The 49,059-nt window shown below is 71.9% G+C and carries 39 protein-coding genes, 1 tRNA gene and 1 pseudogene; 22 read left to right on the top strand and 19 right to left on the bottom strand.

The window, feature by feature from the left end; genetic code table 11:
* Window positions 1-157 precede the first annotated feature (157 nt).
* Window positions 158-2,497, top strand: a complete 2,340-nt coding sequence (gene secD, locus AOK11_RS07205; protein WP_167353767.1) for a protein translocase subunit SecD — start codon at window positions 158-160, stop codon at window positions 2,495-2,497.
* Window positions 2,498-2,631: 134 nt separating this feature from the next.
* Here secD and AOK11_RS07210 read toward each other — a convergent pair whose 3' ends face one another.
* Window positions 2,632-4,536 (bottom strand): ABC transporter ATP-binding protein, encoded by a 1,905-nt coding sequence (locus tag AOK11_RS07210; protein WP_055592804.1) that lies wholly within the window; start codon window positions 4,534-4,536, stop codon window positions 2,632-2,634.
* A 72-nt stretch (window positions 4,537-4,608) separates the two neighbouring features.
* Between AOK11_RS07210 and AOK11_RS07215 the strand changes: the two genes are divergently transcribed.
* The 6 genes from AOK11_RS07215 (at window position 4,609) to AOK11_RS07240 (ending at window position 13,155) form a co-directional block, all read left to right on the top strand.
* Complete coding sequence (locus AOK11_RS07215; protein ID WP_079034686.1) at window positions 4,609-5,628, top strand: lysylphosphatidylglycerol synthase transmembrane domain-containing protein; 1,020 nt, start codon at window positions 4,609-4,611, stop codon at window positions 5,626-5,628.
* A 219-nt stretch (window positions 5,629-5,847) separates the two neighbouring features.
* The gene (locus AOK11_RS07220; protein ID WP_055592806.1) at window positions 5,848-6,945 is read left to right on the top strand and encodes a mechanosensitive ion channel family protein; all 1,098 of its coding nucleotides are present in this window, start codon (window positions 5,848-5,850) and stop codon (window positions 6,943-6,945) included.
* Window positions 6,946-7,136: 191 nt separating this feature from the next.
* Window positions 7,137-9,356, top strand: coding sequence for an NADP-dependent isocitrate dehydrogenase (locus AOK11_RS07225; protein ID WP_055592807.1), 2,220 nt, complete (start codon window positions 7,137-7,139; stop codon window positions 9,354-9,356).
* A 396-nt stretch (window positions 9,357-9,752) separates the two neighbouring features.
* Complete coding sequence (locus tag AOK11_RS07230; protein ID WP_079034687.1) at window positions 9,753-11,114, top strand: bifunctional o-acetylhomoserine/o-acetylserine sulfhydrylase; 1,362 nt, start codon at window positions 9,753-9,755, stop codon at window positions 11,112-11,114.
* Window positions 11,111-12,262 (top strand): homoserine O-acetyltransferase MetX, encoded by a 1,152-nt coding sequence (metX, locus tag AOK11_RS07235; RefSeq protein WP_079034688.1) that lies wholly within the window; start codon window positions 11,111-11,113, stop codon window positions 12,260-12,262. Before AOK11_RS07230 ends, metX begins: the two co-directional genes overlap by 4 nt.
* Window positions 12,263-12,357: 95 nt before the next feature.
* On the top strand, window positions 12,358-13,155 hold the full coding sequence (locus AOK11_RS07240) for an N-formylglutamate amidohydrolase (RefSeq protein ID WP_055592809.1): 798 nt from the start codon (window positions 12,358-12,360) through the stop codon (window positions 13,153-13,155).
* Between the two features lie 64 nt (window positions 13,156-13,219).
* Here AOK11_RS07240 and AOK11_RS07245 read toward each other — a convergent pair whose 3' ends face one another.
* Genes AOK11_RS07245 through AOK11_RS07255 form a run of 3 tightly spaced genes read right to left on the bottom strand, consistent with a single transcriptional unit; the run spans window position 13,220 to window position 15,836 of the window.
* Window positions 13,220-13,765, bottom strand: a complete 546-nt coding sequence (locus AOK11_RS07245; RefSeq protein ID WP_240497252.1) for a hypothetical protein — start codon at window positions 13,763-13,765, stop codon at window positions 13,220-13,222.
* A 5-nt stretch (window positions 13,766-13,770) separates the two neighbouring features.
* Entirely contained in the window at window positions 13,771-14,346 is a 576-nt protein-coding gene (locus tag AOK11_RS07250) for an RNA polymerase sigma factor (protein WP_055592810.1), read from the bottom strand.
* 59 nt (window positions 14,347-14,405) lie between these two features.
* Window positions 14,406-15,836, bottom strand: coding sequence for a S8/S53 family peptidase (locus tag AOK11_RS07255; RefSeq protein WP_055592811.1), 1,431 nt, complete (start codon window positions 15,834-15,836; stop codon window positions 14,406-14,408).
* A gap of 262 nt (window positions 15,837-16,098) precedes the next feature.
* Here AOK11_RS07255 and AOK11_RS07260 point away from each other — a divergent pair, with 262 nt between their 5' ends.
* The gene (locus AOK11_RS07260) at window positions 16,099-18,690 is read left to right on the top strand and encodes a CHAT domain-containing protein (protein WP_240497254.1); all 2,592 of its coding nucleotides are present in this window, start codon (window positions 16,099-16,101) and stop codon (window positions 18,688-18,690) included.
* A 36-nt stretch (window positions 18,691-18,726) separates the two neighbouring features.
* Here the strand turns inward: AOK11_RS07260 and AOK11_RS07265 are convergent, their stop codons facing one another.
* Entirely contained in the window at window positions 18,727-20,595 is a 1,869-nt protein-coding gene (locus AOK11_RS07265; RefSeq protein WP_055592813.1) for a helix-turn-helix transcriptional regulator, read from the bottom strand.
* A gap of 171 nt (window positions 20,596-20,766) precedes the next feature.
* On the opposite strand from AOK11_RS07265, the gene absR1 reads away from it, so the two are divergent.
* Both absR1 and AOK11_RS07275 read left to right on the top strand, forming a co-directional pair.
* Window positions 20,767-21,852 carry a beta-glucuronidase AbsR1 gene (gene absR1, locus AOK11_RS07270; protein ID WP_055592814.1) on the top strand — a complete coding sequence of 362 codons (1,086 nt, stop codon included), beginning with the start codon at window positions 20,767-20,769 and terminating at the stop codon, window positions 21,850-21,852.
* A gap of 623 nt (window positions 21,853-22,475) precedes the next feature.
* Window positions 22,476-22,655: a superinfection immunity protein gene (locus tag AOK11_RS07275; RefSeq protein WP_157869297.1), complete on the top strand. Its 180-nt coding sequence runs from the start codon at window positions 22,476-22,478 to the stop codon at window positions 22,653-22,655.
* A gap of 601 nt (window positions 22,656-23,256) precedes the next feature.
* Here the strand turns inward: AOK11_RS07275 and AOK11_RS07280 are convergent.
* From AOK11_RS07280 to AOK11_RS07290, 3 genes are all read right to left on the bottom strand, one after another.
* On the bottom strand, window positions 23,257-23,457 hold the full coding sequence (locus tag AOK11_RS07280) for a hypothetical protein (protein ID WP_055592816.1): 201 nt from the start codon (window positions 23,455-23,457) through the stop codon (window positions 23,257-23,259).
* Window positions 23,454-23,876, bottom strand: a complete 423-nt coding sequence (locus AOK11_RS07285; protein ID WP_055592817.1) for an ATP-binding protein — start codon at window positions 23,874-23,876, stop codon at window positions 23,454-23,456. Before AOK11_RS07285 ends, AOK11_RS07280 begins: the two co-directional genes overlap by 4 nt.
* Before the next feature lie 125 nt (window positions 23,877-24,001).
* Window positions 24,002-25,216: a helix-turn-helix domain-containing protein gene (locus AOK11_RS07290; RefSeq protein WP_055592838.1), complete on the bottom strand. Its 1,215-nt coding sequence runs from the start codon at window positions 25,214-25,216 to the stop codon at window positions 24,002-24,004.
* 381 nt (window positions 25,217-25,597) lie between these two features.
* Here AOK11_RS07290 and AOK11_RS07295 point away from each other — a divergent pair, with 381 nt between their 5' ends.
* The gene (locus tag AOK11_RS07295; protein WP_055592818.1) at window positions 25,598-26,107 is read left to right on the top strand and encodes a hypothetical protein; all 510 of its coding nucleotides are present in this window, start codon (window positions 25,598-25,600) and stop codon (window positions 26,105-26,107) included.
* Between the two features lie 221 nt (window positions 26,108-26,328).
* Here the strand turns inward: AOK11_RS07295 and AOK11_RS07300 are convergent.
* Window positions 26,329-26,402, bottom strand: a tRNA-Pro gene (locus AOK11_RS07300).
* Between the two features lie 456 nt (window positions 26,403-26,858).
* Window positions 26,859-27,501, bottom strand: a pseudogene (locus AOK11_RS07305) (GntR family transcriptional regulator).
* Window positions 27,502-27,709: 208 nt separating this feature from the next.
* Here AOK11_RS07305 and AOK11_RS07310 point away from each other — a divergent pair.
* Entirely contained in the window at window positions 27,710-28,870 is a 1,161-nt protein-coding gene (locus tag AOK11_RS07310; protein ID WP_055592819.1) for a Gfo/Idh/MocA family protein, read from the top strand.
* On the opposite strand, the gene AOK11_RS07315 is transcribed toward AOK11_RS07310, so the two are convergent.
* Window positions 28,851-29,894 carry a LacI family DNA-binding transcriptional regulator gene (locus AOK11_RS07315; protein WP_055592820.1) on the bottom strand — a complete coding sequence of 348 codons (1,044 nt, stop codon included), beginning with the start codon at window positions 29,892-29,894 and terminating at the stop codon, window positions 28,851-28,853. The genes AOK11_RS07310 and AOK11_RS07315 overlap by 20 nt on opposite strands.
* 115 nt (window positions 29,895-30,009) lie before the next feature.
* Here AOK11_RS07315 and AOK11_RS07320 point away from each other — a divergent pair, with 115 nt between their 5' ends.
* The 3 genes from AOK11_RS07320 to AOK11_RS07330 all read left to right on the top strand — a co-directional run bounded on the left by AOK11_RS07320 (window position 30,010) and on the right by AOK11_RS07330 (window position 33,141).
* The gene (locus AOK11_RS07320) at window positions 30,010-31,197 is read left to right on the top strand and encodes a phytanoyl-CoA dioxygenase family protein (RefSeq protein WP_055592821.1); all 1,188 of its coding nucleotides are present in this window, start codon (window positions 30,010-30,012) and stop codon (window positions 31,195-31,197) included.
* Window positions 31,198-31,274: 77 nt separating this feature from the next.
* Complete coding sequence (locus AOK11_RS07325) at window positions 31,275-32,051, top strand: SDR family oxidoreductase (RefSeq protein WP_055592822.1); 777 nt, start codon at window positions 31,275-31,277, stop codon at window positions 32,049-32,051.
* An 85-nt stretch (window positions 32,052-32,136) separates the two neighbouring features.
* On the top strand, window positions 32,137-33,141 hold the full coding sequence (locus AOK11_RS07330; RefSeq protein ID WP_055592823.1) for a Gfo/Idh/MocA family protein: 1,005 nt from the start codon (window positions 32,137-32,139) through the stop codon (window positions 33,139-33,141).
* 95 nt (window positions 33,142-33,236) lie between these two features.
* Here AOK11_RS07330 and AOK11_RS07335 read toward each other — a convergent pair whose 3' ends face one another.
* Genes AOK11_RS07335 through AOK11_RS07355 form a run of 5 tightly spaced genes read right to left on the bottom strand, consistent with a single transcriptional unit; the run spans window position 33,237 to window position 38,214 of the window.
* Window positions 33,237-34,256, bottom strand: coding sequence for a Gfo/Idh/MocA family protein (locus AOK11_RS07335; protein WP_055592824.1), 1,020 nt, complete (start codon window positions 34,254-34,256; stop codon window positions 33,237-33,239).
* 38 nt (window positions 34,257-34,294) lie between these two features.
* The gene (locus AOK11_RS07340) at window positions 34,295-35,197 is read right to left on the bottom strand and encodes a sugar phosphate isomerase/epimerase family protein (RefSeq protein WP_055592825.1); all 903 of its coding nucleotides are present in this window, start codon (window positions 35,195-35,197) and stop codon (window positions 34,295-34,297) included.
* Window position 35,198: 1 nt separating this feature from the next.
* Window positions 35,199-36,110: an ATP-binding cassette domain-containing protein gene (locus AOK11_RS07345; RefSeq protein ID WP_055592826.1), complete on the bottom strand. Its 912-nt coding sequence runs from the start codon at window positions 36,108-36,110 to the stop codon at window positions 35,199-35,201.
* 5 nt (window positions 36,111-36,115) lie between these two features.
* Window positions 36,116-37,192, bottom strand: a complete 1,077-nt coding sequence (locus tag AOK11_RS07350) for an ABC transporter permease (protein WP_055592827.1) — start codon at window positions 37,190-37,192, stop codon at window positions 36,116-36,118.
* On the bottom strand, window positions 37,192-38,214 hold the full coding sequence (locus AOK11_RS07355; RefSeq protein ID WP_055592828.1) for a sugar ABC transporter substrate-binding protein: 1,023 nt from the start codon (window positions 38,212-38,214) through the stop codon (window positions 37,192-37,194). The genes AOK11_RS07350 and AOK11_RS07355 overlap by 1 nt, the downstream gene beginning before the upstream one ends.
* A 317-nt stretch (window positions 38,215-38,531) precedes the next feature.
* Here AOK11_RS07355 and iolC point away from each other — a divergent pair, with 317 nt between their 5' ends.
* The 6 genes from iolC to AOK11_RS07385 all read left to right on the top strand — a co-directional run bounded on the left by iolC (window position 38,532) and on the right by AOK11_RS07385 (window position 45,642).
* A complete protein-coding gene (gene iolC, locus AOK11_RS07360) occupies window positions 38,532-39,530 on the top strand; it encodes a 5-dehydro-2-deoxygluconokinase (protein ID WP_055592829.1) in 999 nt (332 codons plus the stop codon).
* A 13-nt stretch (window positions 39,531-39,543) separates the two neighbouring features.
* Complete coding sequence (locus AOK11_RS07365; RefSeq protein WP_055592830.1) at window positions 39,544-40,419, top strand: Cgl0159 family (beta/alpha)8-fold protein; 876 nt, start codon at window positions 39,544-39,546, stop codon at window positions 40,417-40,419.
* A gap of 14 nt (window positions 40,420-40,433) precedes the next feature.
* Window positions 40,434-41,351: a 5-deoxy-glucuronate isomerase gene (gene iolB / locus AOK11_RS07370; RefSeq protein ID WP_055592839.1), complete on the top strand. Its 918-nt coding sequence runs from the start codon at window positions 40,434-40,436 to the stop codon at window positions 41,349-41,351.
* The gene (gene iolD / locus AOK11_RS07375; protein WP_055592831.1) at window positions 41,348-43,219 is read left to right on the top strand and encodes a 3D-(3,5/4)-trihydroxycyclohexane-1,2-dione acylhydrolase (decyclizing); all 1,872 of its coding nucleotides are present in this window, start codon (window positions 41,348-41,350) and stop codon (window positions 43,217-43,219) included. The genes iolB and iolD overlap by 4 nt, the downstream gene beginning before the upstream one ends.
* Window positions 43,220-43,302: 83 nt before the next feature.
* The gene (locus AOK11_RS07380; protein ID WP_055592832.1) at window positions 43,303-44,796 is read left to right on the top strand and encodes a CoA-acylating methylmalonate-semialdehyde dehydrogenase; all 1,494 of its coding nucleotides are present in this window, start codon (window positions 43,303-43,305) and stop codon (window positions 44,794-44,796) included.
* Between the two features lie 60 nt (window positions 44,797-44,856).
* Entirely contained in the window at window positions 44,857-45,642 is a 786-nt protein-coding gene (locus tag AOK11_RS07385) for a GntR family transcriptional regulator (RefSeq protein ID WP_055592833.1), read from the top strand.
* Window positions 45,643-45,663: 21 nt separating this feature from the next.
* Here the strand turns inward: AOK11_RS07385 and AOK11_RS07390 are convergent, their stop codons facing one another.
* The 3 genes from AOK11_RS07390 to AOK11_RS46660 all read right to left on the bottom strand — a co-directional run bounded on the left by AOK11_RS07390 (window position 45,664) and on the right by AOK11_RS46660 (window position 48,312).
* The gene (locus tag AOK11_RS07390) at window positions 45,664-46,647 is read right to left on the bottom strand and encodes an aldo/keto reductase (protein ID WP_055592834.1); all 984 of its coding nucleotides are present in this window, start codon (window positions 46,645-46,647) and stop codon (window positions 45,664-45,666) included.
* A 143-nt stretch (window positions 46,648-46,790) separates the two neighbouring features.
* Entirely contained in the window at window positions 46,791-47,942 is a 1,152-nt protein-coding gene (locus tag AOK11_RS07395) for a hypothetical protein (protein ID WP_055592835.1), read from the bottom strand.
* 292 nt (window positions 47,943-48,234) lie between these two features.
* Complete coding sequence (locus AOK11_RS46660; protein ID WP_420902972.1) at window positions 48,235-48,312, bottom strand: 50S ribosomal protein bL37; 78 nt, start codon at window positions 48,310-48,312, stop codon at window positions 48,235-48,237.
* A gap of 406 nt (window positions 48,313-48,718) precedes the next feature.
* Between AOK11_RS46660 and AOK11_RS07400 the strand changes: the two genes are divergently transcribed.
* On the top strand, window positions 48,719-49,059 hold a 341-nt coding region (locus tag AOK11_RS07400; RefSeq protein ID WP_240497253.1), incomplete at its 3' end, for a DUF309 domain-containing protein.

Here is a 49,059-nt window from a genome sequence, read left to right on the forward strand (position 1 = left end):
GGCCCGCCCCGGCGGCCGGGCACGCGCCGCCCGCCGCCGCCCACATGCCGGCGGACCTCGGCCGGGGGCCTCCCGGACCGTCCAGCACATGAGAGTCCTGTTCCTTTCCTCTCCGCCGCGTCCCGGATCGGCCGCGGCGTGACTGCTGGAGTCATCCGTGAAAAGTTCCGCCCGCATCCGGGCGTTGTTCGCACTTGTCGTGATCGCCCTGTCCGTCTACATCGCCGTGACGGTCCCCGTCCGTCTGGGACTCGACCTGCGCGGCGGTACCCAGATCGTGCTGGAGACCCGTTCCACCGAAACCCTCGAGGCCGACGGTGAGGCGACGGACCGCACGCTCGAGGTGCTGCGCGGCCGTATCGACGCTCTCGGTGTCGCCGAACCCAGCATCGTCCGGTCCGGGGACAACCGGATCATCGTGGAACTGCCCGGCGTGCAGGACCCGCGGCAGGCCGCCGAGGTGCTGGGCCGTACCGCGCAGCTCACCGTCCACCCGGTGCTCGGCCCCGGTACCGATCCCGAGTCCGCCAAGAAGCTGCCGAAGGGCGAACGCGTCCTGGCCGACGAGGCCGGGGAGCGGCTTCACCTGGCCCCCGCCGCGCTCACCGGCCAGGACGTGGAGGGCGCCGAGGCCACCTTCGACCAGCAGAGCGGTGCCGGCTGGATGGTCACCGTGGACTTCGCCGACGACAAGGGCTGGTCGAAGCTGACCGGCGAGGCGGCCTGCAATCCCGCGGGTGACCACAAGCGCCGGGTCGCGATCGTGCTGGACAACAAGGTCATCTCGTCACCGCAGGTCGACCCGTCCGTGGCCTGCGGGGCCGGCATCACCGGCGGCTCCACCCAGATCACCGGGTCCTTCACCTCTGAAGACTCCAAGGAACTCGCCCTGCTTATCAGCGGCGGTGCCCTTCCGGTGCCGGTCGAGACGGTCGAGCAGCGGACCGTGGGCGCGACGCTGGGCGCCGAGGCCATCGAGTCCAGCGCCTGGGCCGCCGCCTTCGGCACCGCCCTCACCGCGCTGTTCATCATCGTCGTCTACCGGCTGATGGGTCTCCTGGCCATCGTGGCCCTGACCTGCTACGGCGTGATCTCCTACGCCGCTCTCGCGGGCCTCGGCGCGACCTTGACCCTGCCGGGTCTGGCCGGTTTCGTCCTGGCGATCGGTATGGCCGTCGACGCCAATGTGCTGGTCTTCGAACGAGCGCGCGAGGAGTACAGCAAACGCAACCGGCCCAGCAGCCGCTCGGCCCTGACCGCCGGCTTCAAGGGCGCTTTCAGCGCGATCGCCGACTCCAACATCACCACGCTCATCGCGGCGGGGCTGCTGTTCCTGCTCGCCTCCGGTCCGGTGAAGGGCTTCGGCGTCACCCTGGCCATCGGTGTCCTCGCCTCCATGATCAGCGCACTGGTGATCACGCGGGTGCTGGCCGAGTTCGCCGTGGAGCGCCGCTGGGTGCACCGCCGTCCCAAGCTCACCGGTCTGGCCTCCATCGGGCGGGTCCGTGAGTACCTCACCCGTCGCAACCCGCAGCTGATGCGCCGCCCGCGCCGCTGGCTCCTGGTGTCCCTCCTCGTCCTCGTCGTCACCGGCGCCGGCATCGTGGTGCGCGGGCTGAACTTCGGTGTCGAGTTCACCGGCGGCCGGCTGATCGAGTACTCGACCACCAAGACCGTCGATCCGGACCGAGCCCGTGCGGCCCTGGCCGACGCCGGCTTCCCGCAGGCCGTCGTGCAGTCCTCCGGGGACAACGGGCTGACGGTGCGTACCGAGGAGCTGAGCAACGCCGAGGCGGTCAAGGTCGCCGAGACCATCGACGAGGTCGGCGGCGGGGCGGAGAAGGTCCGTGACGAGCTGATCGGCCCGAGCCTCGGCGACGAACTGCGCCGCAACGCGCTGATCGCGCTCGGCCTGGCCCTCGGCGCCCAGCTGGTCTACCTCGCCTTCCGGTTCCGCTGGATGTTCGGTACGGCGGCGGTCAGCACCCTGGCCCACGACGTGGTGATCCTCACCGGTATCTTCGCGTGGCTGGGCAAGCCGATCGACGGGATCTTCCTGGCCGCGCTGCTCACCGTGGTCGGTTACTCGGTGAACGACTCCGTCGTGGTCTTCGACCGCGTCCGGGAACTGTGGCAGAAGGATCCCAAGGCGCCCCTGCCCCAGTCCACCAACACGGCGGTCCTGCAGACGGTGCCCCGTACGGTCAACACCGGTATCGGTGTGATCTTCATCCTGGCCGCGCTGGCTCTGCTGGGCGGTGACTCGCTCACCGACTTCGCGCTCGCCCTGCTGATCGGCATGCTGGTGGGTACGTACTCGTCGGTGCTGACCGCGTCACCGCTCGCCATCGAACTCGATGCGTACAGCGGCCGCCGCAACGGGGGCGGCCGTCGCCGCGGCAGCCGCGGCAGCCGCGGCCGCGGCGGTCCGGCGCGCGGGAAGTCCGGTGACGGGGAGAACTCCGGGCGGGCCAAGGCGGAAAGCCGTGGCCACTGACGCCGCACGGCTCGCCGTAGGAGACGGCGAGGAGCCGTAGGCGACCGCGGTCGTACGCGAGAGCGCCGCCGCGGGCCCGGGACCGGGCCCGCGGCGGCGCTCTCGCACGTCTCGTACGGGGCGTCGGGCGTGCTCTACACCGCCACCGCCCCTTCCGCACCCCGGTCGTGGTCCGCGGGCCGGCGGGCGAACCGGGTGCGGTGCAGTGCGGCGTAGCGGCCGCCGGCCGCCAGGAGTTCCTCGTGCGTGCCCCGCTCCACGATCCGGCCGGCCTCGACGACCAGGATCCGGTCCGCGGCCCGGACGGTGGACAGCCGGTGCGCGATGACGATGGCCGTCCTGCCCTCCAGGGCCTCCGTGAGCGCCTCCTGGACGGCGGCCTCGGAGGTGTTGTCCAGGTGGGCGGTGGCCTCGTCGAGGAGGACGACCCGCTGGCGGGCGAGGAGCAGCCGGGCGATGGTCATGCGCTGGCGCTCACCGCCGGAGAACCGGTAGCCGCGCTCCCCGACCACCGTGTCCAGACCGTCGGGCAGGGAGCGTACGAGCTCGTCCAGGCGGGCGCGGCGCAGCGCGTCCCACAGGTCGGGCTCGCTCGCGGCGGGCGCGGCCAGCAGCAGGTTGGCGCGGACGGTGTCGTGGAAGAGGTGGCCGTCCTGGGTGACCATGCCGAGGGTGTCGCGCAGCGATCCCGCGGCCAGGTCCCGGACGTCGACGCCGCCCACCCGCACCGCGCCCGAGTCGACGTCGTAGAGGCGCGGCAGCAGCTGCGCGATGGTCGACTTGCCGGCACCGGAGGAGCCGACGAGGGCCACGGTCTGCCCGGGTTCGACGCGGAAGGAGATGCCGTGCAGAACCTCGGCGGAGCCGTGCGTGTCCAGGGCGGCGACCTCCTCCAGGGAGGCGAGGGAGACCTTGTCGGCGGACGGGTAGCCGAAGCGGACGTCGTCGAACTCCACGGAGACCGGACCCTCGGGGACGGCGCGGGCGTCCGGCTTCTCCTCGATGAGCGGCTTCAGGTCCAGTACCTCGAAGACCCGCTCGAAGCTGACCAGCGCGCTCATCACCTCCACCCGCGCCCCGGCGAGGGAGGTCAGCGGCGCGTACAGGCGGGTCAGCAGCAGGGCCAGGGACACGACCGCGCCGGGCTCCAGGGAGCCGCGCAGGGCGAGGTGGCCGCCGACGCCGTAGACGAGGGCCAGGGCGAGGGCGGAGACGAGGGTGAGCGCGGTGATGAAAACGGTCTGGGCGGTGGCCGTCCGTACGCCGATGTCCCGGACCCGGCGGGCGCGCACCGCGAACTCCTCCGACTCCTCCCGCGGGCGGCCGAAGAGTTTGACCAGGGTGGCGCCGGGCGCCGAGAAACGCTCGGTCATCCGGGTGCCCATGGCCGCGTTCAGGGCGGCGGCCTCACGCTGCATCCCGGCCATGCGGCGGCCCATGCGGCGGGCGGGGATCACGAACACCGGCAGCAGGACCAGGGCGAGCAGGGTGATCCGCCAGGACAGGGTGAGCATCACGGCCAGGGCGAGCACCAGCGTGACGACGTTGCCGACCACGGTGGACAGGGTGTTGCTGAAGGCCCGCTGGGCGCCGATCACGTCGTTGTTGAGACGGGAGACGAGCGCGCCCGTACGGGTGCGTGTGAAGAACGCGACCGGCATCCGCTGCACGTGGTCGAAGACGGCGGTCCGCAGATCGAGGATGAGTTCCTCGCCGAGGGATGCCGACAGCCTCCGGCCGAGGATGCCGAGGGCTGCCTCCGCCACCGCGATCAGTGCGATGAGCAGGGCCAGCCGGACGACCGTGGCCGAGTCGCCGTCGGACACGATGGTGTCGACGACGCGTCCGGCCAGTACGGGGGTGGCGACGGCGAGCAGCGCGGTGGCTGCTCCGAGCAGGACGAAAAGGGTCATGCGGCGGCGGTGCGGGCGGGCGAACCCCGCGATGCGGCGTAGCGTTTCCCGCGCGAAGGGGCGGCGTTCCTCCTCGGCGTTCATGACGCTGTGCAACTGGGTCCAGGCGGTGGTCTCCATGCTCATGCCGGAGAAGGTAGAACCTCAAGCATTGTCGAGGTCAAGGCCCGTCGCCCGTTCGGGGCATGTGAGGTCCGTATGACGCTCCAACAGCCGCTGCCCAGCCGTAAGCCGCCGTCCGGCCTGCCGCCACCCGCAGTTGGCGCGGGGCGGAAAGGCTCCTCCGATGTGACGCGGCCCCTCCGCAGGATCCTGTACGTCCTTCCCCTGCTGCTCGTGACCGTGGTCGCGGTGCAGCAGCGGTCGGTGCTCGCCGACGGCTTCGTCCATCTGGGCACCGCGCGGTGGCCCTGGCTGCTGGCCGCGGTGGGGGTGACCTGTCTGACCTGGGTGGCCGCCGCGTGCACCCGGCAGGGCGCGGTCCTCGAACGGCTCCCCGCGCGGCGGCTGCTGGCCACCCAGTTCGCGGCGGGCGCGGCCAACCATCTGCTGCCGACGGGGCTGGGCGCGAGCGCGGTCAACCTGCGGTTCATGACGGTGTGCGGGCTGTCCCTGACCCGCTCCTCGGCCGCCCTCGCGCTGTACCTGCTGGCGGAGTCCGTCGGCCGGGTGGCCCTGCTGGGCGCGCTGCTCGTCGCCTTCCCGGACGTGCTGCGCCCCGGATCCCTGCTGCCCGAAGGCGCGTTGGGCCCCGCGCTGCTCGCGCTCGGCGCGGTACTGGTGGTCGCGGCGGCCGTGCTCGCGCTCGTGCGGCGCATACGGACGGCCGTGTTCTCCTTCCTGCGGACGGCACTCGGCGAGGCCCGGTCGGTGCACACCCGGCCGTCGAGGGCACTGGCGCTGTGGGGCGGGGCCCTCGCGTTCCCGGCGCTGCAGGCGGCGGCGCTGATCCTGGTGGGGCTGGCGCTGGGACTGTCGGTACCGATCGCGCACATGGCGGTGGCGTATCTCGCGGCGACCGTCGCGGTCGCGCTGGTGCCCACGCCGGGCGGGCTCGGTTCGGTGGAGGCCGCCCTGATCGTGGCGCTGGTCGCGGTGGGCGGGGCGGCCGCGGTGGCCACCGCGGTGGTGCTGGCGTTCCGGGTCGTCACGGTGTGGCTGCCGTTGCTGCCCGGCGCGCTGACGCTGGGCGCGCTGGTGCGGCTGAAGGTGATCTGACCAGGGTGGCGGCAGGCCGCCTCCTTGCCACGGCGTGGTACGAACTGCCCTGCCGGATACGGCAGGATGAGCGATCGCGCCGACCGCCGGCCGGCCGGTGCGGCACGGCACACCCTCCCGGGCCGCACTCTCCCGGGCACCCCCGAATGCGAGCAGGTGACGAGACGTGACACGACATCACATACGCCCCATGGCAAGGGCCCTCGCCGGAGGTGAGCGATGACGCGCGCGCTCACCATGAACGATGTGCTGTTCGCCGGTATCGCGATCGCCGCGGGCCTGGTCGCGGCGTTCCTGCTGCGCATGCTGCTGCGCTGGCTGGGCCGGCACGCGGACCGGACCCAGTGGCGCGGCGACGACGTCGCCGTGGACGCCCTGCGCATGATCGCGCCGTGGGCGGCCCTCGCGGGCGGTGCCGCGTCCGCGGCGGCCGCGCTGCCCCTGACCCGGACCGTGCAGCACAACGTCAACCAGGTGCTGACGGTGCTGGTCATCTTCGCGGCGACGCTGTCGGTGTCGCGGGTGGTGGCCGGCCTGGTGCAGTCGGTGACCCAGTCGCGGTCCGGCGTCGCCGGCTCGGCCACGATCTTCATGAACATCACCCGGATCCTGGTCCTGGCGATCGGCTTCCTGGTGGTGCTCCAGACGCTGGGCATCTCCATCGCCCCGATGCTCACCGCTCTCGGCGTCGGCGGTCTGGCGGTCGCGCTGGCGCTCCAGGACACGCTCGCCAACCTGTTCGCGGGCATCCACATCCTCGCCTCCAAGACCGTCCAGCCCGGTGACTACATCCGGCTGAGCAGCGGCGAGGAGGGCTATGTCGAGGACATCAACTGGCGTCAGACGACGGTCCGCGCGCTCTCCAACAACCTGGTCGTCATCCCCAACGGGCAGCTCGCGAAGACGAACATGACCAACTTCATGCGCCCCGAGCAGGAGCTGACCATCCTGGTGCAGGCCGGGGTGTCGTACGACAGCGACCTGGAGCAGGTGGAGCGGGTGACCAAGGAGGTCGTCACCGAGGTGATGACGGAGATCACCGGAGCGCTCCCGGAGCACGAGCCGGCGGTGCGTTTCCACACCTTCGGCGACTCCCGCATCGGGTTCACCGTGATCCTGGGCGTCGGCGAGTTCAGCGACCAGTACCGGATCAAGCACGAGTTCATCAAGCGCCTGCACCGGCGCTACCGCGAGGAGGGCATCCGCATTCCGTCGCCCGCGCGGACGGTGGCGTTGCAGCAGGGCTCGGTGGTGTTCCCGCAGCAGCGCGGCACCGAGCCGGAGCCGGGCGACATGACGGCGTTCCGCCCGGTCTGACGTACGGCGGGCGGGGCCGGGCCGCGGAGTCCGCCGCGGCCCGCGGCCGGCGGGGCGGCCGCCGCCGGGGGCCGAAACCCATGGGGTCCGGCACGGTGGGCTCCCATGCGGTCCGGACCCCTGTCGAGCTCAGGACGCGTACGGGATATCTTGATGTCGAGCAATGTTGCAGACGTGGAGCGGAGCACCCGGTGACTGACTCGACCATCATCTATACGCACACTGACGAGGCCCCCGCCCTGGCGACGTATTCGTTCCTGCCGGTGGTCCGGGCGTACGCCTCCCAGGCCGGTGTCCCCGTGGAGACGCGTGACATCTCGCTGGCCGGACGCATCATCGCCGTGTTCCCGGAGTACCTCACCGAGGACCAGCGCATCCCGGACGCCCTCGCCGAGCTCGGTGAGCTGGCGAAGACCCCCGCGGCCAACATCATCAAGCTGCCGAACGTCTCGGCGTCGATCCCGCAGCTCAAGGCCGCGGTCGCCGAGCTCCAGGGCCAGGGCTACGCGCTGCCGGACTACCCGGACGACCCGAAGACCGACGAGGAGCGCGAGATCCGCGCCCGCTACGACAAGATCAAGGGTTCCGCCGTGAACCCGGTCCTGCGTGAGGGCAACTCCGACCGCCGCGCCCCCGCCTCGGTCAAGAACTACGCCAAGAACCACCCGCACCGCATGGGTGCCTGGAGCGGCGAGTCCAAGACCGATGTGGCGACGATGGGCGAGAACGACTTCCGCTCCACCGAGAAGTCCGCGGTGATCGCCGAGGACGGCGCGCTGCGCATCGAGCTGGTCGGCGACGACGGCACCACCACGGTGCTGCGCGAGTCCGTACCCGTCCTGAAGGACGAGGTCGTCGACGCCTCCGTGATGCGGGTCGCCGCGCTGCGCGAGTTCCTGACCGCGCAGGTCGCCCGCGCCAAGCAGGAGGGTGTGCTGTTCTCCGTGCACCTGAAGGCCACGATGATGAAGGTCTCCGACCCGATCGTCTTCGGCCACGTACTGCGCGCCTTCTTCCCGAAGACGTTCGCGCAGTACGGCGAGAAGCTCGCCGCGGCCGGGCTCAGCCCGAACGACGGCCTGGGCGGCATCTACAAGGGCCTCGAGGGCCTGCCCGAGGGCGCGGAGATCAAGGCGTCCTTCGACGCCGAGCTCGCCGACGGCCCGGCGCTGGCGATGGTCGACTCCGACAAGGGCATCACCAACCTGCACGTCCCCTCGGACGTCATCGTGGACGCCTCCATGCCGGCCATGATCCGCACCTCCGGCCACATGTGGGGCCCCGACGGCCAGGAGGCCGACACCCTCGCGGTGCTGCCGGACTCCAGCTACTCCGGCGTCTACCAGGCCGTGATCGAGGACTGCCGTGCCCACGGCGCCTTCGACCCGTCCACGATGGGCTCGGTCCCGAACGTCGGCCTGATGGCGCAGAAGGCCGAGGAGTACGGCAGCCACGACAAGACCTTCGAGATCCCGGTCACCGGCACCGTCCGCCTGGTCGACCAGGCCGGTGACGTCGTCCTGGAGCAGACCGTCTCCGCCGGTGACATCTTCCGCGCCTGCCAGACCAAGGACGCGCCGATCCGCGACTGGGTCAAGCTGGCCGTCACCCGCGCCCGCGCCACCGGCTCCCCGGCCGTGTTCTGGCTGGACGAGACCCGCGCCCACGACGCCAACCTGATCGCCAAGGTCGAGCGGTACCTGGCCGACCACGACACCGAGGGCCTGGACATCCGCGTCCTGAACCCGGTCGAGGCCACCAAGCTGTCGGTGGAGCGCATCCGCCGCGGCGAGGACACCATCTCGGTCACCGGCAACGTGCTGCGCGACTACCTGACCGACCTGTTCCCGATCCTGGAGCTGGGCACCAGCGCCAAGATGCTGTCGGTCGTCCCGCTGATGGCGGGCGGCGGCCTGTTCGAGACGGGTGCGGGCGGTTCCGCGCCCAAGCACGTGCAGCAGCTGGTCAAGGAGAACTACCTGCGCTGGGACTCCCTGGGCGAGTTCTTCGCCCTGGTGCCGTCCCTGGAGCAGTTCGCCGAGACCACGGGCAACGCCCGCGCCAAGGTCCTCGCCGACGCGCTCGACCGCGCCACGGCGACCTTCCTCGACGAGGACAAGTCCCCGAGCCGTCGCCTCGGCGGCATCGACAACCGCGGCAGCCACTTCTACCTGTCCCTGTACTGGGCGCAGGAGCTGGCCGGGCAGACCGAGGACGCGGACCTGGCGAAGGCCTTCGCTCCGCTCGCCGAGACGCTCGCCGCGAACGAGCAGAAGATCGTCGACGAGCTGATCGCCGTCCAGGGCCAGCCGGCCGAGATCGGCGGTTACTACCAGCCCGACCCGGCCAAGGCCGCCGCGGTCATGCGTCCGTCCGTGACGTGGAACGAGGCGCTCGCGTCGCTGAGCTGACGCGAGCAGGCAAAGGATCCACTGGCTCCGCCCCGGCCGGCACGACGCCCGGCCGGGGCGGAGCCGTGTTCGGCGCCGGCCCGGCCGGCGGGCCGTGCCCCGGTCACCTCACGTTCGTGAACGCCGCGTGAAAAGACCGACCACCTGCTGAGACGCCATCTCATTTTCAGCTCCCCTCGTCGTAGCATCGAGCTGGTGACGCGCTGCCACCGCGACCGCGCACGTGTCACCACTACGGCGTGTCGCGCGAGAAGCCGGCACCTACGTCGGCACGCGGTCCTTCCCGACGCCCTGATCCCCAGGGACATCCGGCACGCCCCCGCACCCCACAGGTACGTCCGCGGATCCGCACCCCCACCCGTCGTCCGCGCCCGCACTGCGCACGAGGAGCACACCGTGAGCCAGCCCACCGAACCCGTCCCCGCCGGTCACACTCCCGAGGAGACGTCCACCGGTCCCGACATGTCGGCCTGGTCGTTCGAGACGAAGCAGATCCACGCCGGCGCCGAGCCCGATCCCACGACCGGGTCCCGGGCCACGCCGATCTACCAGACGTCCTCGTTCGTGTTCCGGGACACCCAGCACGCGGCCGACCTCTTCTCGCTGGCGGAGCCGGGGAACATCTACACCCGCATCCACAACCCCACCCAGGACGTCTTCGAGCAGCGCGTCGCCGCCCTGGAGGGCGGTGTGGCGGCGGTGGCGCTGGCCTCGGGGCAGGCCGCGCAGACACTGGCCCTCCTGACACTCGCCGGGACCGGCGACCACATCGTCTCGGCCTCCTCGCTGTACGGCGGAACGTACAACCTCTTCCGGCACACCCTGCCGAAGTTCGGCATCGAGGTGTCCTTCGTCGACGATCCCGACAACGCCGATGCCTGGCGGGCGGCCGTCCGGCCGAACACCAAGGCGTTCTTCGCCGAGACGCTGGGCAATCCGCGGGGCAACGTGCTCGACGTGCGGGCGGTCGCGGACGCGGCGCACGGGGCGGGCGTGCCGCTGGTCGTGGACAACACGATCCCCACGCCCTATCTGCTGCGCCCGCTCGAGCACGGCGCGGACATCGTGGTGCACTCGGCGACGAAGTTCCTCGGCGGGCACGGCACCACGCTCGGCGGCGTGGTCGTGGACGGCGGCACCTTCGACTTCGGCGCGCACGCCGAGCGGTTCCCGGACTTCACCGAGCCCGACCCCAGCTACCACGGCCTGCGCTACTGGCCGGCGCTCGGACCCGGTGCGTTCGCGATCAAGCTGCGCGTCCAGTTGCTGCGCGACCTCGGACCGGCCATCGCCCCGCACTCCGCCTTCCTGCTGCTGCAGGGCGTGGAGACGCTGAGCCTGCGCATGGAGCGGCAGTCCGCCAACGCGCAGGCGCTGGCGGAGTGGCTGGAGCAGCGTGACGAGGTGGCGGTGGTGCACTACCCAGGCCTGCCGTCCAGCCGCTGGCACGAGGCGGCGCGGACGTACCTCCCCCGCGGTGCCGGCGCGGTGTTCTCCTTCGAGCTGAAGGGCGGTGTCGAGGCGGGCAAGCGGTTCGTGGACGGTGTGGAGCTGTTCAGCCACCTCGCCAACATCGGTGACGTGCGCAGCCTGATCATCCACCCGGCGTCCACCACCCACAGCCAGCTGGACGAGGAGCAGCTCGAGGCGACCGGCACCGCGCCGGGTCTGGTACGGCTCTCGGTCGGCATCGAGAACCTCGTCGACCTCACGGCCGACCTGGAGTCCGGTTTCCGCGCGGCCAAGGGCGCCCCCTGAGCGCCTTCGCAGCCTCCGGAACATCGGTTCCCCTCCCGTCGGCCACCGGGGCCTGGCAGGAGGGGGACCCGCCCGGACGGCGTCAATGGCATGCCCTCGGTACGCCGCTGCCGCTGGAGGCGGGCGGTGAACTCCCCGGTGTGGAATTGGCGTTCGAGACCTGGGGGCGGCTTGCGCCGGACGGGTCCAATGCCGTCCTGGTGCTGCACGCGCTCACCGGTGACAGCCATGCGGCCGGACCGGCCGGCCCCGGGCATCCCACGGCGGGCTGGTGGGACGGACTGATCGGGCCCGGTCTGGCCCTCGACACCGACCGCTGGTTCGTCGTCGCCCCGAACGTGCTGGGCGGCTGCCAGGGCAGCACGGGGCCGGCCTCGCCGCGCCCCGGCGGGCGGCGCCGGTGGGGCGGTGCCTTCCCGTACCTGACCCAGCGGGACCAGGTCGCCGCGGAGGCCCGGCTGGCGGACGCGCTCGGCATCGGGACGTGGGCGCTGGTCGTCGGCGGTTCGATGGGCGGGATGCGTGCCGTGGAGTGGGCGGTGACGCATCCGGAACGCACGGGGGCACTGCTGCTGCTCGCCACCGCGGCGGCCGCGAGTGGCGAGCAGATCGCCTGGTCCACCCTTCAGCTGCACGCCATTCGCAGTGATCCGCACTGGCACGGCGGCGACTACCACGACACCGGCCGGGGCCCGCACGACGGACTGGGCATCGCCCGCCGCATCGCCCACGTCACCTATCGGAGCGAGCCGGAACTGTCGGCCCGGTTCGGCCGGGAGCCGCAGGGTGCGGAGGATCCGTGGCGCGGCGGCCGGTACCAGGTCGAGTCGTACCTCGACCACCACGCGGTCAAGCTCGTCCGGAGGTTCGACGCGGGCAGCTACGCGGTGCTGACGGAGGCGATGAACGGCCACGACGTGGGACGCGGCAGGGGCGGCGTCCCCGCGGCCCTGCGCCGGGTGACCGCGCCCGCGCTGGTGGCCGGGGTCGACTCGGACCGTCTCTATCCGCTGTCCCAGCAGGCCGAGCTGGCCGCGCACCTTCCCGGCGCCGACCGGCTCAGAGTGGTGGAGTCGCCCTACGGACACGACGGTTTCCTCCTCGAGACGGAACAGGTCGGCGCGCTGATCCGCGAGTTGCTGGGGTAGCCGGCACGGCGGTCCCCGGTCTCGACGTGTTGTCAGTGGTGTGTGGCACCTTGATCATGCCGTGCACCACCGACGAACCCTCCTGGAGCAGCCCGATGGCCGACACCCCGCAGTCCTACGCTCTCCTCCCCGGAGCCGGGGACTCCCCCGTGATCCTCCATGTGCCGCACTCCTCGCGGGAGATACCGGCCGAGGTGCGGTCCGGGATCGTGCTGGGCGACGCGGAGCTGGAGCGGGAGCTGGACCACATCACCGACGCGCACACCGCCGCGATCGCCGAGGCCGCCGCCGAGGCGGCCGGGATCACTCCGTGGCGGTTCGTGAACGGGCTGTCCCGGCTGGTGATCGACCCCGAGCGGTTCCCGGACGAGCGGGAGGAGATGCTGGCGTCCGGGATGGGCGCGGTCTACACCCGGACCACGCACGAGGACGTACTGCGGCCCGACGGGTTCGACCACGGGCCGCTGATCGAGCGGTACTTCCGTCCGTACGCGCAGGCCATGACCCAGGCGGTGGCGGATCGTCTCGCGGCCACCGGGCGGGCCGTGATCATCGACGTCCACTCCTACCCCACCGCGCCCCTGCCCTACGAACTCCACGGCGCGGGCCCGCGCCCGCCGGTCTGCCTGGGCACCGACGCCTTCCATACGCCGCCCGGTCTGCTCGACGCGGCCCGTGAGGCCTTCGCTCCCTGCGGGGAGACCGGACTGGACAGCCCGTTCGCCGGGACGTACGTACCGCTGGAGTTCTACGAGAAGCGGGCGGAGGTGACGGCGCTGATGGTGGAGATCCGCCGGGACACGTACATGACCGAGCCGGGCGGCCCCGCCGGTCCGGGCCTGGCGGATCTGGCCGCCGCTCTCCGGGTCCTGGTGGACGCGGTGTCGCGCTGACCGGGCGCCGTTCCCCTCACCCGGGCGTAGCGCGTCGCGCTGCGCCCGGTCCGGGATACGCGGATCAGGTCCGCAGCCACTCCGTCTCGACCACGTCCCCGGCGGTCCGCAGGCGCAGGGCGAACGGGCCGGAGGGCGGGGCCGTACCGGTGAAACGGCCCATGTCGTCGGCGGTGAGGGAGGATCCCGGCTGAGGTCCGCCCAGCACCTCGATCCGGGCCGGCTGGGGCGGCATCAGCTGCCCCATGAGGCCGTGCGCGGTCACCTCGACGTCCACGGTCACCTCGCCCACGCTGAAGGTGAGCATCCGCGGCGGGGCCTCGGCGCCTCTGACCGGGAGGGCGTCGACCAGCGAGTCGAAGCTCAGCTCGGCCACCTTGGTGTCCAGGTCGTGCAGGGCGTAGGCGTCCACGGCGCTCTGCAGCAGCGCCGGCGGCAGCGGATCCAGGACGGCGGCGGCCTGCCGGAGTTCCTCCTCCAGCAGGTCGGCGTCGATGCCGGCGTCGCCGCCGGCGGACTCCGCCGTCCCGGCGTGCTCGTCGAACGCGCCGTCGTCGAGGTCGTCGTCCATGCCGTCGCGCATACTGTCCGCGCCGTCCGTACCGTCCATGCCGTTCACATCGCCCCCCGTGCCTCGAGCCGGGCCCGCAGCCGGCGCAGACAGCGCTGGCGCAGGGGCCCGATACTGCCCACCGCGATACCGAGCGCGGCGGACACCTCCTGATAGCTCGGCGGCGGCGAGGCGATCAGCACGCGCAGCAACTGCCTGCACCGGTCGCCGAGTTCCTCGAACTCCTGCCACATCCGCCGTACCCGTTCGCTCTGCGCGGCGGCTTCCTCCGCCTCCAGCAGCGACTGCTCCGGTGTGCCGTCCTCGCTGACCCGGTCCAGGAGCTGCGGGTCGTCCGTCAGGGTCAGCCGGCGCGCGTTCCTGAGCACCTTCAGGCACTCGTGCCGCGCCGTGCTGGCCAGCCAGGCGCCCGTCTTCTCCGGTTCACGGATCCGCCCCAGATTCTGGGCGAAGCGGAACCACACCGTCTGGTAGACCTCGTGCGCGTCCGCGTCGGAGAGCCGGTGGGCGCGCACCACGGACCACACCAGGGGGCCCAGCCCCTCCACGATCGACTTCCAGGCCGCCGCGTCGCCGCCGGCGGCGGACCTGACCAACGCGCCGACATCAGTACGGTCCACGCTCCCACCCCTCGTGTACGGCACGTCATCGTACGCCGCGGAGGGGATGGTTCCGGACCTCATGTCCGGGTGGAGGGGAGCGCGACCGGCGTGGGACGCCAGGTGGCCGGAATGAGCGCCGGTACGGTCGCCCCGCGCACCTCGGCGAGTTCGCTGTTCGCGTCCATCAGCTGCTGTCGGGCCGCGCGCGGGGCGGTCTCGGCCCGCGCGGTCATGTGGGCGGCGACCATGCCGACGGCGACAGGCGTGGCGAACGAGGTGCCGCTCCACTGGGCGAGGCCCTCGAACATCACCTGGTCCGGCTTGCCGGAGCCGCCCTCCTCGCTCAGGACGCCGGTGTGCCGGGGGTTCCGGCAGGTGCAGGCGTAGCCGAAGCCGTAGCGGCAGGCTTCATAGGTGGAGTGCTGGTACACGTACGGAACCGGGGTGTCGAAGCCGGTGAGTGCGCTGGTGAGGCGCTCGCCGGGAGCGTAGGCCTTCACCCAGGCCCCGTGGTTGCTGAAGCAGGCGCCGAACTCGCCGTCGCCGCGCAGCGCGCCGACCGACAGGACGGCGTTCTCGAAGCCGGGGAGGCCGGCGTAGGCGGCGGGCCAGAACGGGGAGGCGCTGGAGTTGTTGCCGGCGCATGCGACCAACAGGGTGCGCTGCTGCCGGAGTTCCCGCATGAAGGCGTCGACGCCGAGCAGTCCGTCGGTGCGGCCGTTGGAGGTTCCGGCGGAGAGGCTGAGGATGTCGGGCCAGCCGTCCTGGTCGACGGCTTCGAACAGCTTCTCGCCGAACTCGGACTCCAGGATGGCGCCGGCGTCGTTCAGGGTGCCGCGGACGGTGATGTCGGTGTTGGGGGCGACGGCCGCGACGAGCCCCGCGATGAACGTGCCGTGGCCGCAGTACTGCCTCAGGATGCCGTCCTCCCCGCACTCCTCGACCTGGGCGTCGCCCCGGGTGTGGGCGAGGAGCGGGTAGGAGCGGTAGTCGTTCATGAGGCCGGTGTCGATGACGAGGACCCCGACGGCGCCGTCCGGGGCGTAAGCACCGTCGGCGACGGCCGGGTTGGGCTGCGCGCCGGCCTCCACGGGCACGGGTTCGTCGCCGGGGCAGGCGTTGACCGCGATCGACACCACGTGGTTGCGGCTGACCAGCCGGCGGCCGGTGCGGCCCTCCGGCTCCCGCAGGGCGCGCAGGGCGCCCGCGACGGCGGGGTCGCCGCTGCCGTCGCCCTGCCCGGGGTCGGCGACCTGGATGCGCGTGATGCCCGAGCGGTTGGTCTCCGGGCCCGTGCGGCGCACATGATCGGCGGTCAGGCCCGCGAACGTGGTGAAGTGCTGCCGCACGGTGTCCTCGACGAGGCGCGCCTCCTCGCCGTCGCGGGCGAGCACGACGCCCTTCTCGTAGAGGAACTCCCCCGCGTCGTCCGGGCCGATCGCCAGGGGGACGTCGGGCATGGAGCGCTGGATCTGGTCGTACTGCTCTCGGAATCGCTGTGGTGCCATGGCGTGTCCTCCACCGGGGCGTTGGCGGCCGGGGCCGCGGAAGCTGTCGTAGAGCGGTGTCGTCGTGGAGCGGCGCTGTCGTGAAAGGGCGCTGGTGTCGGGTGGTGCCGGGGTCCGGCCGGGCCGTCGGCGAACGGCGCGTCGTGAATCAGAGTCGTGGGGCGGCCGTTTGATACAACATCGCACCTGTGAGGCACGGTTGCGGAGCACTACCATCCATGAGGTGACAGCGGGAAGCGAATCGGTGCTGGAACTGCTGCCGATGGTGTTCGCCGACCCGGGCGAAGCCCTGGCGAGGGCGGAAAAGGTGCTGGGCGACCGTCCCCCGCCGCTGCACGCGTCCGTCGCCCACCAGGTGATCGGCATCTGGCAGCGGGACTTCGGCGACCTGAGGCTGGCCCTGACCCATCTGCGGCGGGCCCGGGACTGGGCGGCGCGCGCGGACTCGGCCGAGCGGGAGGCGGACGTCCTGGGCACCCTCGGGGTGGCGTTGGTGCACGCGGGGCGCACCCGGCAGGGTCTGGATGCCCTGGGGCGTGGCATCGAGCGCGGTACCGGGCACACCCGCGCGCGGGTGTTGTTCCGGCGTGCCTACTCGTGGTGGGTGCTGGGACATCACAAGGAGGCGCTGGAGGACGTACGGCGGGCCATCACCGTGCTGCGGCAGGCGGACGACGTGATCTGGACGGCGCGCGCCCTGACCCTGCGCGCGACGGTGCATCTGGCGCTGGGCGCGGTGAAGCAGGCGAACGCCGACTTCACCGCGGCGGAGGCGCTGTGGGACACCACGGGCCAGGAGCACGACAAGGCGGACGCCGTGGAGAGCCGGGGCCTCGCCGCGTTCCGCTCCGGTGACGTCCCGGCGGCGCTCAGGCTGTTCGACGAGGCGGAGGAGCGTTACGCCAAGCTCGGCACGCCGACGTTCATGCTCGACATCCGGCGCTGCGAGGTGCTGATGGCGGCGGGACTGCCGTCCGAGGCGCTGGCGGGGGCGGACGCGGCGGTCAAGGCGCTCGACGGGATCGGCGGACAGTCCACCCGCAAGGCGGAGCTGCTGCTGGCCGCCGCGCGGGCCGCCCGGCTGGCGGACGACCCGCAGACGGCGATCGCCCGCGCGGCGCTCGCCGTACGGCTGTTCGCGGGGCAGCGGCGTACCTGGTGGGAGACGCACGCGCGGCTGGTGCTGATCGAGGCGCGGCACGCGGCCGGGCGCGGTTCGGGGCGGCTGGTCGCGGAGGCGGCGACGGTGGCCGACCGACTGGCCGCCCTGGGCGCGCCGGCCGCGCCGGAGGCCTCCCTGCTCGCGGGCCGGATCGCGCTGGACCTCGGCTGGACGGCGGACGCCGAGCGGCATCTCGCGGTCGCCGCCCGCAGCAGACGCAGCGGGCCTCCGCTCGCGCGGCTGACGGGCTGGGCCGCGCAGGCGTTGCGGGCGCAGGCGGCCGGGTCCGCGCGGGGTGTCCTGGAGGCCTGCCGACGAGGGCTCGACGTGCTCGACGACCACCGGATGACGCTGGGTGCGTCGGAGCTGCGGGCGCGTGCCACCGCGCAGGGCGCGGAGCTGGCCGCCCTGGCCCAGCGGGCGAGCCTGGTCTCGGGCGGGCCGCGGCGGCTGCTGGTGTGGAGCGAACGCTGGCGGGCCACCGCGCTGTCCACGCCGCCCACCCGGCCCCCCGCCGACCCGGCGCTGCTCCGTGGAATGACCGCCTACCGGGAGATCGCCGCCCGCGCGGAGGAGGCCCGGATGGACGGCAGGGCCGTGCTGGCGCTGGAGCGGGAACAGCGGCGCCTGGAACGGGAGATCCGCTCCCGCACCCTGCACATGCGGGGCACGGCGGCCGACGGCCGGGGCCGGTTCGACGTCGGGGGCCGGTTCGACGTGGGCAGGCTGCTGCGGCGGCTGAGCGACAGCGGTGACGTCCAACTGGTGGAACTCGCCGTGCTCGACGGGCGGGTGCAGGTGCTGTTGTGCGGGCAGGGGCGGGTGCGTCGGTTCGAGGCGGGTCCGCTGGCCGCGGCGGAGACCGAGGCCGAGCATGTGCAGGCCGGGCTGCGGCGCCTCGCCCATCCGGGGGCTCAGGCGCGGCTGCCGGTGGTGGAGGCCGCGGGCCGGCGTCTGGAGGAGCTGTTGCTGGGTCCGGCGGCGGCGCATCTGGGCACCGGTCCGCTGGTGGTCGTACCTCCGGGGCGGCTGCACCGGGTGCCGTGGGCGCTGCTGCCGTCGTTGCGGGACCGGGTGCTCAGTGTGTCGCCTTCGGCGAGCGGCTGGCTGCGCGCGCGGGAGACCGCGCCGCCGCCCGGGGGCCGCCAGGTGCTGGTGCGCGGTCCCGGACTCGCGACGGGTGGTGCGGAGGTGCCGGAGCTCGCCGGCCGGTACGGCGGGGCGAGGGTCCTGGAGGAGGACGACGCGAGGGTGGAGCGGGTACTGGAGGAACTGGACGGGGCCGAGCTGGCGCACATCGCCGCGCACGGCGAGTTCCGCGCGGACGGTCCGCTGTTCTCCTCGCTGCGGATGGCCGACGGGCCGCTGATCGTGCACGACTTCGAGCGGCTCGACCGCAGCCCGTACCGGATCATCCTGTCCTGCTGCGACACCGCGCGGTTCGCCAGCGTGGGCGCCGACGAACTCCTGGGCCTGGTCACGGCGTTGCTGCCGCTCGGCACGGCGGGTGTGGTGGCGTGCAGCGCGCCCGTGAACGACGCGGCGGTGGTGCCGCTGATGCTCGCGCTGCACAAGGGGCTCGACACGGGACTGTCCCTGGCGGAGGCCCTGCGTGACGCGCGGGCCTCGCTGCCGGGCGACGCGGTGCACCGGGCCACCGGGTGGGCGTTCTCGGCGTTCGGCGCGGCCTGAGACGGGCGGACGGTCTCCGGGTCTGGGGGACGAGGATCAGGCGGGCTGCTTCTCCTGGAATTCGGCCGGGCGGGGGTCGGTCGGCCGGGGATCGGTCAGCCGGGGCAGGGCGGTGCGGTCGCTCGCGCCGAGGCGGGTGTAGGCGCTGTACAGGTGGTTGCCGACGGTGCGGATCGACAGGGTGAGGCGTTCGGCGATCTGCCGGTTGCTGAGTCCGGTGGCGGCGAGGGTGACGATCTGCTGTTGCCGTGCGGTGAGTTCGCCCAGGGCCAGAGCGGCGAGTGCCGGGGTGCGGGCGCCCTGGCAGCGACGGGCGAGGGCGACGGCACGCGTGCGCGCGGTGCGGGCGGCACCCGGGTCTCGGTGGGCGGCGGCGGCCTGGGCGTACGCCTCGGCCGAGAACAGCAGGAAGCCGCGCCGCTCCAGTTCGCCGGCCGCGCGGTCCAGGGCGGGGCCGTCGGAGTGCGTGAGGGCGTCGGCGTGGGCGGCGAAGACACCGGTGAGCCGCCCGGCGGCCCGCTCGGGGGTGCCCAGGCGGACGGCGTCATAGGGATCGTGCGGGGCGTGGGCGGGGTGTCGAACGCTCGCGAGGGCGGGCGACTGGGCCTCGGCGAGGGCGAGTTCGGCTCTTGCTTCGGCGGCCTCCCCGGCTCCGGCTCCGACTCCGGCTTCGGCTGGACCGGAGCGTGCGGAGGCCGTCGTGCACAGTCCCTCGCGGGCCCATGCGGCGGCCTCCCGCACTTCGCCCCGCAGCCGCGCGTACCGGGCCCGCAGTGCCGCGTACCCGGCGGGCACCGGGACGCCCTCCGCCACCAGCCAGTCCCCCACGGGCGCCGGGACGGTCCGGACGTCGGCCTGCCCGATCAGCGCGGTGAGGGCGGCGGCCTCGGCGTCCAGGGCGGGTCCGTACTCCTCGGGCGCGCGGGCCAGCCGTCGCGCCCGCAGTCCGCCGGCCGCGGCCCGTAGGACGGGGCCGTGCAGGGGATGGGCGAGACGGACGGCGCCCCGGCCGTCGACGTGGACCAGACCGTCGTCCTCCAGGCGTTCGAGGGCGGCGAGGTCGAGGGGAGCGGGGTCCGCCGGGCGGCCGGCCGGGTCCATCGGATGCTCCGGGCCCGTCGGGCCGTCCAGCTCCACCGGCAGGGGTTCGGCGAAGGCCAGGCGGTCCAGCGTCTCGCGTTCGCCGGGGTCCGTGCGGGTGAGCAGGTGGGCGGTGTGCTCGCGGACGGCCGGTGTGAGCGGCACCGGACCCCGCCAGGCCCACTCGTCCGTGCCCGGTACAGGGGTGAGGTCCTCGTGTCCCCGCAGCACCCCCAGGAGTTCGCGCAGCAGCCGCAGGTCGCCGCCGGCGAGGCGGTGCAACCGGTTGACGGTGAGAGGCTCCGGGGCCCGGCCCGCGCCCACCGTGACCAGCCGTGCGGTCTCCTCGCGGGGCAGCGGCCCCAGGGGCAGGCGGGGCAGCAGTTCGCCGGTCCACAGCCGGGACACCGCGGCGGGTACGGGAGCTCCGTCGGTGACGACGATCAGCAGCCGGGTGTCCGACCGCACGGCGAGTTGATGGACCAGGGCGGCGGAGGAGTCGTCGAGCAGGTGGGCGTCGTCGACCAGCAGGGTCCGTACTCCGGACAGGAGCCGGACCGCGCGGTGCAGGGTGACCGATTCGGGCAGCAGAGGGGCGAAGGCGGCGAACGGCATCCGGTGGGCCTGCGGGATTCCGGCGACCCGGGCGCAGTCGGTGCCGCGGACGGCCTCGGTGACGAGCCGGGTCTTGCCCCGGCCCGGCGGTCCGGTCACCACGAGGCCACGCCGGGCTCCGGCCGACGACCGGCGGACCAGACGCAGTTCGTCCTCCCTGCCGGTGAAGGGCCAGAGCGGCAGGGGCTCCGGCGCCACCGCCTCCCTCATGGACGGCGTCTCCTCCCTCTCGTGGGGCCGGAACGGCGTGCACGGCGTGATCGTGTTCCCGGGCGAAGTCGTCACATCAACAGGAGCGGGGATACTCACGCCTGATACAGGGCGAGTTGAGTAGACCTCGACTCAGGCGCCGGGGGCCGTCCGTGGGGCACCCTCTCCCCCATGACCCCTCGCTACTGCTCGCTGACGCGGCAGCCGGCCCCCGCCTTCGCGCCGGGGCTCGCCGCCGAGCGGCTGGGCGCGCTGACCGCCGGGCGGCGGATGTGGGTCAACGGCACCGTGCTGCACTACTGCTTCTTCCGCGGCGACACCGACGGGTCGGTCATTCCCGTGCCGGGGACCGGCCGGACCCGGTGGGTGCCGTGGGGCGGCACCACGGCGCAGCAGGACGTGGTGCGCGAGTGCTTCGCCGAGTGGCAGGGCCTCGGGATCGGACTCTCCTTCACCGAGGTCCACGACCTCTCGGAGGCGGAGCTGCGCATCGGCTTCCAGTCCGGCGGCGGCTCCTGGTCGGTCGTGGGCAAGGAGGCGCTCCTGGCGGGTCTGCACGAGCGCACCGTGAACTTCGGCTGGGACCTGACCGAGCCCGGGGAGCGTGGGACGGCCCTGCACCAGATCGGCCACGCCCTGGGCATGCTGCACGAGCACCAGAGCCCCTGCGCGGGTCTCCACTGGGACGACGAGGCCGTGTACGCCGAGCTGGCGGGCCCGCCCAACCACTGGAGCCGGGAACGGACGCACCACAACATCCTGCGCAAGCTGGACGCGACCGAGGTCAACGGCCCCGTCTGGGACGCCGATTCGATCATGGGATACGCCTTCGCGCCGGGGCTGATACTGGAACCGGAGCAGTTCCGCGGGGGCGTCCATCCGCCCGGCACGCTGTCCGCGGCGGACAAGGAGTTCGCCCTCGGCTGGTATCCGCCGGCCGAACGGCCCGGCCCGCCCGCGCTGGTGCCGTTCCGCTCGGTGCCGCTCGGCTTGGGCCCCGGCGAACAGGCCGACTTCCGCATCGACCCGGTGGAGACCCGCGACTACACGGTGGGCACTTTCGGCGACGGTGACCTGGTCGTCGTGCTGTTCGAGGAGCGGGGCGGGGAGCCCCGCTACCTCGCCGGGCACGACGACGGAGGAACCCCGCGCAACGCGACCCTCGCGGTCCGGCTCGTCAAGGGCCGCCGCTACTTCGTCCGGATCCGCCTCTACTCCGCACGGGGTTCGGGCGAGACCGCGGTCATGTGTTGGTAACGGCACCGGTCCGCTGAACACGGACGCCACGACCACTGTCCGGCGCCGGGGGAACGGTCGGGGACGTCACCTTCGGGGGAGGGTGACGTCTCCGGCCCACGCCACGTCCGGGACCACGGCGGCCGGCCGGTTGCCCGCCGCCTGCCCCAAGGCCGGTCTCCTGCCCACCGGCTGCCGGCTCGCCATCGGTCACGGCCGGTCGGGCCCTCGAAAAGACACCGGCGAACCGGCGACGGATTCCAGGCTGTTGGGCCGCCCCGACCTGCACCGCCCTCACGGTCACGGTCCGTTCGCCTTCCGATCGCACGAGATGCACGCGGCCCGCACCACCCACGCCGAGGCCGGTGACCAGGCGGTACGGGCCTTTACGCAAAGGGTCTTCGTCGATCGGCGGGTTCCCCTACAGACGGCAGACCGCAAACCCCAAAGGCCCGAGGGACTCTTCGCGTCGGCGCACGATCACCGTGGGCCGGTTCCCGGGCGTCGGGCGACAGCGGCCGCACCAGCGCCGTCGCCAGTCCCTTTCGGCACCTGCGCGCCTCGCCCCCGTTAAAATGCGCAGTGACACAGTGGAGATCATGGGAGTGCGTCAAAACATGGACAGTCTGCTGACAGTATTAGTCGTGGTAGCCCTCGGAGTGATCTATCTGCTGCCCTCGTACCTCGCCTTCGCGCGTGGTGCGAAGGACAGGTGGTTGATCCTCGTCATCAACGTTGCCTTCGGGGCATCGCTCATCGGCTGGGGTGTGGCCCTCTACATGGCCACACGCACGCCGAAGCGGACCAAGCCGCTTGCCCTGTAGGGCGACGGGTTCCGTGCCCGCGGGGCGTGCTGCGCTCCGATCCGTTGTGACTGCCCGACCACCGTTGTCGGCTCGGACGGTGGGAGCACCCTTCCGTGAGGTATCGACGCGCGATGATGCTGCCGGGCCTCGGCCGGGGGAAACCGGGTCCCTGCGCCCTCGATGCCGGCGCAGGCTGTCGAGATCCCTGACCTGCTGAGATATCCCACTTCATGATCCGAACGACGCCTCGGGCGCGATCGCCCGTACAAGGGTTCCGCGCGCCTCGCACTCCCTTCCGGGCCCCACCGTCGTCACCCGCCGGCGCCGGTCGAGGACGTCGGCCCCACACATGGTCGGGGCCGGCTCGGATGTCTCCGAACCGGCCCCGACCTACGACTCTCACGAGTCGGGACGAAAGGATTTGAACCTGTGACCCCTTGACCCCCAGTGAACGAAACACCGTCCATAGGGGTCTGCGTTTTCCAGGGAGTGCGGAAACGTCCAGGTCAGGGCCAGATTTTCCGGCTCGTTCCACACAGTCCGTGAGATCCGTGTGAGAGACCCTGAGACCCTGAGACGAAGAAGCCCAGCGCGATGCCGGGCGGGGCTTCTCGCGTATCTACAGCCAGTCCCGCATCTCTTCGCGGGGCGTCACCAGGCCCAGCCTCTCCGGCCGGTCAGAGGTCCATGGCTTCCCGGGCCCGAGTTCCGGCCGAAGCCCCCACAGAGACCCGCCACGCACGTCCGTGACGATCCCGCGCCGGTCGGCGTCCTTGTCATGGATCAGATCGCCCACCCAGGGGCTCCGCTCGTCGCTCATCCTCGTGCCTTCCCGTCCAGTTCTGCCCACACCCAATTGCCCCACGGCAGCAGCTCGGTCCCCCAGGTCTTGGCCAGCTCTCCCACGAGCGCGAGGCCGCGCCCACTCTCACGCTCCGGGTCCGGCTCCCTGCGCACTGGCAGCACCTTCGAGAAGTCCACGACACCGACACGCACCCGCGCGGCGCCAGGGCGGTCGATGACGACCCGGATGGACTCCCGCCGGGCGTGTTGGACGGCGTTGGACACCAGCTCGGAGATGATCAGGGCGCCGTCGTCGGCCAGGTCGTCCAGACCCCAAACGGACAGGGCGACGCGGACCGAACGGCGTGCGGTGGCGGCGCTCTCCGGCTCGCGCGGCAGGGTCTCGCTATACCCGGGGTAGCCGGTAAGACGCGCCCGCGTTGTAGGTTGCGGCATGTCGGTCTGCTCTCTCAGATCGGCCGAGCCCCGGGGCCGGTCGCACGGCCGCCGGGGCGCTGTCCGCTCATGTAAGCGACATGCCAGGAACGTTGACAGGGGCGCAACGTCCCACTTTCTCCACGCTATTCGCTGACCCCCAGGAACTCTGCCAACGGCCGTAGCCCCGGCGGGTGGTTGGGGAGCGCCCACAGGTCGCGCACGATGGCCACGGCCAACGTGTGGTGCTGCATCCATGTCGGCGCCACCCGGCGCAGGGACTCCAGAGTCTTCACGGCCCCGGCAGCATCCCCGATGTCCGTGTGGGCTCGTGCCACGTCCAGCAACAGCCATGTCCGCCAGGACGGCGGGGTGTCCTTGCTCAGCCGCATTCCCTTGGCCAACGCCAAGGCGTCCTGCGGGTGCCCGTACTGAACAGCGAGGCGGACGCGTTCGATGCGGACCGACGACGGACTGAAGACGCTGACCATGCGATTGTCGCCACCGTCGGGCAGCTTCGAGACTCGGGCGGCTTCCTTCTCCGCCGCCTCCATCATCGTCGCCGCACGCTCGTAGTCACCGCTCCTCGCCGCCGACGTGGCGGCGCTCATGGTCAGCGCTCCCCACACCTTCAGGCCGTCGGCTGTCTCGTCACGGCCTGCGTTCACCATGTCGTCGGCGGTGCGCAGGGCAATGCTCAATGCGTCCTCCAGGCGACCTTGCCGCTGATAAGTCCAAGCCGTGGAGTTGACGATCATCGGCAAAAGCAGCGGATCGGAGGACTGTCCCACAGCGTCTATGGCGCGCTCCAGGCTCGTCAGAGCAAGGTCGGTCTTGCCCATCCGCACGGCAACGTGTCCGGCGAGCTGAAGCGCCTTGCCCAGGGCTGCGAAACCGGCCCCGCGGTCGTCGTCGTTGCCCGAAGCCGTGGCGGTGCGCGCATCGGAGAGCAAGTCCGGCAGCGCCTTCATCACCGTGTCGAACTCCGCGGCGTGGTACTGCGTCCAGCCGTCCGCGATCTGCTCACGGAGACGGTCCAGCGAGAAGTCAGGCCCGGGCGGTTCCGTCTCCGGCCCCCAGAGCACGGGCATGATGGCGCGGCGTACGGCCACGAAGCGTGGTCCGTCGTTCTCTCCTGTGGAGGAAACCGCAGGCGGGTCACCCAGGAGCGTGGTCAGTTCCACGCCGAGACCGTTGGCCAGTGCGTGCAACGTGGGCAGGCGCGCCGAGTGCTTCCGACGCTGTTCGAGCTGGCGGATCACATCGACGGACACGCCGGACCGCTCGGCCAGCTCTTCTTGCGTCAAGGAGGCCAGACGGCGCAAGCGGCGCAGGGTCCGTCCCAGGTCTTCGTTTGCCACGCTGCCACGGTACGCCGCCACGACCGGGAGAGAGTGCCACCGAAGGCCGGTACAGCAGCCCTCCTGGCCCCGGTCGACCTCCCTGCTCGAAGAGCAAACGCCGGACCGGACACCACGATGTCGGAAAGACCGTCAAACTCACCGAACAGGCGAAGACACACCAAGTCCGCAGATGTTAAACACCAAGCTCAGCTTGTTCTTTATGCTCTGTCCCGGCCACATTCGTTGCGGGTTTCTGGGCGTCTGCCAGTTGTGTGCACGTCGCAACGGGGTGCGGGACACCGGCCTTTCGGACCGTACGTGGCAGTGACCGGCCCAGGGCAGCACATGTTCCGGCCTATCTGGACCAACCCGGGCCTGCGTCCTGAGTAACCTCACAGCATGGTCTCGGATACGGTCGCCGTGGGCGTCCTCACCTTCATCGGAACAGGGTTGGCCACGGCGGCCGGACTGTGGCAATGGCAACGCGCCCAGGCCCGTGAAGCACGGGCGAATTTCCGCACCCAGCGCGTGGAGGCCCTGAAGGATGTGTGGGAGGCATTGTCCGACCTCGAGGAGGCCCAACGTACGTCCATCGCCCGCCGGGACACCTCCGCCGCGCCTGAAACCGGCAGGCTGACGCAGGTCAACCTCCTCTTGCTCCGGCGTTCGCCATTCCTCCGGCCGGACGAGCAGGAATGGGCACAGGCTTTCGCACAGCACGTGGCGGAAATCGACACCCTGATCCGGGCAGAGATGCGTGGTGGTCGACCCGACGCCGATTGGTTCGCAAGCACCGAATGGCAGCCTGCCGCATCACATGTCACGGCCTCCGCCGCACACGAGCTAATGAAATTACGCGCCAAGTTAGGTGACCGGTACGCTGCGGTCGTGCGGGGGTCCAGCGAATGATTTCGGGCAGTCGAGAATCCTGACCTGCTGAGATATCCCACTTCATGATCCGAACGACGCCTCGGGCGCGATCACCCGTACAAAGGTTCCGCGCGCCCCGCGCTCCCTGCCGAGCCCAACCGTCGTCGCCCGCCGGCGCCGGTCGAGGACATCGGTCCCCCAGCATGAACAGGGCCGGCTCGGATGTCTCCGAACCGGCCCTGACCTACGACTCTCACGAGTCGGGACGACAGGATTTGAACCTGCGACCCCTTGACCCCCAGTCAAGTGCGCTACCAAGCTGCGCCACGTCCCGATGCGTCCCGCGCGGCGTACCGCGTGATCACGCAGGTCAACACTACCGCATCCGGAAGGTGGCCCAGGGACGGAAGGGGCGGGGGCCTACGGCCGCGGCTCGGGCGGCGTGACTCCCGGCCCGGCCGCGCTCTCCGTCGGCTCGCGCCACACCTCCGGTGTCACCGGTGCTCCCCGTTCCCCGTCCTCGGCGGCCGTGGCGGCGCTGCGCTCCCCCGGGTGGCACAGGACCGAGGGGTGCGGTCGTCACGACCCCGCCGATCACCACGCCGTCGGCGGGCGGGGAGAACCGGATCACCAGCGGTACGAGCGCCTGTCCGGCTGGTTCGGGGCACCGCTGCATTCGCACAACTGCGACGAGCACGTCACCGTGCTGGAGGGCGAGGCGGAGGTGGTGGTGGGCGGCGGGGCCCTCGGGGACGTCCAAGGGCTTGGAAGGGGACCCGGGGCGATCCGGTCAGCCGCGCAGTGCCTCGATCACGCTGGTGAGGTGGGCGCGGACGGCCGCCTCGGGGTTCCCGGCCCTGATCGCTTCGATCATGGCCGGATGCTCGACCAGGGAGTGCTGCGAGCGTCCCGGCCTGAGTGCCAGCTGGAAGCGGTGGCGGACCAGTTGGCCGTTGAGGCGGTCCAGCAGGGCCACGGCGGTCCGCTGACCGGAGAACTCCTGGATGCGGGTGTGGAGTTCCTGGTTGAGCTGGGAGTAGGTGAGGGGTTCGCCGTCGGCCACGGCCTTGGTCATCGCCGTGCCCAGGTCGGTGAGCCGGTCCAGTTGCGCGTCGTCGGCCGTGGCGGCGGTCTTGGCGGCGCACAGCCCTTCGAGCACCATCCGGCATTCGGTGATGGAGACCGCCTCCTCCACGGTCACCACCCGCACCCGTGAGCCGCGGTTGCGGATCCGCTCGACCAGCCCCTGGGCCTCCAGGTTGATGAGCGCGGCCCGGATGCCGGCCCGGATCACCTAGAACCGCTCGGCGAGCTCGTTCTCCACCAGCCGCTGGGCCGGTGCCCTGTCGCCCCGCGCGATCGCCTGCCGCAGCTGGGCGATGGCATGGCTGCTTGGCCTGCTCTCCGCTGCGCGGGCGGCCTTGGTCGGGCATCGTCACTCTCCCCCTGAGTGGGTGCCCGGTGCCCCTAAGCCTGTCCAGACAGAATGGTCAACAATGTCGTTCGCTCCATTGCGGACAAGTGCTGTCCACCTGGCTCCTCCTTGACACCCTCACCCGTACACACTCAAGGTTTGTCTGGACAAGGATGGACGGAACAGGGAACGGTCCGGGTACGGAACGGTCCGAGGGAAGGGCTCTCATGGTGGATACGCTCGGTGTCGCCGTCATCGGATTCGGCTGGATGGGGCGGGTGCACACCCAGGCGTACGCGCGGGTGCCGCACCACTATCCGCATCTCGCCCTGCGCCCGGAGCTGATCACGGTCGCCGAGGAGGTGCCGGGCCGGGCCGAGGAGGCCGCCGCGCAGTTCGGGTTCGCCCGCGCCACCCGCGACTGGCGCGACGTGGCCGCCGACCCGCGGGTCCGAGCGGTCAGCATCACGGCCCCGAACTTCCTGCACCGTGAGATCGGCGTCGCGATGGCCGAAGCCGGCAAGCACATCTGGATCGAGAAGCCGGTCGGGCTCACCGCCGGCGACGCCCGCGCGGTCTCGGACGCCGTCGAGAAGGCCGGCGTCCGCAGCGCGGTCGGCTTCAACTACCGCAACGCGCCCGCCGTCGAGGCGGCCCGCGCGCTGATCGCCGCCGGCGACATCGGCACCGTCACCCATGCCCGCATCCGCCTGTTCAGCGACTACGCCGCCCACCCCGAATCCGCCCTGACCTGGCGCTACGAGCGGGAGCGCGGCGGCAGCGGTGTGCTCGGCGACCTGGCCTCGCACGGCGCCGACCTGGCCCGCTTCCTGCTCGGCGACATCGCCTCGCTGACCGCCGACACGGCGATCTTCCTGCCCGAGCGGGCCCGCCCGGTCGGCGCCACGGCGGGCCACACCCGCGCCACCGGCGGCGAACTCGGCCCGGTGGAGAACGAGGACTACGTGAACTGCCTGCTGCGCTTCGCCTCCGGTGCGCGCGGCGTGCTGGAGGCCTGCCGGGTCTCGGTCGGCGAGCAGAACAACTACGGCTTCGAGGTGCACGGCACCATGGGCGCCGTCTTCTGGGACTTCCGGCGGATGAACGAACTCGGCGTCAGCCGCGGCACCGCCTACCAGGACCAGCCGGTGAGCACGGTGTACGTCGGCCCGGGCGACGGCGAGTTCGGCGCGTTCCAGCCGGGCGCGGCGAACGCGATGGGCTACGACGACCTGAAGGTCGTCGAGGCCCACCGCTTCCTGCGCTCCGTCGCCGAGGACACCGCGTACGGCGCCACGCTCGCCGACGCCGTGCGCAGCGCGGCCGTGCTGGACGCGATGGTGCGCTCGGCCGAGAGCGGCGCGTGGGTCAACGTACCGTCGTTGTAGAGGTGTTGGTGGGCATGTTGTAGGGGGTGACCACCTGGATCGCGGAGGGGAGGGTGGGCCCGGCGGGCGGCAGGGCGCCGTGGGCGCGCATCACGAGGTGGCAGGCCTCGCGCAGGTCGTGGCGCAGATCGTGGTGGAGCACGGCGGACAGGCGGTGCTCGCGCAGCAGCCGGGTGTTGTCGTGGTCGAGGTCGTGCGCGACGAACACGGCGCACTCGCGCCCGGCGTCCTCGAAGGCCCGCAGGGTGGCGATGTTGCCACCGCCGATCGAGTAGACCGCGCGGAGGCCCGGGTCACGGTCCAGGGCCTCCCGGACGAGCTCGTACTGGGTGGTGTCCAGGCCCTGCCCCTCGGCGATCTCCACGAGGGCGCGCTCGGGGTACCGGGCGCGCATGACACTGCGGAAGCCCATCTCGCGCTCCTCCTCGTTGCGGAAGAAACCGCTGGAGAGGCTGGTGAGCACATTGCCGGGGCCGTCGCCGAGCCACTGCCCCATGAGATACGCGGCGGTCGCGCCGGCCGCCCGGTTGTCGCTGCCGACGTAGCCGACACGGGCGCTCGCGGGCAGGTCGGTCACCAGCGTCACCACCGGGACGCCCGCCGCCGCGAGCCGGCCGACGGCGGCGGTGACCTCGGGAACGTCCGGGGCCTTGAGGATCACCCCCTGCGAGCCGCGCCGCCCGATCCGGTCGAGGGACGCGACCAGTTCCCCCGCCGAACCCGTCTCGCGGAAGTGGAAGCGGGAGCGGACCACGGCCGGGTGCAGGGAGGGGAGTTCGGCCTCCAGGGCCGCACGGACGGCGGTGGAGAACCGCTCCGGCGACTGCATCACGATGTCCACCATGAACGTACGGCCGACCAGCCGGACCTGGGTGCGCTGCCGGTCCAGGTCGGCGATCGCCCGGCGCACCTCCTGCGCGGTGCTGTCCCGCACTCCGCCCCGGCCGTTGAGCACCCGGTCGACCGTGGCCTCGCTCAACCCTGCCTGACGTGCGATTTCCCTGATGGGGAAGGGGTGGCCCATGCGCCGGCTCCTGAGACTCCTGAGGGGTTTTTGATGGCTGACTGCTGGTTGTTCGAAGGCTTTGTACTGACAAGAATGACAGAGCCGAGTCCCCCCGTGACCCGAAAGGACGACCATGTCCTTCTCCACCGCTTCCACCCCGGTCCAGCCGTCCGCGCGGCAGCGGCCCTGGCTGTCCGAGCAGGACTGCGACCTGGACGCGTTCCGTGCCCTGGTCGAGCGGACCACGGACCGTTCCGCCTACCCGCACGCCGGTGCCGTGGAGCGGAACGTGCTGCTGTACGACGCCGACCGGCTCGCCCTCGCGGACCGCCGCGAGGTCCAGGCCGAGCTGGTGCGCGCCCTCGCCGACGGCCCCGGCATCGTGGTCGTCCGGGGCGCCTTCCCCGACCCGGCGGTCGTGGACCGGGCCACCGCCGTGTTCGACGCCCTGATCGCCCAGCAGCGCGCCACGGGCGCCACCTCCGGCGACCACTTCGCCAAGCCGGGCGCCAACGACCGGGTGTGGAACGCCCTGGAGAAGGCCGCCCTCCACGACCCGCAGGTCTTCGCCGACTACTACGCCAACGACGTGATCGCCCTGGTGTCCACGGCCTGGCTCGGTCCCGGCTACCAGGTCACCTCCCAGGTGAACGTGGTCAACCCGGGCGGCGCCGCCCAGACCGTGCACCGCGACTACCACCTCGGTTTCCTCTCCAACGAGGTCGCCGCCGCCTACCCGGCGCACGTGCACCACCTCTCCCCCGTGCTCACCCTGCAGGGCACGGTCGCGCACTGCGACATGCCCGTCGAGTCCGGTCCCACGCTGTACCTGCCGCACTCGCAGAAGTACGGACCCGGCTACCTCGCCTGGCGACTCCCCGAGTTCCAGGCGTACTTCGAGGACCACCACGTGCAACTGCCCCTCGCCAAGGGCGACGCGGTCTTCTTCAACCCGGCCCTGTTCCACGCGGCCGGCGCCAACCACTCGGCGGACATCCGGCGCATGGCCAACCTGCTCCAGGTGTCCTCCGCGTTCGGGCGGGCCATGGAGACGGTGGACCGCGAGACCGTGACGGCAGCCGTCTACCCGGTGCTGCTCAGGGCGCGGACCGAGGGAGCCGGCGAGCAGTGGCAGGAGAACGTGATCGCGGCGAGCGCCGAGGGCTACCCCTTCCCCACCAACCTCGACAACGACCCGCCGGTCGACGGCCTGGCCCCGCCCTCGCAGGCGGACCTCGTCCGGCGGGCGCTACGCGAGGGCTGGACCGTGCGCACCCTGCGGGAGGCGCTGCGGGCCGGCACCGAGCGGCGCGCGAGCTGACAACCACGCTGCCCCGCCCGCCCCGCGTCCCGCACCCCGCGCGACCGGCTCAGGAACGGAAAGGACCCCCGAACGGCATGGGACTTCTCGACGACAGGATCGTCCTCGTCAACGGCGGCAGCCAGGGCGTCGGTGCCGCCGTCGCGCGGGCAGCGGTGCGCGAGGGAGCGGTGGTGGCCGTCACCGGGCGCCGCCCCGCGCCCGGTGAGGCCCTGGTGGCGGAGCTGGCCGCCGCGGGCGGCCAGGCGATGTTCGTCCGCGCCGACCTGGCCGACGCCGAACAGGCCAGGGACTCCGTCGCCGAGGTGGTACGGGCGTACGGCCGGGTCGACTGCCTGGTCAACTCGGCGGGGCTGACCTCGCGCGGAACGCTGCTGGACACCACCCCGGAACTGTTCGACCAGCACATCGCGATCAACCTCAAGGCGCCGTTCTTCGCCATGCAGGCCGCCGTGGCGGACATGGTGCGGCGTGAGGAGCCCGGCACGATCGTCAACATCATCACCTCGTCGGCGCACGGCGGTCAGCCCTTCCTGGCCCCCTACGTCGCCGCGAAGGCCGGGCTCATCGGCCTGACCCGCAACGCGGCGCACGCCCACCGCTGGGACCGGATCCGGATCAACGGGCTGAACATCGGCTGGACCGCCACCGAGGGCGAGGACGCCACCCAGCGCACCTTCCACGGCGCGGGCGACGACTGGCGCGAGCGGGCCGCCGCCCGGCTGCCGATGGGCAGGCTCGGCCGGCCGGACGAGATCGCCGGCTTCGTGGTCCTGCTGCTGTCCGACCGGTCCGGCGTGGTGACCGGCTCCGTGATCGACTGGGACCAGAACGTCCTCGGCGGCCTCGACTGACAACCCCCGCCCGGCCCTCGCCTCCCCACCCAAGAGAACACCCGCACGTCGTACGTCGCACCCCGCACTCAAGGAGCACCACCCCATGCGCATCGGAATCCTCGGCCTCGGCCGCATCGGCGCCTTCCACGCCGAGACCCTCTCCGGGCTCGACACCGTCGAGTCGCTCGTCGTCTCCGACCCGTTCACGGACGCCGCGAAGGCCGCCGCCGAGCGGTTCGACGCCGAGGTCGCGGACTCCCCCGAGGCGGTACTCGCCGCCGGCGTGGACGGCGTGGTGATCGCCGCGGCGACCGACGCCCACCCGGGGCTGATCCTCGCCTGTGTCGAGGCGGGCGTCCCGGTGTTCTGCGAGAAGCCGGTGGCCCGCACGATGGCCGAGGGCGTGGAGGTGCTGAAGGCGGTCGAGGGCCGGGACGTGCCGATCCAGATCGGCTACAACCGCCGTTTCGACGCCGGCTTCGTCGCCGCGCGGGAGGCCGTGCGGGGCGGGGAGCTGGGCAAGCTCCACACCGTGCGCTCCACCACGCTGGACCCCGCGCCGCCGCCGGCCGCGTACATCGCCGCCTCCGGTGGCATCTTCCGCGACTGCTCCGTGCACGACTTCGACATCATCCGCTGGGTGACCGGCCGCGAGGTGACCGAGGTGTACGCGGTCGGCGGCAACCGGGGTGCCGACTACATCAAGGAGGCGGGCGACGCCGACACCACCGGGGCGATCCTCACCCTGGACGACGGCACCATCGCCGTGGTCTCCAACAGCCGCCACAACGCCCGTGGTTACGACGTCCGCATGGAGATCCACGGCTTCACCGACTCCCTCGCGGTCGGTCTGGAGGACAAGCTGCCGCTGCGGTCGGTGGAGCCCGGGGCGACCTTCCCGGCGGGCACTCCCCACGACTTCTTCATGGACCGCTTCACCGCCGCCTACCGCGCCGAACTCACCGCGTTCACCGAGGTCGTGGCCGGCTCCCGGCTGTCCCCGTGCACGGTGGCGGACGCCCTGGAGGCGGGCTGGATCGCCGACGCGTGCACCCTGTCCCTGCACGAGCACCGCCCCGTCACCATCGAGGAGGTACGCCAGGCGTGAGCGGGGGTACGCGCTCCTGGGCTCGGGGGACATGAGCAACGTGTGCGGGGGCCGCCCTTCCGGAAGGGCGGCCCCCGCACACGCATCACGTCGTCTCACCCGTACAGCGCGGGCTTCTCCGCCAGTTCGACCTCCACCCGGCCGCCCTCCTCCAGGGCCCGGACGCCGGCCTCGCAGACGGCGGCTGCCGCGTAACCGTCCCAGGCGCTGGGGCCGCGGACCTCGCCCCGGCGGGTGGTGTCGACCCAGGCCCGGAGCTCGTCGTCGTAGGCCTGGGCGAAGCGTTCGGTCCAGTCCTGGGTGATGGTGCCGCCCCAGCGGCCGGCCGTGTGGGTGACCAGGTGGTGGTCGTCGCCGACGCGGGCGGTGCCGCGTTCGCAGACCGCCTCGGCCTGGACCTGGTAGCCGAAGCCGCAGTTGACGAAGATCTCGACGTCGCTGAGCGCGCCGCCGTCGGTCTCCAGGACGACGAACTGCGGGTCGCGCAGCCCGTCGGGCGCCCCGGAGGAGGATCCGGGGGCGTGCACCGTGACCGCAGTGATCTCCTGGCCCAACAGCCAGCGGGTGACGTCCACTTCGTGGGAGACGGAGTCGGTGATCAGCATGGAGCTGGTGAAGAAGGGTGAACTGGCCACGTTCCGGTGCCTGTTGTGCAGCATCAGGGGCCGGCCCAACTGCCCTGTCTCCAGCAGTGCCTTGAGACGGACGTACTCGGCGTCGTAGCGGCGCATGAAGCCGACCTGGACGCGGCGGTGGCCGAGTGCCTGTTCGGCTTCGACGACGCGCAGCGCGGAAGCCGCGTCGGGGGTGAGCGGCTTCTCGCACAGCACGGGCAGGTCCCGCTCGAACGCGGCGAGCAGGGCGGCCTCGTGGGCCGGCCCCGGGGAGGCGATGAGCACGGCGTCGACGCCGGCCGCCGCCATCGCGGCGGCCGGGTCGGTGTGTACGGTGCAGCCGTCGATGCCGGCGGCCACGGCCTTGGCCCGTTCCGCGTCGGTGTCGGCGACGGCGGCGACCCGCGCGCCGCTGACGACCCGGTCGATCCGGCGCACGTGGTCCGCGCCCATGCGGCCCGTGCCGATGACGGCGATTCCCAGGGGTTCGCTCCCGTGCACGGTTCTCGCCTCCCTTTCCAGGGGGTCGGGCGCCGGGGTCAGGCGCCGCAGGAGCGGAGGAACTTGCGGGTGCGGACCGCGATCGGCAGCGGCTTGTCCGGCTCGCAGGGGTACATGTCCTGCTCGACGATCGCGAACAGGTCCACGTCCAGCTTCTGGGCGGCGGTCAGGACCGCACCCAGCTCCGGTACCCCGGCGGGCGGTTCGCACATCACGCCGCGCTGGACGGCGGGGCCGAACGGGATCCCGTTCGCGACCACGTCGGCGAGGATGTCCGGGTCGACCTGCTTGAGGTGCAGGTAGCCGATGCGTTCGCCGTAGGTCTCGATCAGCTTGACGCTGTCGCCGCCGCAATAGGCGTAGTGCCCGGTGTCGAGGCAGAGGTTGACCAGAGAGGAGTCGGTGGAGTCGAGGAAGCGCTCGACGTGCTCCTCGGTGTCGATGTGGGTGTCGGCGTGCGGGTGCACGACGATGTCGAGACCGTAGGTGTCCCGTACCTCCCGGCCGAGGCGCTCCATGCCCTTGGCGAGGTGGCCCCACTGCTCGGTGGTGAGCTCCGGTGACTCGAGGATCTCGGCGGTCTTGTCGTCGCGCCAGAAGGACGGGATGACGACGAGGTGCTTGGCGTCCATGGCCTGCGTGAGGGAGGCGACCCGGCTGACCTGCTCCCAAGTGGACTCCCACTCGGAGGGGCCGCGGTGCAGCCCGCAGAAGATGGTGCCGGCGGAGACCTTGAGGTCCCGCTTCTTCACCTCGTCGGTCAGGCGGGCCGGGTCGGTCGGGAGGTAGCCGTAGGGGCCGAGTTCGATCCAGGAGTAGCCGGCTTCGGCGACCTCGTCGAGGAAGCGCTGCCAGGGCACCTGCTGCGGGTCGTCGGGGAACCAGACGCCCCAGGAGTCGGGGGCGGAGCCCACCCGGATGCGGTCGAGCGCGACTGCCATGTCAGGACTTTCCTTCCGGGGATGCCACTGCGGGGGCCTGGAGGTCTCCCTCCTCGGGGAGCTCCTCCACGTCGACGCCGCGTACCTGTGCCAGCTCGTGCTTGAGGGCCGCGAGTTCGGTGCCGCCGGCCATGTGGTGGGTGAGTTCCTCGAGGGAGACCTCGCTGCGGGCGGCGGAGAGCTCCATGGTGCCCAGGCGCAAGACGCTGAAGTGGTCGCCCACCATGTAGGCGTGGTGCGGGTTGTGGGTGATGAAGATGACGCCGAGGCCGCGGTCGCGGGCGGCGGCGATGTACTTCAGCACCACCCCGGACTGCTTGACGCCGAGCGCGGCGGTGGGCTCGTCCAGGATGAGGACGCGGGCGCCGAAGTAGACGGCGCGGGCGATGGCCACGCACTGGCGCTGACCGCCGGAGAGGGTGCCGATGGGCTGTTCCAGGTCGTCCAGGACGATGCCCATGTTGCGCAGTTCCCTGTCCGCGGTCCTCTTCATCCGCTCGATGTCGAGACGACGGACCGGCCAGGGGCCCTTGGTCATCTCGGAGCCGAGGAAGAAGTTGCGCCACACCGGCATCAGCGGGACGACGGCGAGGTCCTGGTAGACGGTGGCGATGCCCTTGCCGAGGGCCTCGCGCGGGGTGGAGAACCGTACCGGGACGCCGTCGACGAGGAACTCGCCCTCGGTGTGCTGGTGCAGCCCGGAAATGATCTTGATGAGGGTGGACTTGCCGGCGCCGTTGTCGCCGAGCACGCAGGTCACGCGGCCGGGGTGGACACTCAGGTCGACCCCGTGCAGGGCGCGGATGTTGCCGTAGGACTTGCCGGCCCCGCGGAGTTCGACCAGGGGGTGCTCCCCGTCCGGGGCGGTGTCCTGCAGGACGGCACCGTGGGTGCCGGTCGTGTCGTCGGTCATTGCGGTCACCTCCGGGTCGCCGTGCGCTGGACCCACAGATTGATGAGGACGGCGCCGAGGAGCATCACGCCGAGGAATGCCTTGAACCAGTCCGGGTTCCAGCCGGCGTAGACGATGCCCTGCTGCACCATGCCGAACATGAAGGCGCCGAAGACCGGGCCGATCGCGGAGCCGTAGCCGCCGGTCATCAGGCAGCCGCCGATCACCGCGGCGGCGATGTAGATGAGCTCCTGGCCCACGCCCTCGCCGGACTGCACGGTGTTGAAGGAGAACAGCTGGTGCATGCCGACGAACCAGGCGCCGAAGCCGACCAGCATGTACAGGGAGATCTTGGTGAAGTTCACCGGCACGCCGACGGCACGGGCGCTCTCCTTGTTGCCGCCGACCGCGAAGATCCAGTTGCCGTACTTGGTGCGGAGCAGCACCCAGGCGGCGAGGGCGGCGAAGACGAGCCACCACACGATGGTGATCTTCACCTGGACGCCGCCCAGCTCGAAGCTGGACGCGAAGAGGGCCTTGGCCTGGGCGAAGCCGTCCATGTCGCTGATGTCGTCGGTCGCCACGTTCCCGGTGACCGTCTTGGTCACGGCCAGGTTGATGCCCTGGAGGATCAGGAAGGTGCCGAGGGTGACCAGGAAGCTGGGCAGTCCCGTCTTCATCAGGAACCAGCCGTTGAACATGCCGACGGCGAGGGACACCGCGAGGGCGGCGATGACGCCCACCCATACGTTCATGGACAGCTGGTAGGCGAGCATGCTCGCGGTGAGCGCCGAGGTGACCACGGCGACGCCGGCCGAGAGGTCGACCTCGCCGCCGATCATCAGCAGTGCCACCGGCAGGGCCATGATGCCGATGGTCGAGGACTGGTACAGGATGTTCGCCATCGAGCTGCTGTCCCGCATCGGCGGGGCGGCGATCAGGAAGAACACCAGAACGACCACGACGCCGAGGAAGACGCCGACCTCGGGACGGGCCAGCAGCCTCCGCGCCGGCGTGCGCTGCGCGGTGCGGCCGTCGTTCGCCTTCGGGCCGGGGGCCGGCGGTGGGGTCACCGCCGGCTCAGCCTGTCGGGTCATACTCATCACCGAGTGCCCTTCGCGGCGTACTCGGAGACCGCCTCGACGTTGGACTTGTCGACGAACGCGGGGCCGGTCAGCACCGGCTGCTCACCGCCGCCGCTGTAGTTGCCGTTGTTCTTGTAGAGCCACAGGCCGTCGATGGCGAGGTAGCCCTGGAGGTAGGGCTGCTGGTCCACGGCGAACTCGATGTCGCCCGCCTGGATCGCCTTGGTCAGGTCCTTGTTGAGGTCGAAGGTGGCGACCTTCGCCTTGCTGCCGGCGTCGCCCACCGACTGCACCGCGGTCGGCGCGAAGGGTGCGCCGAGGGTGGCGACGTAGTCGATGGAGGAGTCCTGCTTGAGCTTGGCGGTGATCGTCGACTTCACCGACGGCATGTCGACGCCGTTGACGTTGAGGATCTGGGTGTCGCCCTCGAAGGTCTTCTTCAGGCCGTCGCAGCGCTGGGTCAGACCGACGTTGCCCTGCTCGTGGATGACGCAGACGGTGTTCTTGGCGCCGACCTCGTTGAGCTTCTTGCCGAAGGCCTCGCCGGCCACGGACTCGTCCTGGCCGAAGAACTCCAGCAGGCCGAGGTCCTTCCAGTCGCTCAGTCCGGAGTTGAGGCCGACGACGGGTATGCCCGCCTTCTCCGCCTTGCCGAGGACGCCCTTGAGGGCGTCCGGCTTGGCGAGGGTGACGGCGATGCCGTCGACCTTCTGGTCGATCGCGTTCTGCACCAGGTTGGCCTGGTTGCCGGCGTTCGGGTCGGCGGAGTAGATCAGCTTGACGTTGTCCTTGGCCGCGGCCGCCTCGGCGCCCTTGCGGACGATGTCCCAGAACGTGTCGCCGGGCGCCTGGTGGGTCACGAGGGCGACCGTCATCTGCGGCGTGTTCGCCTTGCCGGCCGAGGCGCCGTCGCCGCCGTCCTCCTCGGCCTTCTTGCCACCGGAACCACTGGAGCAGCCGGCGAGGGCCAGTGCGGCCACCGCGGCCACCGCCACGAAGGGCGCGATTCTGCGGGGGCGGTTGCGAGAAGAGCGGTCCATCTTTACCTGCACCTCACTGTGCTACGCGGAAAAAGGGCGGGTCCGAGAATCCTCCCCGGAGCCTCGGACGTCCGGGTCTGTGTCGTCGTGCGAAACGCCTGGCGTGTTGGGACGGGATCAAATCCCCTGGCGCGCACTCTGTCAATACTTTGTTAAGACATCATTTCACTTGCTAGTCCGAATGTAAGTACAAACTATTGACATCGCCGCCCTCCGAGACCTACACCTGAGGGGCGGCAGGTCCCTGGATTCCACGCCCCCACCGTGGCAGGGCGCCCAGGGACCCGCATCCCCAGCAGTTCGAGGAGCTTCGCTCGATGACCGACTCAGACGCACCACAGTATTTCGACCTGATCACCATGGGCCGCATCGGGGTGGACCTTTACCCCCTGGAGACCGGCGTTCCCCTGACAAAGGTCGAAACGTTCGGAAAGTTCCTCGGCGGTTCGGCCGCGAACGTCGCGGTCGCCGCCGCCCGGCTCGGCCGCTCGACGGCCGTGATCACCCGTACGGGAGACGATCCCTTCGGCGCCTATCTGCACGAGGCCCTGAAGGACTTCGGCGTCGACGACCGGTGGGTCACCCCGGTCGCCGCGTACCCGACGCCGGTCACCTTCTGCGAGATCTTCCCGCCGGACGACTTCCCGCTGTACTTCTACCGCCGGCCCAAGGCTCCCGACCTGGAGATCCACACCGCCGAGCTGGATCTCGCCGCCGTACGCGAGGCCGGGATCTTCTGGATCACCGGCACCGGTCTGAGCGAGGAGCCGAGCCGCTCGGCGACGCTCGACGCGCTCGAGGCACGTGCCAAGGCGGGCACCACGGTGTTCGACCTGGACTGGCGCCCGATGTTCTGGCGCGATCCCGACGAGGCCCGTCCCTACTACCGCCAGGCCCTGCGGCACGCCACGGTCGCGGTCGGCAACCTCGACGAGTGCGAGGTCGCCACCGGAGTGCGCGAGCCCCAGGCGTGCGCCGAGGCGCTGCTGGCGGCCGGCGTGGAACTCGCCGTCGTCAAGCAGGGTCCCCGGGGCGTGCTCGCCGTGCACCGCGACGGCACCCGCGCCGAGGTGCCGCCGGTCCCGGTCGACGTGGTCAACGGCCTCGGTGCCGGCGACGCCTTCGGCGGGTCGCTCTGCCACGGTCTGCTCTCGGGCTGGGACCTGGAGCGGACCATGCGCCACGCCAACGCCGCCGGCGCTCTCGTCGCCTCGCGCCTGGCCTGTTCGTCCGCCATGCCCACCGCGGCCGAAGTGGCGGACCTCCTCGCGGAGGCCGTGCCGCCGGGCGGCGCGGGCCTGCCGAGCCAGTCCTGAACGGAGTCCTTCCTTGAACCTCAGCATCTGTGACCTCACCACGGTCCGGGCCCGGAATCCGCAGGCCGTCGCCGAGGCGGCGGCCCGCCGGGCCCGCCGTCCGCTGATCGGCGACAGCGGCCGGCTGATGATCGTGGCCGCCGACCATCCCGCGCGGGGTGCGCTCGGCATCGGCGACCGGCGCCTGGCCATGGCCGACCGTGCCGATCTGCTGGAGCGGCTGTGCGTCGCGCTGTCCCGGCCCGGCGTCGACGGGGTGCTGGCCACCGCCGACATCCTCGAGGACCTGCTGCTGCTCGGCGCGCTCGAGAACAAGGTCGTCATGGGGTCGATGAACCGCGGCGGTCTGGCCGGCTCGGCCTTCGAGATGGACGACCGCTTCACCGGCCACCGCCCCGAGGACATCGAACGGCTCGGCTTCGACGCGGGCAAGCTGCTGGTCCGCATCGACTACGACGACCCGGGCTCCCTGCGCACCCTGGAGTCCACCGCCCGCGCCGTCGACGCCATGGCCGAACGCCGGCTCCCGGTGTTCGTGGAGCCGTTCATCTCGCACCGGGTCGACGGCAGGGTCCGCAACGACCTGTCCGCCGAGGCCGTCACCCGCTCCATCGCCATAGCCTCCGGCCTCGGCGGCACCTCCGCCTACACCTGGCTGAAACTCCCCGTCACCGAGAACGCCGACGACATGGCGGAGGTCCTGCGCGCCTCCACGCTGCCCGTCGTCCTGCTCGGCGGGGAGGTCGGCGACCAGGAGGCGGCGTACGAGCGGTGGGGCAAGGCGCTGAAGCTGCCCTCCGTGCAGGGCATGGTCGTCGGCCGCTCGCTGCTCTACCCGGCCGGGGGCAGTGTGGAGGAAGCGGTGGACACGGCCGTGAGCCTGCTGTGACCGGAAAGGCAGCCATGACACATCACCTTCCCGCGGGCCGTGCCCCGGCCGGCCCGTACCTCGTCGACGTGACGCCGGAGTCGGCCGGCTGGAGTCATTCCAGCCTGCGCGTGCTGGAGCTGGAGCCGGGCGGCACGCACACCTTCGACACCGGCGAGAGCGAGTGGATCGTGCTGCCGCTCAGCGGCGGCTGCACGGTCGCCTCCGCCGACGACTTCGGCCACGAGTCGTTCGAACTCACCGGCCGCACCGGCGTGTTCGACGGGGTCAGCGACTTCGCCTACGTGCCGCGCGATGCCCGCGCGACCGTCACGTCGACGGGCGGCGGACGGTTCGCGCTCACCGGCGCCCGCTGCACCCGGCGGCTCCCCGCCCGCTACGGCCCCGCCTCGGACGTCCCCGTGGAACTGCGCGGCACCGGCAACTGCTCCCGCCAGGTCAACAACTTCGGGGCCGCGGCCCCCGCCGGAGGCGGTGACGGACAGGGGTTCGAGTGCGACAAGCTGATCGCGGTCGAGGTGATCACCCCGGGCGGCAACTGGTCGTCGTTCCCGCCGCACAAGCACGACGAGCACCGGCCGGGCGAGGAGTCCGTGCTGGAGGAGATCTACTACTTCGAGTTCGCGGACCACGACGGCGTCCCCGGCCTCGGCTACCAGCGGGTCTCCCCGTCCGGTCCCGGCCGGGACACGGACGTACTGGCCGAGGTGCGCGACGGCGACGTGGTGCTCATCCCGGACGGCTGGCACGGGCCGTCCATGGCCGTGCCCGGCCACCACATGTACTACCTCAACGTCATGGCGGGCCCGGAGGACGAGCGTGCCTGGCTGATCTGCGACCATCCCGAGCACGCCTGGATCCGCTCCACCTGGCCCGACCAGCCCGTCGACCCCCGCCTGCCCCTCTACACCGCACCCGAGAGGTCCGTATGAGCGCCCCCACCCGCCGACTGACGACCGCCCAGGCACTCGTGCGGTTCCTGGCCGCCCAGTACACCGAGCGGGACGGCGTACGGCACCGGCTGATCGCGGGCACGTGGGGCATCTTCGGCCACGGCAACGTGGCGGGCGTCGGGCAGGCGCTCGTCGAGTACGCCGATGTCATGCCGTACCACCAGGGCCGCAACGAACAGGCCATGGTGCACGCGGCGGTGGCCCATGCCCGCCAGCTCAACCGGCTGTCGGCGCAGGCCGTGACGACGTCGATCGGCCCCGGCGCCACCAACCTGGTCACCGGCGCGGCACTCGCCACCGTCAACCGGCTGCCGGTACTGCTGCTCCCCGGCGACTACTTCGCCTCGCACGCGGCGGACCCGCTGCTCCAGCAGCTGGAGCACCCGGTCGAAGCGGACCTGTCCGTCAACGACACGCTGCGCCCCGTCTCCCGCTACTTCGACCGGATCAACCGTCCCGAGGCGCTGATCGCGTCCGCGCTGAACGCCGTACGGGTGCTCGCCGACCCGGCCGAGACCGGCGCCGTCACCCTCGCCCTGCCGCAGGACGTGCAGGCCGAGGCGTACGACTGGCCGGAGGAGTTCTTCGCCGACCGCGTCTGGCGCGTACGGCGTCCGGCTCCGGACCCGGTCGAGCTGGAGGCGGCGGTGCGGGCCGTACGGGCCGCCCGGCGTCCGCTGATCGTCGCGGGCGGCGGTGTCCACCACAGCGAGGCCGAGGGAGCGCTCCGGGCGCTCGTGGACGCCACCGGCATCCCGGTCGCCTCCACCCAGGCCGGCAAGGGCTCCCTGCGCCACGACCACCCGGCCGACCTGGGCGGCATCGGTCACACCGGCACGGCGGTGAGCGACGAACTGGCCCGCACCGCCGACCTGGTGATCGGTGTCGGCACCCGGTACACCGATTTCACCACCGCCTCCGGCACCCTCTTCGCCGATCCGGACGTGCGCTTCCTCAACCTCAACATCACCGGCTTCGACGCCCACAAGCTGGGAGCGCACACCCTGGTGTGCGACGCGCGGAGCGGTCTGGAGGCACTGGCCGGGGCGCTGGCCGGACACCGCGTGGACCCGGCGTACGAGGCCGGGTACGCAGCCGGGAAGGAGCGCTGGGAGCGGGTCGTGGAGGCCGCCTACCGCGCCGACGACGAGAACGCCGTACCCACCCAGACCCAGGTGCTCGGCGCGCTGGACGCGGTCGTGGGCGAGACCGACGTGGTGATCAACGCGGCCGGCTCGCTCCCCGGCGACCTGCACAAGCTGTGGCGCGCGCGCAGCCCGCGCCAGTACCACCTCGAGTACGGCTACTCCTGCATGGGCTACGAGATCCCGGCCGCGATCGGCGTCCAGCAGGCCGCGCCCGGCACGCCCGTGTGGGCGCTGGTCGGCGACGGCACGTACCTGATGATGCCGACCGAGATCGTCACGGCCGTCCAGGAGCGGCTGCCCGTGAAGATGGTGCTGATCCAGAACCACGGATACGCCTCCATCGGCGGCCTGTCCGAGGAGACCGGCGGCGAGCGCTTCGGCACCGCCTACCGGTACCGGGCCGAGGACGGCACCTTCACCGGTGCCCCGCTGCCCGTGGACCTCGCGGCGAACGCGGCCAGCCTGGGCATGGACGTGCTGCGCGCCAAGACCGTGCGGGAGCTGCGCCACGCCCTGGCCGAGGCCCGCGCCGCCGAGCGTCCGACGTGCGTGTACGTCGAGACGGACCCGGCGCCCACCGCTCCCCCGGCCGAGGCCTGGTGGGACGTGCCGGTGGCCGAGGTCTCCTCCCGCGAGGCCGCCGTCCGGGCGCGCGAACGCTACGACGCCCAGGTCGCCGGCCGCCGCCGGCACCTCTGAACCGCACCTCCCCCACCCCCGGGCCCGGCACTCGAGCCCCGCTCCCGATTCAACTCACCGCACGTGAAAGGTCGTCCGCTCTCATGAAGACCATCAGCCACTGGATCGGCGGCAAGCCCGTCGAAGGCGCCTCCGGCCGTTTCGGCCCCGTCTGGAACCCGGCCACCGGCGCCCAGGAGAAGCAGGTCGCGTTCGCGGACACCACCGAGGTGGACGCCGCCGTCGCCGCCGCGAAGGACGCCTTCGAGAGCTGGGGCACCTCCTCGCTGGCCAAGCGCACGGCGATCCTGTTCAAGTACCGCGAACTGCTGGACGCCCACCGCGACGAGATCGCGGAGCTGATCACCGCCGAGCACGGCAAGGTGCACTCCGACGCCCTCGGCGAGGTCGCGCGGGGCATGGAGATCGTGGAACTGGCCTGCGGGATCAGCGTGCAGCTGAAGGGCGAGCTGTCCACGGAGGTCTCCAGCCGTGTCGACGTCGCCTCGATCCGCCAGCCGCTGGGCGTGGTCGCCGGCATCACGCCGTTCAACTTCCCGGCCATGGTGCCGATGTGGATGTTCCCGCTGGCCATCGCGTGCGGCAACACGTTCGTGCTGAAGCCGTCCGAGAAGGACCCCTCGGCCTCCGTCCGCCTCGCGGAACTGGCCACCGAGGCGGGCCTGCCGGACGGCGTGCTGAACGTCGTGCACGGCGACCGGACGGCCGTGGACCGCATCCTGGAGCACCCCGACATCGAGGCCGTCTCCTTCGTCGGCTCCACCCCGATCGCCCGGCACATCCAGCTGAAGGCGACCGAGCACGGCAAGCGCGTCCAGGCGCTGGGCGGCGCCAAGAACCACATGCTGGTCCTGCCCGACGCCGACCTGGACCTGGCCGCCGACCAGGCGATCAACGCGGCGTACGGCTCGGCCGGCGAGCGCTGCATGGCCGTGTCGGTCGTGGTCGCGGTCGGCGACATCGGCGACGACCTGGTCGGCCGGATCACCGAGCGGGCGAAGAAGCTCCGCATCGGTCCGGGCAACGACCCCACCTCGGAGATGGGCCCGCTGATCACCCTCGAGCACCGCGACAAGGTGGCCTCGTACGTGGCGGGCGCGGCGGCGCAGGGCGCCGAGGTCGTGCTCGACGGCACGGGCCTGGCGGTCGACGGCCACGAGGACGGCTTCTTCGTCGGCGTCTCACTGCTCGACCGGGTGCCGGTGACCGCGGACGCCTACCGGGACGAGATCTTCGGCCCGGTGCTGTGCGTGGTCCGCGCGGAGACCTACGACGAGGCCATCGCGCTGATCAACGACTCCCGCTGGGGCAACGGCACCGCGATCTTCACGCGGGACGGCGGCGCCGCCCGGCGCTTCCAGCTCGAGGTGAAGGCGGGCATGGTCGGCGTCAACGTGCCGATCCCGGTCCCGGTCGGCTACCACTCCTTCGGCGGCTGGAAGGACTCCCTCTTCGGCGGCCACCACATCTACGGCAACGACGGCGTCGCCTTCTACACCCAGGGCAAGGTCATCACCACGCGCTGGCCGGACCCGTCCGACGGAGGCATCAACCTCGGCTTCCCGAGCAACTCCTGACCCTCGGCCGCCCGAGCGGCTCCTGCCCTCTACAGCGCCCCCCAACAGGAAGGTACGCCCATGGCGAAGACCGGTGACCGGGCCCGTGCAGTGACCGAACCCGCGCTCAGCTCACTGGACTTCACCCTGGACCGGGGCAGTCCGGTGCCGCTGTACTACCAGTTCGCCCAGCAGCTGGAGGCGGCGATCACGCGGGGCGACCTCGCCCCGGGCAACCTCCTGGGCAACGAGGTCGATCTCTCGGTACGCCTCGGTCTGTCCCGCCCCACGGTCCGCCAGGCCATCCAGTCCCTTGTCGACAAGGGACTGCTGGTCCGGCGGCGTGGGGTGGGCACCCAGGTGGTGCACAGCCAGGTCAGGCGCTCCCTGGAGCTCAGCAGCCTCTACGACGACCTGGAGGCGGCCGGCCAGGGCCCGAGTACGCAGGTCGTCCGCCACGAGACCGTCCCGGCACCCCCCGGCGTGGCGGCGGCCCTGGGCCTGCCCGAGGGCGGAGAAACGGTCCTCCTCGAACGCCTGCGCCGCACCCACGGCCAGCCCGTCGCCCTCCTGTGCAACTACCTCCCGTCGGGCCTGCTGGAACTGGACGACGCCCGGCTGGAGTCGACCGGCCTGTACCGCGTGATGCGCGCGGCGGGCATCACCCTGCACAGCGCCCGGCAGACCGTCGGCGCCCGCTCGGCCACCGCCGGGGAGGCGTCCCGCCTGGACGAGAAGGAGGGCGCCGCCCTGCTCACCATGCACCGCACCGCCTACGACGACACGGGCCGCGCGGTGGAGTACGCGACCCACGTCTACCGCGCCTCGCGCTACTCGTTCGACTTCCAGCTGCTGGTCAGGTCCTGATCGTCGCCTCGGCGCGCCGTCTCAGTGCGCCGCGTCCAGCCGGGCCCGCTGCTCCGGCGACAGTTCCAGGTCCACCGCCGCCAGGTTCTCCTCCAGTTGCGCCACCGAGGACACCCCGGCCAGCGGCAGGATCGGCAGTTCGTGGCCGAGCTGCCAGGCCAGCACCACCTGGCCGGCGCTCGCCCCGGTCTCCCGGGCGACCTCGTGCAGCACCTTCAGCCGGGCGGGGGTCCCCGGATGGTCGTAGTCCCCGGGCAGCCGCTCCGGTCGGGCGTACGCGCCCTTCAGCAGCGGCGAGTAGGCGACCAGGGCCGGCCGGGGCTCGGCCCGCAGGTAGGTGAGCAGCTCGGCGCCGGCGTGTCCGAGGCTGCCGTCGGGGAAGAGGTCCTCGGGCAGGTCGGCGCGGGGGCGCAGGTAGCTGTGCTGGTACTGGAGCACCTCGTAGCCGGGGAGTCCCGCCGCGGCGGCGAGGGCACGGGCCCGCTCCACCCGCCACACCGCGTGGTTGCTCGCGCCGAGCAGTCCGACCGTGCCCTCGGCGACGAGGCCGGCGAAGCCCTCCACGGTCTCCCGCAGCGGGACGGCGCGGTCCTCGATGTGGGCGTACAGCAGGTCCAGCCGGTCCGTACCGAGCCGCTCCCGGCTGCGCTCGGCCGACTCCCGGATCACCTTCGCCGACAGGCCCTCCGGGTTGTCGGTGTAGCTCGTGCCGGGGGCGAGCGGGCGGGCGCCCAGCTTGGTCGCGACGACGATCTCGTCGCCGACGCCCCGGCTGCGCCGCCAGCGCCCGAGCAGCGCTTCGCTCTGCCCGCCCTGACCGCCGTCGGCCCAGAAGGCGTAGTTGTCGGACGTGTCGATGAAGTTCCCGCCCGCCTCGACGTACCGGTCGAGTACGGCGAAGGACGTCTTCTCGTCCGTCACGGAGCCGAACAGCATCGCGCCGAGCGCGAGCACGCTCACCTCCCGGCGGGTCTGCGGATCGCTGCCGATGGTGCGGTACTTCATGGGGTTTCCCTCCCGTGAGCGCCCCGTGGTCGGGGTACGGAACGGGAGTCTTCGGCTTGAAGCGCACTTCAAGTCAAGGGCTTACGCGGCGGATCGATGAAGAGGCCCCCGGGCGGGGGGCCGGGCGCCGACGTGAGCGCGGCCTACTTGTTCGTGCCCCGGAAGCGGCCGAAGGCCTTCGTCAAGCCGCTGAGCGGCGAGCCCTCCTCGCCTGCCGGCCCCGGCCCAGGCGCGGGCAGCCGGGGTGCGCCGCGGGTCGCCTCGGCGAGTGCGGCCTGCGCGGCCTCGGCCGCCTCCCGGTACAGGTCGCGGGACTCCGTCATGGCGTCGAGCGCGTGGGCGTACCTGGCGACCATGTCCTGGGCGTGGGCCAGTTCCTCTTCCGGGCTGAGCAGGTGCCAACCTCGGCGCAGCCGCGTCAGGGCCTGCTCGGCCTCGGCCGGCAGAGGCCGCGGCAGCGCGGCGAACTCGATGATCCTGCCGAGGAATTCGACCGGTTCCGAGCCGTCCAGGAAGATGCTGCGCACCGTGAAGTGCTCCGGGTCGTAGTCCGGTCCCGGCGGCACCGTGGGCAGGACGACGGCGCCGCCGCGCGGCATCCGCAACTTCAGCTCCCGCTGCAGCGCGAAGTCGGCGATCCGGGCCTGCTCGGGTGTGCCCCGGTGCTCGACCACCCGGTGCCGCAGGCTCGGCGGCAGGAACTCCGCGACCGGCCGCTGCCCCCGCGCGTCCGGTGTCATCGCCTCGTGCACCACGACATGGACGAACCAGCTGTCGCGGGCGCAGTCCCGCAGCCGGCGGCGCACCTCGTCGTCGTCCTTCGGCAGGTGGTTCACCGTCCGCAGGCGTACGCCCGGCACCGTGTCGTGGTCCCACTCGACCTGGCTGCTGTCGGGCCAGAACATGGTGGCGGGCGACGGCCAGCGAGCGTCCCACGCACGCTCCGCCTCGGCGGCGAGGAACCAGGTGACGCCTTCGGTCTCGTCCCCGCGGGCCTGCGGCTCGTAGGTGGTCAGCTGCGCGCGCACCGTGACGTCCTCGGCCACACGCCAGCGGGCCTCGAAGAGGCGGCGGGCCGACGGGCCGGGGTCGGCGGAGGCGTCCCGGGGGTACAGGACGGTGGACCGGACCGCCTCGACGGGGTCGAGCTCCAGGAAGTCGTCCAGACCTCCGGCCGCCTTGAGGGCGATGAGGTTGCGCCGGACGTCGAGTTCGGGCTCGGGACCCGTATGGCGTCCGCGCGCCAGCCATACGGTGTCGGGGACGGTGGGCGGGGGAGTGCTGTTTTTGACCATGGAGTCGTTCTGTGAGTGGCCGGGGGCCCGATCAGTATGTCCGTAGACCGGCGCACCGTCCATGACCTGCGGCACCGCACGGACACGGGCACGGTCACGACTCGGCGAGCCGTGCCCGGCCGCCCGGAGGCGACGCGAACCGGCCGGACGCCGAAAGGGCCGTCGTCGTGTTCGCGGCCCTCCCGGCCCGCAGGTGACCTGGCCGTACCGTGCCCGTGAACGCGTTCGGGTGGGTGGCACCTGCCACCCACCCGATGGGTCGGCACGGCCTCAGGCCTTCTTCAGGGCTTTTTCAGGACTGCGGACGCTTGCCGTGGTTCGCGCTGTTCTTGCCGCGGGCCTTCTTCTTACGACGTCGCTTCGAGGACATCGGACCTCCTCTTTCCGTGCTTTTGATTCACTGTCCACCGGATTGTCACGTCCGGTGATCACAGAGCCCCTTTCCAGTCGGCGCGACGGCAAACACGCCCGATGCGGATGCACACGGATGACCTACGTCTGCACACGGAGGACCTACGTCCCGGCGGTGGCCCGAGACGCTCCGTGTCGTCACCGGTCGAGGAACGCCGGTCCCCACCCGGTCTCCACGCATGACCGAGGGCCGGTTTCGGATTGCTCCGAAACCGGCCCTAGACCTGCGACTCTCACGAGTCGGGACGNNGCTGCGCCACGTCCCGATGCGCCCACGTGTGGTGAACCACGTGATCGCGCGGTCAGCACTTTACCCCACGGCCGGGGCCGGGCCGCAAGCGGTCCGGGCACGGGACAATCGGGGTATGGGCAGCAAGGACGGCATCACCTGGGACCAGGACGACAGGGCGGCCTCCGGGCGCGCGGGCGACGGGCGCGACCGGGACGGTGAGGGGCGGGCGCGCAGCGCGCGGCCCCGGGACGGGCTGGGGCGGCCACTGCCCCACGGGGCGCGGGGGGTACCCCGGCAGCCGGAGGGGGTGGTCCGGCCGCCGCTGGAGAGCGTCGCCGAGGCCCAACGCCTGCTGGACGAGGGGAAGCCGTTCCACGCGCACGAGGTGTTCGAGGACGCCTGGAAGTCAGGGCCCGAGAAGGAGCGGGAGCTGTGGCGGGGGCTCGCCCAGCTCGCCGTCGGGCTCACGCACAC

The organism is Streptomyces hirsutus (assembly GCF_001418415.1).
GTDB lineage: Bacteria > Actinomycetota > Actinomycetes > Streptomycetales > Streptomycetaceae > Streptomyces > Streptomyces hirsutus.

Coding starts and splice junctions, on each gene's coding strand:
- AOK11_RS07355 (WP_055592828.1), bottom strand. CDS start 38,214: ATGGACCGCTCTTCTCGCAACCGCCCCCGCAGAATCGCGCCCTTCGTG.
- AOK11_RS07345 (WP_055592826.1), bottom strand. CDS start 36,110: ATGACCGACGACACGACCGGCACCCACGGTGCCGTCCTGCAGGACACC.
- AOK11_RS07390 (WP_055592834.1), bottom strand. CDS start 46,647: ATGAAGTACCGCACCATCGGCAGCGATCCGCAGACCCGCCGGGAGGTG.
- AOK11_RS07325 (WP_055592822.1), top strand. CDS start 31,275: ATGGGACTTCTCGACGACAGGATCGTCCTCGTCAACGGCGGCAGCCAG.
- AOK11_RS07330 (WP_055592823.1), top strand. CDS start 32,137: ATGCGCATCGGAATCCTCGGCCTCGGCCGCATCGGCGCCTTCCACGCC.
- iolB (WP_055592839.1), top strand. CDS start 40,434: ATGACACATCACCTTCCCGCGGGCCGTGCCCCGGCCGGCCCGTACCTC.
- AOK11_RS07255 (WP_055592811.1), bottom strand. CDS start 15,836: ATGGCACCACAGCGATTCCGAGAGCAGTACGACCAGATCCAGCGCTCC.
- AOK11_RS07210 (WP_055592804.1), bottom strand. CDS start 4,536: ATGAGCATGGAGACCACCGCCTGGACCCAGTTGCACAGCGTCATGAAC.
- AOK11_RS07350 (WP_055592827.1), bottom strand. CDS start 37,192: ATGAGTATGACCCGACAGGCTGAGCCGGCGGTGACCCCACCGCCGGCC.
- AOK11_RS07265 (WP_055592813.1), bottom strand. CDS start 20,595: ATGAGGGAGGCGGTGGCGCCGGAGCCCCTGCCGCTCTGGCCCTTCACC.
- AOK11_RS07220 (WP_055592806.1), top strand. CDS start 5,848: ATGACGCGCGCGCTCACCATGAACGATGTGCTGTTCGCCGGTATCGCG.
- iolC (WP_055592829.1), top strand. CDS start 38,532: ATGACCGACTCAGACGCACCACAGTATTTCGACCTGATCACCATGGGC.
- AOK11_RS07280 (WP_055592816.1), bottom strand. CDS start 23,457: ATGAGCGACGAGCGGAGCCCCTGGGTGGGCGATCTGATCCATGACAAG.
- AOK11_RS07285 (WP_055592817.1), bottom strand. CDS start 23,876: ATGCCGCAACCTACAACGCGGGCGCGTCTTACCGGCTACCCCGGGTAT.
- AOK11_RS07215 (WP_079034686.1), top strand. CDS start 4,609: ATGACGCTCCAACAGCCGCTGCCCAGCCGTAAGCCGCCGTCCGGCCTG.
- AOK11_RS07395 (WP_055592835.1), bottom strand. CDS start 47,942: ATGGTCAAAAACAGCACTCCCCCGCCCACCGTCCCCGACACCGTATGG.
- AOK11_RS07320 (WP_055592821.1), top strand. CDS start 30,010: ATGTCCTTCTCCACCGCTTCCACCCCGGTCCAGCCGTCCGCGCGGCAG.
- iolD (WP_055592831.1), top strand. CDS start 41,348: ATGAGCGCCCCCACCCGCCGACTGACGACCGCCCAGGCACTCGTGCGG.
- AOK11_RS46660 (WP_420902972.1), bottom strand. CDS start 48,312: ATGTCCTCGAAGCGACGTCGTAAGAAGAAGGCCCGCGGCAAGAACAGC.
- AOK11_RS07340 (WP_055592825.1), bottom strand. CDS start 35,197: ATGGCAGTCGCGCTCGACCGCATCCGGGTGGGCTCCGCCCCCGACTCC.
- absR1 (WP_055592814.1), top strand. CDS start 20,767: ATGACCCCTCGCTACTGCTCGCTGACGCGGCAGCCGGCCCCCGCCTTC.
- AOK11_RS07240 (WP_055592809.1), top strand. CDS start 12,358: ATGGCCGACACCCCGCAGTCCTACGCTCTCCTCCCCGGAGCCGGGGAC.
- AOK11_RS07295 (WP_055592818.1), top strand. CDS start 25,598: ATGGTCTCGGATACGGTCGCCGTGGGCGTCCTCACCTTCATCGGAACA.
- AOK11_RS07315 (WP_055592820.1), bottom strand. CDS start 29,894: ATGGGCCACCCCTTCCCCATCAGGGAAATCGCACGTCAGGCAGGGTTG.
- AOK11_RS07245 (WP_240497252.1), bottom strand. CDS start 13,765: ATGGACGGTACGGACGGCGCGGACAGTATGCGCGACGGCATGGACGAC.
- AOK11_RS07260 (WP_240497254.1), top strand. CDS start 16,099: ATGGTGTTCGCCGACCCGGGCGAAGCCCTGGCGAGGGCGGAAAAGGTG.
- AOK11_RS07380 (WP_055592832.1), top strand. CDS start 43,303: ATGAAGACCATCAGCCACTGGATCGGCGGCAAGCCCGTCGAAGGCGCC.
- AOK11_RS07310 (WP_055592819.1), top strand. CDS start 27,710: ATGGTGGATACGCTCGGTGTCGCCGTCATCGGATTCGGCTGGATGGGG.
- AOK11_RS07385 (WP_055592833.1), top strand. CDS start 44,857: ATGGCGAAGACCGGTGACCGGGCCCGTGCAGTGACCGAACCCGCGCTC.